Here is a 54,360-nt window from a genome sequence, read left to right on the forward strand (position 1 = left end):
AGGATCTTCTATATCGTGCAGTAAAAATTGTGGGAAGTTAAAAAGTACTTCCCTTGTCCCAAAAGTAGGAATGATCTGTGCATTTGTAAGTGTGAGACCGAAACGCTTTTTGTTATATGTCAACATCCCTTCTCTAAGCTCTGCTTCACCAGCAGTTTTCGGATACTTGTTGAGTAGTGAAGATGCATCATTGAGTGCATCCAGTATAAATGCAGGTGTTTCAAACTGAGGCTCACCGATCGTCAGGCTCAGTGCACTGTAATCACTGTTGGGTGTCACATTTTCAAGTAGTTGATTGAGTTTCTCAAAAGGGTAAGTTTCGAAGTTCATTGTTGCCCTAAATTTTTAAAAGATTATACCGTATTTGGAGTAAACTACAACTTTACGATAAACGCACCCGCATTGATATGTTCACGTACTTTTCCCAACGCTTCTCTTGCCTCTTTTTCATTATTATACGCACCGATAAGTACCTTGTAGTTATCTGCATGACGTACACTGTATTGTAATCCTAAGGCTTCTATTTTTACCAAATACTCGCCATTAGGCATCTTGGAAAATGAACCTGCCTGTACATAATACTTTTGAGTAGGGGTTTTTGTTACCTCTTTTGCTTTTAAAGGTACTCTTGTCTCTACTTTGGAAAATATATTTTGGGATGCAGGCTTTTTCTTTTGTACTATTTTGGAAGGTGACTTAAGCGTGGGTTTGGCCTTACTTTTTACCAGCCATTGCATGATCTTATCTTGAAGTTTTGCTCCACGGTATTTTGCCTTTGTACTGTTAATGAGAATCACAACCGTATAGAATTTCCCTGCTCTGTTCTTAACATAGCCTCCTATGTTTTTCACTCGTCTAAGTGTACCCGTCTTCATCCATGCACGTTTCTTTACCACCGTATTTCTAAAACGGCGTTTTATGGTGCCATCTACACCGGCTATCGAAAGTGTTTCCATCCACCTGGATCCATAACGATCATATGCATCGTCATACATATGACCCAATAGTTTTGCATTCATTTTGGATGTACGGGAAAGCCCGCTTCCATTGTCTATCCTTAATTTGCCCTCACCTAGTGCACCTTTTGACTTCAAGATCTGAACAATGGCATCTCTTCCCTTTTGAATCGTGGCAGGTGAACCATACACTTTTGCTCCCAAAAGCAGTAAAAGATGTCTTGCATAAAGGTTGTTACTCTCTTTGGATGTTTCAGAGATGATCTCTTCCAATGTCTCCGAATAATGGGTGAAAAGCATTGTTGCATTCTGAGGTATCTTCTCCAACTTTAACGATCCTCTTATCTTTATACCCTCTTTTTCAAGCTGGTCTTTGAGTGCATAATAAAATGATTTATAGGGTTTTGTCACTACTTTACAGATATTTCGATTACCACATCGTTTGGAGATCTTACCTTTGAGTAGTACTATCGGAACCACTTCACTCTTGTCGATCGCTACACCAGGCCAGGAGTATTTTCCTTTACAGGGTTTATTGACATGTTCTAATTGATTGACAACTTTATAACTTTCATCTACATTTTTTTTATGTACTTTGTTTTCTTTGGGGTTTACACATACTGTCACCACACGTTCATTGAACATCATCGCATCAGGCATGGCATTGTACGCACTGTAGGGATGTTCATCAAAACCTGAACTGTCTTTGTTTCCCACTTTAAAATAGCTTCTGTCTATGATAATATCACCTTTGATCTCATCGATGCCTTTTGCACGGATATTGTTAACGATCGTTTCAAGGTCCTTGTCACTTAAAGTCGGATCACCAAATCCTTTAATGACCAGATCCCCTTGAAGTACACCATTTTTCACTGTCCCATCTTTATAGAACTGCGTAGGCCAACGGTAGTCAAAACCCAATTTTAGTACAGCTGCATATGTCGTTAAGACCTTGATCACAGACGCAGGTGTACGTGTTTTATATTCATTCAGTGAAGCAACAACTTTGCCGTTTTTACCCGCTTCTTTGATATAGATACTGATATCTTTTTTGGCGATACCTGACTTTCGTATCTCTTCATTGATGGCTTGCGGTAAGGCATAAAGGTAGACAGACAGGAACAAAGAAACGATTATACTTCTCAACATACTTCCTTATAGGCATTTAGCAGTCGCTCCATCGCTTCTTTCAATACTTCTTTGGATGTCCCCACATTCAGACGCATAAAGCCTTCTCCCGCATCTCCAAAGCTCATTCCGTCATTGAGTCCGAGTTTTGCTTTGTACACAAAGAAATCCACCAATGTATCATGAGACATTCCCATCTCTTTACAATCAAGCCACATTAAAAAAGTAGCTTCCGTAGGCACTACAGATATAGGTATATTATGTTCTTGTAAAAATGCTTTGACATAGGTAATATTTGACAGTAAATGTTCTTTTAAACGCTCTAACCACGGTGCACCTTCCGTATAGGCACTTATCAATGCATCTATTCCAAACGGATTCCCGTTAGTAATGCCTGATCTGTTCTGTTCCAGTATATACGCTTGGCGTAAACTTTTATCAGGGATGATTGCATAAGAAGTATTTAAACCGGCGATATTAAACGTTTTGGAAGGGGCATTTAATATAACACAATGATCCATGATCTTATCAAAACTGCCAATGATGTGATGGACTTTCTCGTAGACAACATCCGCATGAATTTCATCCGAGATGATCAGCACATCGTTCTCTATACAGATCTCAATGATCTTCTCCAACTCTTCTCTATTCCATACGCGTCCAGTAGGATTATGAGGGGAACAAAGTAAAAAAAGTTTTGCTTCTTTGGCCTTGTATGCAAAATCTTCAAAGTCTATATGGTAACTGCCATTTTCATACACCAGTGTATTGTCGAGTACTCTTCTGTTTTTATGTTTGACCGAACTTACAAAAGGTGGATAAATAGGAGTTTGAACAATAATGCCATCACCCTCTTGACTGAAGGCAGAGATAATAAAATTCAATGAAGGCACCACACCATAACAAGGTACGATCCACTCTTTTTCTATCTTCCAGGAAAAACGGTTTTGCATCCAGTTTTGAATCGATTCATAATAGCCTTCTGGGTAAACAGTATAACCGTACAAAGGATGAAAAGCCCTTTTTTTTATCGCTTCTTGTACACACTCAGGAGAAGCCAGATCCATATCTGCAACCCACAAAGGAAGCAGGTCATCTGTGCCAAACTTCTTTCTGCTTTCATCCCACTTTACAGTATGTGTACCTTGACGGTTTACAGCTTCAAACATTTTTACTTCTTTTGCCAGATCGTCATATGTGCTATGGTATACTGATGTTTACGTGCCGTCTCCTGTATAACAAACGGAACATCTTTCGTATCGATGAATTCAAAGTCATTTCCAAGTATCTCTTTAAGTCCGTCAAGTGTTGTCACATTTTCACCGTCTCTTTTGTACCCGCCTACCCACTTCTCTTTGGGTGTAGACTCTTCCTGCCAAGTGTATGGAGAAGTGAGGATGAGCATACCTCCATCATTTATACGTAAAGCCAGTGAATCTAAAAACTTTTTAGGATCATAAAGTCTGTCTATGAGATTACCGCCAAAGACAAGGTCAAAGTCTTTGTAAATTGGTTTTAAATTACAGGCATCTGCTTGCCAAAACGAGACTTTTTTTCGTTCTTCTTCCAAATCAAAATCTGCAAGATTGACTTCATAGAAGTTTTCCAATTCCCCCTCAGTTGGCATGGTATAACGTAATACGCCATTTTCTTTAAGACTTTCAGCTTCCTGTATGAAACGTGCAGAAAAATCCACACCTATCACTTCATCAAACCCCCGTGCCAGTTCAAATGAGCTTCGCCCTATGGCACAGCCAATGTCAAAGGCTTTTCTCTTAGGTTTGTCTTTCATATATTCTAAAGCTATACGCGCACAATGTGCCGGGTAATTTTCTACACCTAACGCATTTTCACCCCAACCAAAATGACAATACTGGGAGATGACAGTATCTGTATTATAAATGTTGGTTGTCACATTCTCTTCATAGTCACTCTGAATATACCTAAAGCCTGCATGCTGGTAAAAATGTCGTCTAAATCCATATCGGCTCTTTTGTGTAGCAAGGTTCCCACAACTTATCCATGATCCCCCGTTAATAAGATTGTGTTTACCATCATATGTCGGTACTGTAAAGTCATCATAGATAGGGTGTACTTTAAAACCATCAAAAGGATAGATAGGTGTACGTGACCATTGCCATACATTTCCTATCACATCGTAAAACTTGCCATGTTCATACATATCAACAGGGACACAAGAGGCAAAAACTTCAAGATTGATATTTGCTATCGTTTCACCTTTTTCGTTCCATTCCAGGTAGGAAAGTACTTTACTTTCATCACGCAATCGTATGTATTCATCTTCTGTGGGTAATGTGATAGTATTACCCTCTTTTTCGCTTTTCCACTTACAAAATGCAGCTGCTTCCAAGTGATTCACTTCTACTGGCCAGTTCAGTGGAAGGTCTATTTTTCTGCTCAAAGTACGAAGTTTGTAGCCTGATTCTGCTTTATCCCAGAACATAGGATACTCTGCATGAGTATAGGCTTTCCATGCCTTTCCTTCTTCACACCAAAACATATCATTGCTGTACCCATCATCATTTACAAAATCTAAGAATTCAGCATTGGAAGTAAGGTATTTGGCAGCCTTAAATCCTGGTATATGTGCCTGATGGTCTCCATATTCATTGTCCCATCCAAAAAGTTTTGCATCTTTATTTTTCCCCAGGACTACTGTACCCGCACTTACATCAAGCAGTCTGTTTTTAGGTGCATCTGCATAACTTTCACACTCTTTCCATTCTTTGTTTTCCTGTACAGATTCAAATGGAAGTTGACGTATAAGTACCGAAGAAGTTTCAAGATGAATGTTCTCATGTTCAATGCCCATCAAAACAACCCACCAAGGTGAGTCATCTGTAATGGGGAGTTCTAAAGGAAGGGTATCTATAAGTGTAGAGACTGTTTCATATACCTTGTCCCGATAGGTTTGGGTTTCAGCCAAAGTCGGCCAGTTATAATGCGCTTCATTCAGGTCATCCCAACTCATCTCATCCACACCCACAGCGAAAATAGACTCTAGTCTGGGATCTATACGTTCATTGATGATCTTGGCAAGTTTGAATTTGTTAATAAAAAATGTAGCGGTATGTCCATAGTAAAAGATGATAGGATGACGAAGAGGATCTGCCTTTTGAAAATAAGCACTTTCATCTACAACAATATTAAAGAGGGATTCATAACGTTTATAACAATGTTGAAAATAGGCTTTGATCTCTTCTCTTTTGAGACTGGAGTCTGTCCCATGAAGTGTAGGTATACTTAGCACGTGTCATTCCTTAAAAGTAATATACATGTAAGATACCTGACTAGTCTTAAAAATCTGCCTTTTCCTTCGCACTCTCTATCATAGAGATAAAAATAGTATAAAGGTTCGCAATCACGGCACCAATGACCAAGCCTGTTGCTAAAGGATCATTCCCGTAAAACTGTAAAGCAAAAAATGCCGGTAGAAGGTGTAAGTCTGCAACTAATGAACCTGCTAAGAGTTCAGCTGAAAGCAGATTTCTTACTCCTATCTTTAAAAGTGTAGAGATCACATTTACAGAACCTGCTACAAACAGTGCTACCGCAGAATGCTCATACAAAAATGCTGCTGATGTCGTAAGTGACATCAACGTAAAAAACATATAAAAGACTTTACCCCAATTCATTCAAACTCCTTAAAATTTAACTATAGTGTACCATTTCCACACAAAGAAAAAATACTTTATTCTTTAGATCGTCCCGTTTTCATACATGGCACGCATTTTTTCTTTCTCTTTTGTTCTTTTGAGTTTTTCTGCTTCCTTTTCTCTGAAGCCACCTACTGAGAAACCAAGCCACATCAAGATAGGTGATGCCACAAAGATAGAAGAGTATGTACCGACTATAATACCTACAAGCAGTGTGAAACTAAACCCGTTAATGATCTCTCCACCAAATAGATAAAGTGTAAGTACAACAAAGAATGTCGTAAGTGATGTCAATGTAGTCCGTGAAAGTGTACGCGTCACCGACTCATCGATAATAGCTCCAAGGTCTGGGTTCTTGATCGTTCTTACACCTTCACGAATACGGTCAAATACAATGATCGTATCGTTCAGTGAATATCCGAGAATGGTCAATAGTGCTGCCAGAATGTCGAGGTTGACCTCAACATTAAACAAGACGATCATCCCCATAGCGATGGTCACATCGTGCATGAGCGCCATCACAGAAGCAACAGCAAAACGCCATTCAAATCTAAAAGAAACATAGATCAGGATACCGATGATAGCCAGGACCATCGCCATAAGTCCTTTTTCACGTAATTCAGACCCTACTTTGGCACCAACCATATCGACACGTCTTACTTCAAAGTTACCAGTATCTTGAAGCAGTGTTCTCATTTTGTCACCGACATCTTCACCCAGTGCTTTTGAACTCGTTTTGGTACGGATAACCACTTCATCCTCACCACCAAAGAAAGTTACTGTTGCACCTTCATAAGATTTATCTAGATCTATTGCTTCTCTGACCTTTTCTATAGGTGCTTTACCTTCGTATTGTACCTGTATCAGTGTACCACCGGCGAAGTCAATACCATAGTTAAATCCTTTACCAATGATCAAGCCTAATGCGATGATCAGCACTGTTACAGAGAGGAGTCCGAAACGTTTACTCTTACTCATCAATGAGAGAGGTTTTTTATATTTGAAAATTTCCATTATTTCGCTCCCTCTGTCTTGATACCAAACCAGAAGTTTAGTTTTTTCTTATCGATCTTAGGTAATATCCATTGGTAGATACCATGTGTTCCTACAATAGCCGTAAGCATAGATGCCATAATACCGATACTCATCGTAAGAGCAAAGCCTTTGATCGCACCTGTACCATATGCATAAAGTACTGTTGCTGCGATCAATGTTGTGACGTTGGCATCCCAAATGGCAGTAAAGGCATTACTATACCCATCTTCTATCGATTTACCAACCGATTTTCCTGCATAGAGTAACTCCCTTATACGTTCAGAGATAATAACGTTCGCATCAACTGCCATACCGACAGTCAGGACGATACCTGCCATACCAGGCAGTGTAAGTGTTGCACCAAAGAGTGACATGATCGCAAGTATCAAAAAGAGGTTTCCTATCAATGCCACATTCGCAACGACACCTGCCATACCATAGTAAAGAACCATAAAAATGACAACCAGGATAAACCCTAATCCCAAAGCCATAGAACTGGCCTTAATACTGTCTGCACCCAAACTTGGTCCGACAGAACGTTTTTCCATCACATAGACAGGTGCAAGCAATGCTCCTGAACGAAGAGCAATGGCAAGGTCATGTGCTTCTGAAAGTTCAAATCTTCCAGAGATCTGTACACGTCCACCACCGATACGTTCATTGATATTCGGTGCCGAATAGACTTTGTTATCCAAAACAACTGCCATGCGTTTACCTACACTTACACCTGTAAAGTCGCCAAATATTTTGGCACCTTGACCATTGAGTGTAAAGTTGATCACAGGCTGATTGCTTTCATCAAATCCGACTTTTGCATCTGTGAGCATAGAACCATCAAGGACAGGAATAGCACGAAGCAGATATTTTTCATCTGTATTTACATCTGGAAGTATTACATCACCATAACTTCTTGCTTCATCCGCACTCATAGTATGTACTCTTGTATTTCTGTCTTCATCCACTGCCATAAGTTGTAAATGTGCTGCACGAGCAATGAGTTCACGTATACGTTGTTCATCTTCTTGCGTTTTGATACCTGGTACTTCTACAAGGATCTTATCTTCACCCTGTTTTGCAACCGTTGGTTCTGCAAGTCCGAATTCATTAAGTCTGTTTCTAATAGTATCCACTGCTTGTTGAATGGCATTTTGCTCCGTACGTACCACTTCAGCTTCCGTCATAGCCACTGAAAATTTCAATCCATTGTCAATAACGACTGTACCTTCAAGCTCTTTTTTGAGAAGAGCTTTGGCTTTAGTTACATCATCTGTATCAAGAAGTTCAAAAGTGATCTTTTCGCCATCCACCATACGAAGTTCATCAAAGATGATCTCTTCATCATCAAAGATATACTTTACCGATGCTGCCATAGACTTAATGCGTGACTCAATAGCAATTTCACTTTTGATACCAAGAAGCATATGCAAACCACCTTGAAGGTCAAGCCCTAAGGTGATCTTCTTTCCACTTTCACTTTGCGTCAAAGAGGGAATAGAAAAAACTAGACCAAAAATAAGTGCAAACGCAAAAAGGATTACTCTGAAATTAAGCGTTTTCACCCAACTCAACCTTTTTTGCAACATATGCTCTATCAAGTTTAACAACAGTGTCATCATTTAGTTTGATTTTGATAAAATCTTCTTCAGCTTTAACAATTACAGCCATAAGACCACCTGTTGTGATGATATTATCACCTTTAGTCAGGCTATCAAGCATTGCTTTATGTGCTTTTTGATGTTTTTGTTGTGGTCTGATAATTAAAAAATAAAAAATCGCGAATAAAATGATGAGGGGTAAAAATGAGCCGAGTTGTTCCATGGAAAGCCTTTTTGAATAAATTTAGCCATTATTTTAGCACCTTTGAACTAACAAGAGGCTTTGTCATAGCACTTTTAAGTTCAGGCTTTATATACCTAAACTATTGGGGATTCTCTTATCCTCTGGTCAATACTATTTTAGGTATGCTAACACTTTACCTGTTACTCCAAGAAGAAGAAAAGATCTGGTTCATCTCAGGTGCTTTCATAGGTCTGTTCTGGTTTTGGTGGATCGCTTTAAGCCTCAATCATTATGGCATGCTTTGGGCTATTCCCATAGAGATAATCATCATCATGTTGAGCTACGGAATACTCTTTTGGATCATTGCAAGGATCAGCCGGAAAGCAACTTCAGTCTTTCCCGTTTCATACACACTACTTCCCCTTATTTTCAAGGCTCTCGGACTGCTGATCTTAAGCTATATCCATCCATTTTCTTTTGACTGGCTCAAACCAGAACTGATGTTTGTCGAGAGTTATATTGGTATAGAAAAATGGCAGTTTGGTATTATCTTGACCGCTATTGTTTTGAGTATCTGGAAAAAACAATTTTTATACCTTTTGCTCATTCTGTTGGCCTATCAGCCGTACCTTCCAACATCTGCTAAATTGACAGATGACATCACGCTGATCACCACCCATACATCCGTCCAGGATAAATGGAACGAGACACTCCATCCCGAACAGTTTGAAAATATTTTTAAGCATATAGACGAAGCCATCAAAGATAAAAAAACACTTATAATACTTCCTGAATCTGTCTTTCCTGTTTTCGTCAACCGGTCACAAAAACTCATAGACAGATTACAAGAAAAAGCCAAAGATATCTCTATTGTCACAGGTGGACTCTATTGGGATGGCAAAACACCACGAAACTCAACCTATATTTTTACCGATAATAAAATTTCTGTAGCCAATAAAGTAGTCCTTGTCCCTTTTGGAGAAAGTAACCCCCTGCCCGACTTTTTAAGCGACTGGGTTAATAATGTCTTTTATGACGGTGCAGTAGATTATGTAGCAAGCCCAAATGTCATAGACTACAAAATAGACGGAAAAACCTATAGAAATGCCATCTGTTTTGAAGCGACAAGTGAAAAACTCTACGAGGGTGAACCAAAGAACATGATCGTTTTAAGCAACAATGGGTGGTTCATTCCTTCCATAGAACCTACTTTACAGAAACTATTACTGCAGTACTACAGTAAAAAATACGGAACAATTATTTATCACTCGGTGAATATGTCTGACTCTTATGTGATAAAAAATGGGAAAGTTAATTTATAATATATTTTATAAGGTTTTCTCTTCACACTACTTTCATACTTCTAGTTTATACTTCAACCTGTCATTCGAAAACACGGTTCTGATCTTAAAGTATCAGATGGATATTTAAATAAAAAGGATTTTATATGAAAAAATTAACAACAATTTTACTATTGGCAATCGGTTTAGCATCAAGTGCATCAGCACATCACATGGCAGAGTATGACGATGCAGGTACGAATATTCCTGAGTCTTCACCACATCTCTTAATGACATTTTAATTATAAATAAAATATTTACTTCCCTGAGGCATATCCTGGATATAGGATATGCCTTTTATATATCAGTCTTTAAACCACCCAAGCACTCCAATTTTTTATAAAGTTTGCCAATATCTCATAACCTTTATCTCTTGGGTGAGCACCATCATTTAATGCAACTTCATCTTTCCATATTTTATCATGAACCAGTCTATTAAATATAGATAGATATGGAATATTTAATTCATTGCATATCTCATGATATTTACGATCTAACTCCTTAATACTTTCATTTTGTCCGGCATCAGCAATTGGAGGCATACCGACCATTATGACATCATATTTTTTTGAAGCATTCAATAACATCGTTTTAGCATTTTCAATACTATTTTCCAAGGATACTCTTCTTTGTCCATTTTCAATCACTGTATCATTGACGCCAAATGAAAAAACAACTTTGTTTTCTGATGCCTTAGGCAACCTTGATTGACATTCTACTTCCCATCTTTTTAATATATCTTCTGATGTTTCTCTTCTAATACCAAGATTATAATGTGTAATATCTAAATTGTTGTTTTGAGAACTTGCACTTAATCTTCCTACCCAACCAAGCTTAGTTGGATCGCCTGTACCATTAACAAAAGAATCTCCAACATAGCATATACGAATATCTCTCATTTTTAACCTTCAATATCTGTTTTTAATTTTCTTTACACCTGATATTTTATCATGAAGAGTATATCAAAAATACTTGATTAAAATTTGCGATAGAAACCTTATAAAGTTATATATTTTATAAGGTTTCTTGTCTTGTATCTTACCTCTTGGATTTGTAGCGGATTTTATCGGATTTCAGAGTTTCTTGTTGGAACGGGGACATCAAGCTATTGATCAATGAAGTTTATATTCCAGTGATAGTTATTACTATCTTTCTAGAACTGCCATTATCCCTGTGCTCTCCAAGATATATACCTTGCCATGTACCAATATTCATCCTACCATTGGTAATAGGAATGGTCAGTGAATTTCCAAGCATGGAAGCTTTGATGTGTGCGGGCATATCATCTGTGCCTTTATTACACATAATTTTTTAGTAAATACTAGATAAGATTACCACAGCACACAGAGATAAAACCTTAGATTTTAATTCTTCTAGATAAAAGAGACAAACAAACGAATACTCATCTTTACACTTCAAGAGCAAAATAAATGATAACATTTTTATCACTCCATTAAAGATAATTGATATATTTTTAAGTTTTAAAGGAGTAACATAAAAAAATATCGATTAAAAAAAAGGAGATAGGAAGATGAAAGGACAATTTTTAAACACAGTTATTATTTTAACTGGTTTGCTTGGGATTGGTGCAGGCAGCGCAAATGCGCATGAAAGTATCAATGCAAAACCATATACACATACTCATATAGGCATACAAGGCCCGTTTGGTTCTGGTGTTAAACATGAACATGTAGTTATCCGTGGGGCGCAGATCTTTGAGGGCTGCTCGGAAAAACTGGTCAATGCCGATGTACTTATTTCTGGGAACATGATCTCGCGCATCTCACCCAATGTGAAAGCACCAGAGGGCGCAGTGGAAATCAATGCAAAGGGCCTTACCCTGATTCCTGGTCTGATAGACGCACACTGGCACGGCATGTACGCAACGGCCACTATTACCGAAATGATGACCACCAACGAGGGTTACTGGAACTTGAAAACTTCAGTAGCACAGCGCGACACGCTGTTTCGTGGATTCACTACCGTCCGTGATGCCGCGGGCCCCATGTTTGATATTGCAAAAGCAACGAACAGTGGACTTATTGTAGGTCCGAGAATTTACCCGTCTGGTCCTGCCATTTCTCAGACAGCCGGCCACATGGATTTTCGTATGACGCGGGATGTGCCAGCTACTCCAGATAAGCTTCACTCTCTCGAGACCAGTGACCAGTTTTATATTGCTGATGGTGTACCTGAGGTTCTCAAGCGTGTGCGTGAGGTGTTAATGCAGGGAGCCACTCAAGTTAAGTTGATGGCAGGAGGTGGTGTCACATCATCCTATGATCCAATTCACACCAAGCAGTTTACTCAAGAAGAGCTCAAAGCTGCAGTTGCTGCGGCTGATAACTGGGGAACTTATGTGTTGACTCATGCCATCAACAATGAGGCAGTAGGACACTCCATTGATGCCGGGGTAAAAAGTATTGAGCATGGTCACATGGCTTCGGTGAAAAACCTGAAGCGTATGAAGGAAAAAGATGTCTGGCTAAGTATGCAGCCTTTTATGGATGATGAAGATGCACCTACGCTGAATGAGTTTCAAAAGAAAAAATACCTGTCTGTTGTTCACGGTACAGAGAGCGTGTATACCAATGCGAAGAAATTAGGTGTGAAGATCGCCTTCGGTACCGACACCCTATTCAGTGCCGATCTGGCTAAACGACAGGGTGCACAGTTGGCGAAACTGAAAAAATGGTTTACTCCCTTTGAAGCACTGAAAATGGCGACCTGTGACAATGCTGATCTACTGGCACTTTCAGGAAAACTCAACCCATATCCTAACGGTCCTCTGGGCGTGATCAAAGAAGGTGCGTATGCCGACTTGATCCTTGTAGATGGAAACCCTTTGGAAAATCTTGACCTTGTGGGCGATCCGGTGAATAATTTTAAACTGATCATGAAGGATGGAACGATCTATAAGAACACGATCAAATAGTCGACCTATGGACGAAATTGAGCTGTCTCTGCTGACAGTTCATAAAGTGCGTACCCCAAAATATTGGGCGGATGGGAAAGAGTGTATTGGTCACCTCTTCTATACAGAGCAGATCAATACTATTAAACTTTCCATTTAAAAATAAAGGACAAACTATGAAATATAAATTGATAGCTATCTCTACACTCTTTTTAACCCTTGCATTAACAGTTACTGCCGTAGCTGAGACGGCTGAAATGAAACAACCCACGCCAACGAAAACACTTACCCTTGCAGAGTATAAGACAATGTTGGAAAAAGGGGTGCCCATCGAGTTTGTTAGACGGGCAAAAAAACTCTTTTCCATGCGTCACTTCACTGCTGATGCACTAGACCATAAAGAGAGTGCTGAAGATGATGCCCTCTACTACTCGACTTTCATGTGGGAATTTCTGCCTAGTGCTGTCGTACCTGCATCGAAGACCAAATTTGACTTGCCCAGAGCACTTAATCCCGCATTAGGAGATGTGACGTTTTCGGATCTCAAAGGCAAGATACACCCGACCTTGAAGACTTTCTTGGATTCGCCCGAATCAAAGATACAAGGGCTTATGATGATTCATAAGGGCAAGGTTGTTTATGAGACCTATCCAGGGATGCGTCCTACTGACAAGCATATATGGATGTCGGTGACTAAACCGCTTACAGGTACGCTAGTGCTCGATCTGATTATGCAAGGGAAGATGGACCCTAATGCCTCGATTACCAAATATGTACCGGAGTTAAAAGGGAGTGCATGGGACGGCGTAACGCTTCAGTCAGTGCTCAACATGACTACAGGTCTTAATGCCGACGACATCAGTGGAAACATGTACAAGGCCGATACAATGGAACAGCGTTATTATCAGGCGTCGTTTGGAGATCTTTATAAGGGGAAAAAGGAGAATTGGCTGGACGTCATTCGAGAAAGCAAGAAGATTGCAGAACCTTATACGTTATATCAATATGCCAGCTTGAATACTCAGGTTCTGAGCATCGCAGTAGAAAATGTAACACAGAAGAAGTTCGTCGACTATCTGTACGAGCGACTTTTACAGTACGCGGGGACTTCGGAGATGGTGGTAAACCTCTTCCCTGATGGAAGCATTCAAGCCGCTACAGCGATGAACTCAACATTGGAAGACCTGGGCAGATATGGACTACTTTACACACCGACCTTTAAAAAGCTGACTGGCAAAGAAGTCATCTCTCAGAAACTCATCGATCAAATGTTTGCTACTAAAGTGCCTATAGAAATTTTTGCTCCGAGTGCTGTGGGTCAGGCGGCAAATGAACTGCTTGGTAATCAGACAGTTTCTGGTAGTGGATCTCAATTTGATTTTCTATGGAAAGACGGCGCTTTTGCTAAGACGGGTCATAACAGTCAAGGATTATACATCGATCCGGCACGTGAGTTTGTGGGAGTCTATTTCGGGGTATCTCTAGTACCCAACTATCCAATTGGTTATATGAGGGCAGTGGCTTTGTCTTTAGATAAAAAGGATGTCGAGTAGATACACAGATAAAACGGCCAGGAAAGAGTGTAAAGTATGAAATGCTATAGAAGATCAATAGTATTCCAAACTTGACATTAGTGTAGGTAGCTGAACGTCTTCAATTTATGTCAAAACTGGGGGTACAATCGAACTAGTCTCACACAGACATACAGTAATCTTAATGATCCAGCAAAGGCGTTTTTTCTTACATATGGTCTGGATGATATTTCAATGGGTGCTTTAGGTATCGACTTTACTTATGATACGCGTGGTATAAGAGAAAAATACTATCCCAAAGATGCAACATTGATTGGACTCAGTTTAAATTCTAATCCTTCAGGATGGGGCAATGGAGTGACATACTATTCTGCATCACTTAATTTTCGCCATTATACACCTGGTTTGAAGGAAGATGACGTGTGGGCGAACCAGTTTTACGGAAAATATGTTACAGCGAGCACACCTGATAATGGTTTACCTACAATTGGTAAAAATATGATTATCAGAGGTTTTCCCATTGGAAAATATAAGGCAAGATATTTGAGTGCTTTTCAATCAGAATATCGTTACCAGTTTACTGGTAGCAAATATAAATCTGTAGCTTTTGCAGGTGTTGCTAACCTCTCAGGAGGCTCAAAAGGAACATTATTCGGTAGTCGGGATAATAATGGGAACTATTATAGTGGGGGGATAGAATTGCGTTATGCTATACAACCCCAAGCAGGTATCGACCTTCGTGTAGATATTGTGACCAATAGCGATCATGAACAATCGGTTTATGTTGGGGTTAATCAGTCATTTTAAAATTGATAGCAAAAAAAGCCTAGTTTCCTTTATTGGGTTGAATTGGTATCATAGTTTTTAGATATGCTTTTACATGAGCTGGTGTCTGATCATGCTCTTTGTATCCACTTTTTTTGAGATCATAATATACAAATGGCAGATAATGTTCTCTGGTTACTACAACTTTCGTTTTATCTTTTGTTGCCCAACTAAACATCGTTTTGGCACCTTTTTCCCCTACATGGATACATCCATGAGACATTTTGTCATCCCTTCCCATATGTATGGCATGACCTCTATGAGTAAACCATAAAGAAAAATCCATATTATTCACACCAGAAGGATCTGGATGAGCTTTTGACATATAAAAGCGTTCTTTTCTAAAAATGGTAAAAATGCCAGAAGGAGTTTCATGTCCTTTTGCGCCTGATGATATAACTGCCGCCCACCATACAACACCATCTCTATCTACAGCATAAGCAAGACCATCTGCACCTTTTTCTCGCAGCGAAGTTACTATAAAATCCTGGCCAGAAAGGTCAACAATATTTTCTTTACCATTATCATCCAGGACAGCAAATTTTGTTTTACTTAAAGGGAAAACCTTACTTTTTACATCTGCTGCATATAAAAGGTTTATATACAGTACTATAACAATTCCCATAGACAATATTTTTCTCATATCTCTCTCCTTTTTCACCTAAATCTATCAACAGATTTTTTTAATTATATTCGTTTAAGCCAAATTTATCATTAGTAAACCTATCCTCTGATATAATTTTTTTACTATTTAATGAGGATATATTATGAAAAAGATAATCAAAATAATACTTTTTACCATTGTGTCAATAGCATTTACAGCATGTACAAACTCCGCTCCTGCAGCTCCAGTTTTACCAGATACACCGAGTTTTGCAGAAGGTAAAAAAGACGGATGCGTAACTGCTACAGGGAATTATACAAAAAACTCTGATGCTTTCAATACGGATACAGACTACAAAAATGGATGGTTCTACGGACGTAAAAACTGTAATCCTGTCCAGTCACGAAGCTAAATTTACAATATTACAACCTATCCTTCAAAACCTTGTAAAATATATAATTCTATAAGGTTTCAAACAAGAGAAGTCTGCTTTTTGAATGCAAACTATCTAGGAAGTTCTTAGTCAATAAGATATATCCATCGAAATTGTACAATATTCATATTACTTTCCATTGCTATAGTTTGTCTTATAAGGTCATTGCTTTTTAAATAGGCATGACTCCACTGTAAAGATACAACATTTCTTAATACTGACTGTTAAAAGAGTACTAAAATTGTTTTTCTGTGTTCGCTTCTTCCATCAAGATATTTGGTTGGTAAAAGATATTTTTCTCATCCACTTTGAGGCGACATACTCTCAGTAGTGATTTTTTATTTAGCATATCCTATACTATTCTGATACAATAATTAACCGATAAGTTTTTCGTTGGAGATGAAGTGGATCAAAACAGGCATTTTACAACTTTATTAAAATCTATCTTTGGCTTGAGTCTTGCTTTACTACTTTCTGCCTGTAGCCAAAAAATACTTTCCTCACCTGTATCGAAACAGGTGAGTGTAACACAAATCCCCAAAGGTGAAGTACCTCTTCTCCGACGTCTAAAGAAAACGGATAAAAAAGTTACCGGAAAATCTGCATTTTATCCTTTATCACAACCCACTGATGCCTTTGCTGCAAGACTCTTTTTGGTTGATCATGCAACAACAAGTTTAAATGTTCAGTATTATATTTATGAAGATGACACAATAGGGAAAGTGTTTGCTGCACATCTTTTGATGGCTGCACAAAGAGGTGTAAAAGTACGTATATTAATAGATGATATGATCACCTCAGACAAAGATACAAAGTGGGAAAAATTTGCGCAGCACCCCAACATAGAATTACGTTTATTTAATCCCAACAAACTTAGAACATTCTTCCGTAATATGGCTCTTCTTATGAATGTCAACCGTTTAGGAAGACGTATGCACAATAAAGCACTCATTGCTGATGGTTCAGCAGCCATCATAGGCGGTAGAAATATCGGTAATGTCTATTTTGCTTCCGATAAAGAGACATTTTTTATAGACTACGATATACTCGCCGTAGGAAGCGTTATGCCAGAGATCAATGAAGAGTTTGATATCTATTGGAACAGCCATGAAGCTATACCTTCTAAAGAAGTATTTGCTTACGATGACCTAAAATCACCTGATTCTGTCAAGAAAGATATTGAAGAAGAACTGAAAAAATTTAGAAACAGTCCTATAGGAAAAGCCATAAATGATTCTGAGTTTAATCAAAAGATAAACCAAAACAACCTTCAACTTACCGTAGCGAAACGAACAGATTTTTACTATGATCATCCAACAAAAGTAAAAACAGATGAAAATGACAACACTACACATATCTCCTCACAGATTAATGAAGATCTTAAACACATAAAAGATGACCTCCTTGTTATTTCTCCTTATTTTATTCCTAGTGATAAAATGATGGCTAACTTCAAATCTTTGCGAGAAAAAGGTGTAAAAATTACTGTAATCACAAATTCTTTAGCTTCTACGGATGTATTTCTTGTCTATGGCGGGTATAAAGGTTCCATCAAGGCATTAGTTGAGATGGGGGTTGATCTCTATGAGGTCAAGCCGCACAGTTTTAAAAAATTTCTACGGACAAAAGAATGGATAAATGAACAGTCACTCTCCTTGCATACCAAAATGATGATACTTGATAAAGACAGACTTGGTATAGGATCTGCCAATATTGACCCACGTTCTGATAAACTTAATACGGAGATATTTATGGTCATCAGCTCTAAAAAACTTGCCCAGGAGCAAAGAGCCAGAGTAGCCAAAATAGAGAATATAGAGAATCTTTATAAATTATCCTGGGGTAGATATCCTCATCATTTTAAAGAAGATGAAATGAAATATGGTCCTATATGGCACACAATAGAAGAGGGTAAAGCAAAAACATATTATGCTCCGCCTTATACAGGATTTTGGAAAAAACTTGGAGCAGATCTCTCCACACTGTTACCTATTAAAGGGTATCTCTAGTCATTGGTGATTTATGTAAACCTTATAATTCAACATAGATCATAAGGGGAAAAGGATACCTCATAAAGTTATATATTTTATATGATTTTGGAAAAAAGATCAAATACCTTTAATATATTATTTACTTCAGACAATTAAAACCCATGTGTATCGTATATATCTTATCACTTTGACTGGCTATCCAAATATCAAAAAAAAGAAACATAGTTGTTATCATTTATTTTTAATATTTATAGATAGTGCTATTTTATTTAAGATTTGTTGATGTAATATATGGACGTAACTGATTTATCGAAGAAATTTCGATATTGTTTCAAGGTGTGTGTATCAACCACTTCTCTTGATTTTAGTAGGTTGATATACATTAATGATATTAAACTTAATCTACAGAACAGGAGCTAATAATGTCTAAAATTCTAGATGGAATTAAAGTGGTTGAAGTCGCCTCCATGGCTGCCGCTCCCTCTGCTACCGTCATCCTTGCGGATCTTGGTGCAGAAGTTATTAAAATCGAACCATTAACAGGCGATGCATGGAGATACGGAAATATGATCGCAGGAATGCCCCCAAGCAAAATTCCCTACACAACATATATCCAAAACCGCACCAAGAAGTCAGTGGCGCTGGACCTTAAGAAACCAGAAGCGCAGAAAGCACTGCACAAGCTTGTGGAGACAGCCGATGTTTTCCTGACAAACTCACCTCGCAAGGTGCAAGAAGAGCTCAAACACACTTATGAAGATATCAAAGCGATCAATCCCAATGTCGTCTACGCCTGGATCAATGGTTTCGGACTGAACGGGCCGGACAAGGATGCACCGGGCTTTGACATGACCGCATGGTATGCACGTAGCGGATTGATGGAAGAACTGCGTCCAAAAGATGGAGACCCGGTTCCCTTACCGGTAGGTGGAGGTGACTTGAACACAGCGACCGCATTGTTTTCTGCCGTCATGACAGGCCTTTTTCACAGGGAGAGAACCGGTGAAGGCATCAAAGTCAGCACATCACTCATGAACAACGGGATCTGGGCAAACTCAAGTATGATGCAGGCTGCACTCGTCGGTGCACCTCCGATGCAAAAGTATAAGAGAACAGAGTGGCCAAACCCTATTAGTGGCGGTGTCTTCAAAACGAAGGACGATCGTTACATCATCATCGTCGAGATCAACCCTAACAATATCAGTAATCTATGGGATGCTTTTGGATCTGATCAACTCAAAGGGGATGAACGTTTTGCGACACCTAAATCAATAGGTATCAACCATCAGGCACTGTTTGACGAAATGCAGAACATCGTTGGTATGCATGACCTGTCTGTAGTATCGGATCGCCTTAGAGAGTTCGGTGTGAATTTCAGTGTGGTGCAGACTACTGAAGAGTGTACCCGCGATGAGCACATGATCGCCAACGGCTGTTTCCCGGAAGTGGAAGGTACAGATGGTATCCGTACCATAGACAGCCCGATCCAGGTACATGGCGTTGAAAAGGTCAAACCGCAAAATCCTCCGGCAATAGGTGCCAATACGATGTCTGAACTGATGTCGGTGGGATACAGTGAAGATGAGATCAAAGAGATGGCGGCATCAGGTGCAGTAGGACTGCCTCGGTAGTTTCGTCTGCGGCATTGCTTTTGAAACATTCCAAATGCAAAGTTCAAAAATGAACGATGGTGCATTTGGAAGTGTGGAACATATAAAAAAACATAAAAAAGGAAAATAAAATGCAAGAAGTTAATAAATATTTTGAAGATTATAATGTTGGAGATTCGTTCACTACAGCGGGTCGGACTATTACTGAAACAGATATCGTGATGCATGCAATGCACTCAGGAGACTTCATGCCACACCATACGGATGCGCAGTGGTGTGCAACACAACCCTTTAAAAAGCCGTTTGCACATGGAAATATGACCTTCTCTATCAGCACAGGTCTATGTATCCAGGCTGAGGGGATCAACCCTCATGGAATGTCATACGGATATAACAAAATTCGCTACCCGAACCTAGTATTCCCTGGAGATACGATCAGAGTTAAGGTAACTGTGAAATCAAAAGAGGACCACCCGAAGCATGCTGACCATGGACTGATCACTGAAGCGAAAGAAACGCTCAACCAAAAAGATGAAGTGGTCTGTTACGCTGAACACGTAGTTTACATTGAGAAAAAAAATCCGTAGTGCAGAGTCACTACAGTATCATAACTGAGGAAAATTTCGTTGATGGAAACAAACAATAACCGATATTCAAAGCTTGACCTGTTTCGCGGTATGGATGTGACCTGGCTTGTAGATCAGTGGGTCGAACGCCAGCCTGACAAGACATTCTTGATATGGGAACCTTTTGAAGGGGATGAACGACGTTGGAGCTATGCGGAGCTATCGCGTGATGCGAAACGTTTTGCTGCCGGATTATACGTCCGGGGTGTTGGCTGCGGTGATTACGTTCTCATTTATCTTGAGAATTCACCGGAGTTTCTTGTTGCCTGGTTTGCCTGTGCCTATCTTGGCGCGGTACCTGTGACGATCAACACCCGTTCGGTACCTGAGAATGTTCAGTACTTCGCCGATGTGATGAAACCGGTGTGTGCCATCACTCAGTCCTCTTTTGCCCAGATGGTCAACGCCGCTTGCAGTGATCTCAAGTGCATGGCGGTAGCGAAGAGCCCATCTGGTGAAAGGAGTGTGACAGAGGCAGTGGAAAGTTTTGGTGCCGAGCCCTTTGAATCATTTTTCGATGACTCCTCTCTGCCTAAACTGCCACGTGATCCTGAGCGGGATTTTGCGATCCAGTTTACATCCGGAACCACCTCTCGTCCCAAAGCTACGGTTTGGACAAATGCCAACGGCCTTTGGGCCGGAAAATCGATGGCGATGAATCTGCATCTTCAGCGTGACAATGTAACATTAATCGATATGCCACTCTTTCACGCCAATGCACAGATCACCTTGTTGACTGCTTTATGGTCGGGGGGCACCGCTGTCGTGCGTCCAAAGTTCTCTGCTTCTCGGTTCTGGGATGCCTGTACGAAACATGGCGTGACCTGGGTTTCAACGATTCCATTTATGTTCAAAGCATTAAAGGGGCGTCCCGTACCTGAACATAAAGTCCGCATCATGATGGGCTTGGCCCGTTTACCGGAGGCAGAAGAGGAATTTGGCGTTCAAACCCTTGCGCTCTGGGGGATGACGGAAACCTTGTCTTCATGCATCGTGACGGATGCAGATCACCCCGGACCTGCAGGTACGATGGGACGACCATCGCCATTTTATGACATCGAAGTCAGGAAAGAGGATGGTTCCCTTGCAGGACCCGGTGAGGAAGGGCTGTTGTTCATCCGTGGAGAGAGAGGCGTCTCACTCTTTAAAGAGTACTATAAGAATCCCGAGAAGACCGAAGAGGCATTTGATGCAAGCGGTGCACTTGATAGTGGAGATGTAGTGCGCATTGATGAGGAGGGCTGGATGTACTTCGTTGCCCGTGACAAAGACATGCTAAGAGTCGGAGGCGAGAACGTGGCAGCGCTCGAGATAGAAACGGCGATCATGGAAACCGGGCTCATAAATGAATGTGCGGTCGTCGCACAGAAACATTATATGTATGGCGATGTGCCTACTGCTTTTGTGACACTTAGTGAGACAGGTAAAAATCTCACTGAAGAGGAGTTGAGCAAACAGGTTATCGCATATTGCCGGGAACGGCTGGCAGATTTCAAAGTACCCAGATCGCTCCATATCATCGATGATTTTCCGCGATCGACTCTGGACCGGATCGCAAAGAAAAAACTGCGTGACCGATTGCCACCGATAGAATCTGACTGAGTGCGTCACAGAGACGCTCATATAAAGAGTGATTATGATCACTAATATTACCAAGGAGGTATATCAATGGGTTGGGTAGAAAGTTTTGTTCTTCTGTTCGCGACCACCAATGCAATGAAGGCTGCGATTGTCAGTCTGGCTATGACCAAGGGTGCTGATGCTGCCTTGAAGCGTGCTATCGCTTTCCGTGCAGTACTGATCACAACTGTGGTTTGTATCTTATTTGCACTGGCCGGGGCCGCTATTCTCTCCGGTTTGAAGATTACTGTTGAAGCCTTTTTGATCGCCGGTGGTGCCATCCTGTTCGTGTTTGCACTCAATATGGTCATCTCGGAAGAGAAAGAGACGTCCGCAGACGCGCCGCTGCCTACGCCATCAATGGATATAGCCGCTTTCCCGATGGCGGTGCCGCTGATGGCCTCGCCACAAGGCCTTGTGGCCATTGTGGCCATTGAGGCAACGCTTCATCAGGGTATGACGATAGAAGCGATCACCGAGGTCGGGATTCTCGTCGGGCTCATACTGATAATCATGGCCATTAACCTCGGGATTCTGTTGGGCGCAGAGCGCATCTTTGCAAAGATTTCGCCGGCGTTTCTCAAGGTTGTAATGCGCATTGTCGGCTTGCTGCTCTGTGCACTGGCAGTACAGTTAATGATTTCTGGCTTTGACGGATTGGGTCTTATACCAAATCCATAAACGGGCATAGGTGATAAGCAGGCACTTGGATCTGATCTTCACCATTTAATAAAGGAAAAGAATGAATCAATATAAATATATGAAAACGGAACGCAGAGGAAACATCGGGATCGTAACCTTTAATCGCCCCGAGGCGTTGAATGCCCTGAACGAGCAGGTCGAAACCGAAGTCGCAGATGCCTTGATGGAATTTGACGCCGATGACAGTATCGGCTGCATGATCCTTGCAGGCGGTGACAAAGCCTTTTGTGCCGGTGCCGACCTGAAGTGGATAGCTTCGCAGGATTTTGAGAGTGCTTACCGTACGGATCTGGCAGCCTACATGGACAAGGTTGCTGAATTACGCAAGCCGGTCATCGCAGCAGTGAGAGGGTTTGCATTTGGAGGCGGTACGGAAATATCGCTGATGTGTGATATCATCATTGCCGATTCGACTGCACAGTTTGGACTCACCGAGGTGACTTTGGGGGTTATCCCCGGCGGCGGCGGGCCTGCACGATTAGCATCTGCCGTGGGAAAGGCCAAAGCGATGTATTACGTGCTGACCGGAAAACCGATCAGTGCCGAAGAAGCTGAGCGCATAGGTATGATCACTAAGGTCGTAGAAGATGGCAAGCACTTGGATAAAGCGATCGAGATTGCTACGGTCATTGCAAATAATCCGAGACTGGCCGTCCTTGCAGGTAAAGAATCTGTCAATCAGCAAGCAGAAGCACCACTGATTCCTGCACTGAAAGTCGCACGTCGTTTATTCCACGGGCTCTTCAGTACACCAGATCAGAAAGAAGGCATGGCCGCCTTTGCCGAAAAACGCAAACCAAAGTACACCAAATATTAAGATGTTCAAAGGCGATTCGCCAGGAACCTGAATACACCACTTACAAAAAAGGAGATGAACATGAAAATGAATACCCACCAAGTTAAGAGGTCCTGCCAGTATCTTCTGGCTGCTGTGATGCTTTCTGCGACGCCGATTACTGCCGCAGAACCGACGCCTCTGATAGAGTTCAAAGACGGATTCCCGATGGAGCTTGAAAAAGAGACGCGCGCTGCCAATTACAATGAGCTGTTCAGAGGTGGCGATCCTTCTGCATATTTCAACATGCGCGTATCTGAATTCTTTCCGACGGCTATCCTCCCGTCACGACAGGGTGTTATGCCGCTTGGAAGCAAGCCGATGCCGGAAGTCGGAAAAGTAAAAGTTGAAATGACGTCCGAAAGCAAGCTTAAAGGACCAATTTCCCTGGATGACTTCATGGAGAAGTCTCCCACTGCCCAAGGATTTCTTGTCGTACATAAAGGTAACATTGTTTATGAGAAGTATCCGCGTATGAGAGCCGAAGACCACCATGTCTGGATGTCCTGTGCCAAACCGATAGCCAGCCTTGTGATCGATCAACTGATCAGTGAAGGAAAGATCGATCAGAATGCGCCGATCACCAAGTATCTGCCTGACTTCAAGGGAACTCCATGGGATGGAGTCACCACGCGTGATGTCATGGATATGGCCACCGGCATGGACCTTGAGGACACATCCGAATCCCGCCTTGACCCCAACAATGTTGCGCGTCGGGTGTATGAATCTGAGTTTGGTTTTCCGAATGAAACCCGTGGCGTTGAAAAACTGCGAGATGTACTAAGGAGCACACCTAAGAGAGAAGAGCCAGGTAAGGCTTTTCATTATGCCTCAGGACTTACGCAAATGCTGGTGATTCTGGCAGAAGAGGTGGAAGGTGAGCGCTGGCATCAGATCTTTGATCGCCGTGTCTGGTCCAAAGTTGGTGCCGAAGGGGCACTGCAACTGCACATGACGCCGGACGGGATTGTAGCAGCACACGGACTGGTATCGAGTAATCTAAGGGACTTCGCCCGATTTGGTATGCTCTACACGCCGAGTTGGAACAAGATCGCTGTTGAACAGGTTGTCTCGGACGAGATCATGGATCGCATTCATAATGAAGTACGCTCCCATGAGTTTATGATGGCCGGGTTCGACGGTCCGGTATTTGCCGACTATCTCGGTTCGAACGATTTTATTGCTAACAGCCGTCAGTGGGACATTGTCTGGCCCGATGGAGATATTTGGAAAGGGGGCTTGATGACACAAGGCCTTTATGTATCGCCATCACGGGATCTTGTGATTGTTTACTTTAATGTGAGCCAGTTTGACCACTCAGGTCACCGTTTCGCACGTGCGATTGCGACTTCCGGTCTCTTTGATGATAAAAAAGCAACACCAAAAGCTAAATAAATTAAAAAAGGAAAAATCATGGAAAAAGTTATCGTAGAAAAATCAGGGGGCATTGTCCACGTTAGGATCAACCGTCCCGAAGTTTTGAATGCTTGTGATGGTGACACATACAATGCTATCGCCGATGCTTGGGATGATCTGGAAAATGACCCTACTTTAAGGGTAGGGATCATCAGTGGCGAGGGGTCTTCATTTTGTGTGGGTACCGATGTCAAATGGGTAAAATCTCCAGATGCAGAAGGCTTTGTGGATCGCCTATATCCACGTTTGCTGACCTTGACAAAGCCGGTGATCGCAGCCATCCATGGTCACTGTAATGGCGGCGGTCTGGAGCAGGCATTGGGTGCTGATATCCGTGTGTCTGCTGAAGATGCCCATTATGGTTTTGGAGAGATCCGTCTGGGTTGGATTCCCGGTGGTCATGGAACGCAGCGTCTTCCACGCGTGATCCCGTTAGGTAACGCGCTTGAGTTGCTCTACACGGGTAACCGTATCGATGCACAGGAAGCTTATCGTTTAGGCCTGGTCAATCATGTCGTCCCAGGGGATCAGTTGATCGAAAAGTGTGAACAGATCGCTTCTGAGATCATCAAGAGTGCTCCGCTTGCGGTACAGAAGATGAAAAGTGTTGTCATGAAGGGTCTTGATATGCCGCTGCCTAAAGCAGTTGAACTCGAAAACGAGTATTTCCAATGGCTCATGCAGACTGAAGATTCGAAAGAAGGTGCCCTCGCTTTTGCAGAAAAGCGTGCTCCAAACTGGAAGGCTAAATAGTCATTGCTTCTCAAGGCTTTATCACACTATAAGGGCTTGAGCCTTGGAGGAGACTTGACCAGCGATCTGAAATGAGAAGAGATGATCATTTCAATTATATTTAATAGAGGTAAATTTTATCATGACAAAGAACCGACTTATGGTCCCGGCCGCGGTATTAACACTGATGCCATTCCTTCTTTCTCCGCAAACCGTATATGCCGCGGATGAAAATGAGGGCATGACAACGGCATCTGCTAAAGATTCATCATGGAGCGAACTCGATGTGGACCCTATGCATGGTCCAGATTCAGTTACTGGAATCTTGCAGAGAGATCAACAAGAAAAACAGGATGTTTTTGATAAGAACTTTCTGGAAGAATGGACGGCTTGGAAGACAGGTATAAAAGAGGAAACAGGCTTTAACTTTGGTGCGGATTATACTGCTATCGGATTTGCGGCGAGCAGCAGTCCTGGAGATGACACAGCGGCATCAGGGATCGCACGGTTCTTCGGTAACTGGGATTTGTATAACCGAGGTGAACTAAATACCGGGAGTCTTGTATTCAAGTTCGAGGATCGACATTCCTACACAGATGTTGCACCTGTGGCATTTGGTTTTGAGGTCGGTTATGCCGGAACCCCTGCACCGGTTTTCAGCGATCAGGGATTCCGCTGGACCACACTCTACTGGAAACAGAATTTTGCCGATAACAAAGTTGTTGCCCGCGCAGGTTTCCTGGATGTAAAAGAGTATTTTAACCTATATGGATTGGCGAGTCCATGGACGCACTTTGACAATCTTGCGTTCTCAGTCGGATCCAATACGATGGCCGTGTTGCCTGACGCAGCGTTTGGTGCTATGGCCGGCGGTTATTTGACAGATAATGTCTATGCGGTTGCAGGGATCCTAGACCGCAGCGCCGATCCAACATCGATGTTTGACAGTTTTGACAACTTTTTCAGTGATTTTGACACCCTCAAGACACTTGAGATCGGTATCACCAAGGGAGGTAAGTATCTGTTCCTTGACAATGCACACATCTCCTTCTGGCACCTTGATGAGAGTAAAGAAACTGGCGCACCGAGTGGACGGGGTGTAAACGTGTCTTTTTCTTCTACCATCGACGGGAAATGGCTTCCGTTCCTGCGTGCTGCCTGGGCCGATGAAGGCGGGGGAGTATATGAATCCTCAGTCAGTACGGGGTTCGGTTACAAGGACAAGCCAGGGGGTAACCTTCTTGGCGTGGGTCTTAACTGGGGTAGGCCAAATTCTGATACCTTCCCTATAGAGCTTGATGACCAATGGACAGGTGAAGTCTTTTACAGGGCGCAGCTTACAGAGAACCTCCAAGTAACACCAAGTGTACAATTGCTCGTTGACCCGGCCCTTAATCCTGACAAAGACTTCATTGCATTGTTTGGACTGCGTGTTCGTGCGTCATTCTAGGATTACAATAGTGATCGAAGAGTCAGATTATTTGTATACAACGTGGCATGAGGGTAATCTATCTATGCGAGATAAAACAGGTATAGTATTTTTCTCTCGCGATTCGTACAGCTGTATTGAAATACTATGAAATAAGAAATGAAATAGGGAGAGAAAAATATGTTTAAACATAAAAAAAGTATTCGTTTAGGACTGATAGCGATCGCCATTCAATTATGCACGGCTCAGATAGCAGCAGAAGAAACTAAAAGATCTGCATCTGAAATTGCAGCAGAACTGGCCAACCCAAATACTGTTCTAGGAACAATGAACTTCAATTTTGACTATATCAGCTATGGAGGAGACCTTCCGGGTGCCGGTGACCAGAGTGCATTTAGGATGACCTTCCAGCCCAGCTTGCCTTATCCGCTTGAGAACGGTTTGAACTTTTTCCTCCGCCCGGCAATTCCATTGATCTTCACCCAGGATGTTCCTACGCTGAACGGATATGAAAATCACGGTGTTGATCTCGGTGATATCAGTTTTGATTCCGGTGTGGGTAAAACCTTTTCAAACGGATTCGTACTCGTCGGAGGAATTGTAGGGACACTGCCTACTGCTTCCAATGATGCGCTCGGATTAGACCAGTGGTTACTTGGGCCTGAAGCCCTCGTCGCTGTTGTGAAAGAGTGGGGTGCTATTGGTCTGCTCTTGACACATCAATGGGATGTTGCCGGAGAGGATGACTACAGCACCAATATCACCGGAGGGCAATACTTCTATGTTTTCAATTTTGATGACGGTTGGCAGTTCAGAGCATCACCAACGTTCTCATATAACCATGAGGCCGTAAGCGGTCAACGATGGACATTCCCGGTTGGTGCCGGTGTGTCTAAAACGACTATTATCGGGAAGACACCTTGGAAGTTTGGGATAGAATACTGGAACTATGTAGAGAGACCTGATGCTTTTGGACAGGATTGGCAGATAAGATTCACTATAGCACCGGTTGTACCGTTGCCATGGGGTAATTAGTAGCCAAATTATATTCGGGAACTGCACTTTACAGATTCTCATCGTCTCATGAAGTTGGCTTGGATTGAGTGTTTAGTGTAGAGGTTGGGTTTTTCACTTCTACATTTTTAAGATAATTAGTTGCACTCGGTGCATCAAATAAAAGGAGTTCAAATCATGAATATTTTATTATTCTCTGGAAAACTAAAAGAAAAGTGTCTATCAGGCTTTATGGTGGTCGGGATACTCGTAAGCCTTGGAGGAAGTGCAGTTGCTGCAGAGTATGATCTTGTCATCAACAATGGTCAGGTCATGGATCCTGAAACCATGCTTAACGAAGTATTGAATGTCGGGATCAAGGACGGGATCATTGCAAAGATCACTCCGGATGAGATACACGGAGCCAAGACCATTGATGCAAAAGGTCATGTTGTCACGGCAGGTTTTATAGATGCTCATTTTCATGCACTTGATGGACTCTCTTTGAAACTTGCCGCACTCGATGGTGTGACCACAGGAATGGATCTTGAAATTGGTGCGATCAATGTCAATGCGTGGTATGATGCAAAAAAAGGAGCATGGCCCCTTAACTATGGTACCGCTGTAAGTCAGGAGGGTGTAAGACTACGTATCCACGACCCGGAGGTGAAACTCAAGGGTTGGTATGATGCACCAACCATTCTGGGTGGACTCAGAGCTAAGGCCTGTGAAGATGGTGTCTGTGGCTGGCAGGATGCACGCAGCGATATTGAGCACCTGAATAAAATTCTTAAAATTTTTGATGAAGAGCTGCAGGATGGAGCGCTTGGAATGTCATCAACCATTGGTTATATGCCTGGGATAACGACCTATGAAATGTATAAATCGCAGGAGATAGTTGCGAAATACGGACGGTTAACTTCAGCACACGTTCGCTTTCATGGTAATCCGTCTCTTCCTGAAGGACCCTATGGTACAGACGAGATCCTGGTAAATGCAATGGCCCTGAATGCGCCACTGATCTTGTGTCACAATAATGAATACGGATGGTGGGAGAATGAAGAGAAACTTCAAAAAGCACGTGCTCAAGGATATAATGTGTGGAGTGAGTACTACCCTTATACCGCAGCCTCTACATCCATTTCATCATCTTTCTTCGACCCTGAAGGTTTTGCTAAGTTCGGACTCAAGTATAAAGATGTGATGTATGACCCGATTGCAGATAAATATCTGGATAAGGATGAGTTTTTAGCCACACGAAAAAAAGACCCTAGTCGATTGGTTGTCGTGTTCAATCCCGCTCGAAAGATCTGGCTGCCTTATTGGCTGCGCATGCCACATATGGTAGTCGCCTCTGATGCGATCTATTCAGGTCTTGGGGTGGACTCTTGGGACCTTGACCCTTCTAAATATCAAGGTCACCCACGTACTGCAGGTACACGCGGAAAAGTGCTGAAATTAAGTCGTGAACAGGGTGTGCCACTCATGTTCTCTCTGGCACAAATGAGTTACTGGCCTGCCAAGCATCTTGGAGATGCAGGTATTGAAGCCATGAAAGTCCGTGGGCGTATGCAAGAAGGCATGGTTGCGGACATTACGATCTTTGACCCCAAAACGGTCACTGATAACTCAACGTATAAACTGGGAGAGAATGGAACACCGACTACAGGCATACCTTATGTGATCGTGAATGGTAAACTGGTTGTCAATGAAAGCAAGTTTCAAAAAGTGTGGGCCGGACAGCCTATACGTTACCCGATCGAAGAGAAAAGTCACTTCAAACCACTGAGTGTAGAAGCTTGGGGTCGTCAATACGCTATTCGGCCATTCAGTGTGTCACAACATGGTGCAGAAGACAAAGGAGAGTAGAGATGTTTTCACGACTTATATTGGCTATCGCATTTTCAGCAGGTGTACTCTTTGCTGCACCGCTGGAAACCGATAGGTCCATTGATAAAGAGGTCAAGAGCAAATCAGGTATTTCAAATACTGAAACGTTTGAACAGTTTGCCACACGCGTTGGTATTGATGCATCCGAGCTTACCTTGATGCAACAAAATACGAAAAAAACCTCATTTATACCGGGAAAAGTGTTTTGTAGTTGCAGTAGTGGCAACAAGTACATCGGTACAGATCATGCTCAGCATACTCATGAATAACGGCTAAGGTATAGAATATGCAGATGTATTACAGTGTGTTATGCTCCTCAAAATAACTTTGTTTTGAGTAATATATAGTAATGCAGTACTTAAAAATAAATCAGGTTTACAGGGGAGATAAAATGAAAGTTTCATTATGGTTCAAAGGGTGTTTACTTGCATATTTACTTGTTGCTATGCCACTCTTTGCCGATTCATTGGAAGGTCCAAGAAGTGTAGCCGAGGAGCTGGAACCAAAAAATGGATTGACAAACCCTGATATCCGATCTACTTATTTCAAAGATACTTTTTCCTCTTGGTTTGAATTCAAAGATAAACTAAAAAAAGAGAATCATTTAGATCTTGGTTTTGACTACTCAATTGTAGGCTCATTATCAGATGCCGATATTGGAGAAGACAATGCACTGGGTCATGACATACGCTTTTATGGAACATGGACGCCTCTTAATCCCGATGGTACAAACTCCGGTATGCTTACTTTTAAATTTGAAAATCGTCATGCATTTACAAATTTAGCACCACAAAGTTATGGGTTTAATGTCGGTGCATTGGCAATCAATGCAGCACAGTTCAGTGATGCTGGTTGGATCGTAACGAACCTTTTTTGGAAACAGCGCTTTATGAATGACCGATTGACTTTAGGATTTGGGATCGTTGATATAACCGATTTTATTGATGTTTTTCCTTTAGCAAACCCGTTAACAGGATTTATGAACCTGGCATTTTCAATCAGCCCCGCTATAGCTGTCCCCAATCAAGGTTTAGGTGCAGCAGGAGGATTTTGGTTTTCTGATAATATCTATAGCATAGCAAGTATCGCCGACGCTAACGCAGACCCAGGTTCACCGGAGTTTGATGTATTTGAAACCGGTGAGACATTTAAACATATCGAATTTGGTTATACTCCAAATAAAGAGCTTCAATTTCTAAAGAACTTCCATATAACTCTTTGGCAGCAGGATGAGAGAAAAGACCAAGGTATTCCTGAGGACTGGGGAGTGACTGCATCCTGGTCATGGCTATATAATAACCGTTGGTCAACTTTCGTTCGCGGGGGATGGAATGATAAAGGCACGGCACTTTATCAAAAGTCTTTCAGCGCCGGTATGGGCTATTTGACGAATGAGCAGGATTTAATCGCTATGGGGTTCAATTGGGGAGAATCAGCAAACCGGGACACACAAAAAACAATTGAAGCATTTTATAATTATAAAGTCACTGAGCTATTGGCTGTCACCTTGGATATCCAGCAAATTTTTGATCCGGTATTTAATCCGGATGATAACGTTGTAGGTATCTATCAGCTTCGGCTTCGCATGTCATTCTAATCTTTTAGTTACTTACAAATTTCTTATTTACTTCATTGTCTGTAAATTACGTAATGATTTGCCTGTCCCCAATACAGAGCTGACGTATTGAAAAAAAGTGGCTATCAAGAATACGATCAGACATCTTCTCATAGAGAAGCATATCTTAAAACGATGGTACCTATTTAACTAAATATTGAACACCAGTAGTGTTTAGAGAATTGAATTAAAAATGAAAAATCTTATAAATTTATATATTTTATAACGTTTATCGCTGTAGCGACGTTTGAAGCCAATAAATATGTACCCTTCCATAGAAAACGTTATAAAATGTTCTATATAGGATGTTTTATAATGAAAACTATATTTTGAGATTCAATATAATATCTCGTCGTTACACATAAAACTTAGAACTTCTCAATAACTTCAAAGCAAATTCTATTTTATCTTTTAAAACCTCTTCATGCTCGCATAAAAGAGGATATATATCTAATGTTCTTGTTTCAGACTGCGCTTTAATATTGTCAAGTATAACTTCACGCTCTTTACAATTTCTGTACTCACGTAGAGGCTTCAATAGAATGTTAAGTTCCTCGACGAGAATTCGTGACTCTTTTTCCCCAATAATATGGAAAAAATCTTCTATTAAAGTTTGAAGGGTATCCATAGAGATATAAATCTCTTCAAGCACTTTATCATCATACCCCTTCTTGGTATTACCTAAAAGCACTTCAAATCTTTTTAAACTCTCGCTAACTATATTTTTCACCTCTTTTTTTAAAGAGATATATTTATGGTTTTCCTGTATTTCTATCTCTCTAGTAAGTAGATCTGTCATCTGTGTAAAAGGTTGAGACTGAAGCATATGTATCACTGCTTTCTCTTCTTCTGTTATCAGACTTTTTAACTCACTGTAGAGTGTTAACTTGGCATCTTCACGTGTGGCACATAGTTCATTTAAAAAGTAAAGATAGCGTAATACCTTTGTCTCTTCATAATAACGTTGTAGCAACTTGGTACAAAAATGCTGTACCTTTGGATCAAACAGGTCTGAAAAAGTCTCCAGTAAAGTTGCTGTACGTCGTAAAAGAATACGTAAACGATGCAGTGTTGCACTAAAATGTTTCTTCTGAAAATTCACCTTATAGTAGTTTAACAGACGAATGTTTCGGTACAGTACCAAAGAAACACCATCACGTATATAAACACGTTGTGGTACTTGCCAGAAAAAAAGATTGGGTGATTCAAAAGCATCTATTTTTCGGAAAAATGTTTGTAGATTGTACTCCATAGGTTTTACATACAATGCAAGGGAGTGATCGCTGTATTTGTTATCTTGATCGATCTCTTTAAGAACAAAAGGTTGCAGTTCCTGGATGATTTTTGAGTTTCTCAGTGCTTTTTCATCTTGGAAATATCCGATCAGTATGTAGATCCCTTCAAGCTTCTTTAAGTACTTATCAACAACAAATGTACTTTCATCTATCATGACCAAATATGCGTTTTTAACGATGATCCTTCCCAAATGCTCTTTACGATGAAAAACATACATCTCTTCACTGACAGATGTGATCTTTTCATTACCATGTTTATCGACTGTGACTTTTGTATAGGTATCTGGGTAAAGTTTATGGTAGTAACTCGCCTCATCCGCATATGAAACAGTGTAGAACTGTTCTGTTTTCTTAACGTTTGACCGTTGTTGTCTAAGCCAACGCTGGATGTCTGCGGATACTAAAAACTTGCGTTTTATATTATTCATAGCAGGGATTATATCACAAAATAAAAAATTGACTCTATGGTCCTTTTTAACTATAATACGCTATGAAAAACTTCTTTTTAGCCCCTATCAAAGGCTACCAATATATCTCTAAAATGTTACCTGCTTCCTGCCGTTACTACCCTACCTGTTCAGAATATGCCAAATGGCAGTTTGAATTTAATGCACCACATAAAGCTTTTACAGCAAGTTCATTGCGTATTTTACGCTGTAATCAGTTTTTTAAAGGGGGTATTGACTATCCACTGGTTCACTTCAAACCACCAAAACCTACAGCTTTACTCAAACTTAATGCATATTGTGGCAAAATTAATGTAATCTATTGGTTAGTACCTCAAAGTACGAACCCGGACAATACAAACTATTATGTTTTAAAGGACTTTGATGCAACTAAACGCACCACTTGACATGCACTTACACCTCAGAGATGGAGAGATGTTAGAAAATATCGCTAAAAGTTCAGCAAGTACTTTTTCAGGCGCTATCGTTATGCCTAACCTTGTACCTCCAGTGAGCAGTAAAGAAGAAGTTGTTGCCTATAAACAACGTATCATGGATGCCATAGGTGATGAAAAATTTACACCTTACATGACACTCTTTTTCAAGCCCTCTTATACCAAAGAATTTTTAGAGTCTATAAAAGATGAGATCACAGCAATCAAACTCTATCCTGCTGGTATCACCACGAATTCTGAAGGTGGAGTAAGCGGTTTTGATGTAGAAGAGTTGCGTCCTGCACTTGAAGCGATGAGTGAATTGAACATTCCTCTATGTGTGCATGGAGAAACAAACGGTTTTGTCATGGACAGAGAAGCGGAGTTTGTCAGTATTTATGAAAGATTGGCTACAGCATTTCCTAACCTCAAGATCATTATGGAACATATCACAACCAAAGAGAGTGTCGAAGCATTAGATAGATTTGAAAATCTTTATGCGACCATTACCCTGCATCACCTTATCATCACCCTCGATGACGTGGCGGGTGGTATGCTTAAGCCGCATCTTTTCTGTAAACCTATAGCCAAACGTCCCGAAGACAGAAGTGCCCTACTCAAAGTAGCCCTGGAAGCACATCCTAAAGTCATGTTCGGGTCAGACTCTGCGCCACATCCAAAACATGCCAAAGAGGCTTGTGGCTGTGCTGCGGGTGTCTTTACTGCGCCCATAGCATTACAGGTCTTGGCTGAATTTTTTGAAAATGAAAATGCCTCACTTGAAAATCTTCAAGCCTTTATATCAGGAAATGCGCAAAAGATCTACGGTGTTTCACCTTTGATCAAAACCGTTACCCTTGAGAAAAGAGAGTTTACCGTACCTTCAGATTACAATGGTGTGGTTCCTATGTATGCTGATGAAACATTAGCCTACAGTATAAGAGACGTTAGAAATGGATAAACGACTAAAAAAATTTGAAATATGCTGATGAAATCATAAGTTTAAAGCACTTACTCAAACATAACTAGATAACATAAGACAAATTAATAAGGATAGTAAATGATTGCAAATAGTATTGAAGAACTTATAGGAAATACGCCTTTAGTCAAGATCAACACACTTTCACAAGAGACAGGTACCACTATATTAGGTAAATGTGAATTTATGAATCCTACTTCATCTGTGAAAGACAGAATTGCTTTTAACATGATAAATGAAGCATTAAAGTCAGGAGATATTGATCAAAATACAACGATCATTGAACCTACAAGCGGAAATACTGGTATAGGCCTTGCTGCTATCTGTGCAGCAAAAGGTCTCAAACTCATTTTGACGATGCCTGAGTCTATGAGTATAGAACGTCGTAAAATTCTTATACATTTAGGTGCAGAGCTCGTACTCACACCTGCTTCAGAAGGTATGGGCGGGGCTATCTCCAAAGCATCCGCATTGGAAAAAGAACTGGACAATGCAAAAGTACTTCAGCAATTTAACAATCTAAATAACCCAGACATCCACCGTAAAACAACAGCCCCTGAGATACTTAAAGACACCCATGGTGATCTAGACATCTTTGTAGCTGCAGTAGGAACAGGTGGAACCCTGACAGGTACGGGAGAGATCCTCAAAGCTAAGATACCTTCACTTCAGATCATTGCAGTTGAACCTTCTGATTCTCCTGTCCTTGAAGGCGGAAAAGCAGGACCCCATAAGATTCAGGGGATCGGTGCAGGGTTTGTCCCTGAAATACTCAACACAGAAATTTATGGTGAAGTGATTGCAGTAAGCAATGAAGCTTCTTTTGCAATGGCTCAAAAAATTGCCAGAGAAGAGGGTTTACTTATTGGTATTTCAGCAGGTGCAAACCTGCATGCAGCCTATACTATAGCAAGCAGGCCGGAAAATAAAGGTAAAACCATCGTAACCATACTCTGTGATACTGCTGAACGTTATCTTTCTACGGAACTCTTTGACAGTTAATGTCACAGGAAAATACCTCCACACCTCTTCTACTTGAAACTATCAAGATAGAGGATGGAGAAGTACACAACCTCAGCTATCATCAAGATCGATGCACTAAAAGCCGTCAAAAACTCTTTCAGAGTAAAGATGTACTGGATTTATCTTCCATTATTGTTGCGCCCAAGGTTGGTTTATATCGTTGCCGTATCCTCTATGGCAAGAAAGTACACTCTATTGAATATATACCCTACACTCCAAAAGAGATACAGACATTAAAAATAGTCTCCTCCGACATTGAATACAATTTAAAATATGCCAACAGGGATGCCCTAAATACCCTGCTTGAATCTAACAAGGATGTAGATGAAGTGATCATAGAAAAAGATGGGTATCTCACCGATACAACTATCTCAAACATTGCTTTTTTTGATGGGAAACAGTGGCTCACACCTGAAAAGCCGCTACTTCAAGGTACGATGAGAGCCAAATTGATCGATGAAGGATTTCTGCAACCAAAAGAGATAAAACAAGCAGATCTCCAAAACTACTCACAAGTAGCTTTAATGAATGCTATGATAGGATTTAAAATTCTAAAGATTGATACCATACAAAATATCAAAAGGGCAAATAATGACCATTAACCTTTTTCAAACACCTGAGTATCGAACACTCATCCAGACACATATCTTTGAAACCATTAAATATTTATTTGACAGGAATCAGGAATTTGCACTTGCATGTGAGGTGAAACACATCACATTTACCCCGGAATTACCTAGTGGGATCAAAGAATCATTTGATGATACAGTTCTCTTTATATTGAGTGGTTTTACCTTCGAAAGTGCTCAGTTAAATGAAGAACATTTTTCTTTTGAGGCGGGTTTTGGAAGTGAGAATTTTGGTTCAGTGGTATCGGTACCATTACTCGCTATAAAACAGATCTTTGTAGGAGACACTCCCATAGTCATCAATCTTGCAGAGCCGGTAATAGTGGGAGGAGAGAAAAAAGTAGGCAGTGCATCCACAAAATCTTCAATGGAAGCACTTTTGAATAATCCTGAGAATAAAAAACTCCTCAAGAATAAAAAATAACGCGTAAATTCTTAGCAGTGACCCGCTAAGATGAAATTTACTACGTTATCTACATATGCATTATGTTTATTCTCTTTAGAATATACAATAAAGAATTTACGTGACATCGTATAACCTCTAAGTCTTGCTTCAAAAAGTTCACCGTTAGCCACTTCATCCATGATAGCATATTTTGACAAGATAGATACTACAGGTCTATCCGGATTTCTATCACTCTTCTTAAGTGTTTGGAGTACAGTAGTGGTGTTACTTACTTCTGAAAGGACATTAAAGTTTTTACAAGAAACACCCAGTTCGTCAAATACTTCTTGAACAACTTTTCTCGTATGTGACCCTTCATCTCTACATATCCAATCAAAATCATATAACTCTTCTGTTTTCAATATTTTGGCTATAGGTACATTACTTACAACTACAAGTTCATCTTCCAGCCACTCTCTATAAATAAGATCATGATCTATTACAGGTGATTCAATAAGCGCAACATCTAACTTTCTGTCTTTCAGTTTTTCTATAATGTTGTCACTTAGATCGATATCTAAATTAACACTGTTGTTGATCGCTTCACCAATTGTATTAAGACATTGTCCAGGGATGATATATGTACCTATGGTAAATGAAGCACCTAATCTAAATGTGATCTCTTTATTGATGATCTTGAGTATATCTTGTTCTGAAGAGTGTATCTCTTTTTCAAGTCTCGCTGCTATCTTATAAAGCTCTTCACCCTCATTGGTAAGTTTAATACCATTCTTTTTACGCTCGATTACTTTACACGCAAGATATTTTTCAATAAATTTGATCTGCTGTGTTACTGCTGGCTGAGAAATTCCTAACTTCGCAGATGCTTTTGAAAAACTTCTTTCACGAGATACAGTTAAAAATGTTTCTAATTTTACAAAATCTTTTAACATTAATTATTTCCTTAATTCTAAACTATTTCTTAAATATATAAATATATAAGTTAATTAAGTCATTATATCTAATTATACTTAATCAAACATAAGTTGTTCTTATTAGAATAATTTTATTTTGTATTAAACTTCCATTTTTTTTCTTTATGGCACTTCTAATCAATTAAAAGGTATAATTAATACTATATAGGAGCAGAATCATTTTCATGGAAACAATTTTAAATGCATTAAACCCATCACAACGTGAGGCGGTTGAACATATTGACGGACCGATGCTTATCCTTGCTGGTGCAGGTAGCGGGAAGACAAAAACACTTACGACTAGACTCGCTTATCTTGTAGGTGAAGTGGGTATAGACCCGGCAAACACTTTAACACTTACTTTTACCAATAAAGCTGCTGCGGAAATGCGAGAGCGTGCCCTTAAACTGATGCCTGCAAAAGTCTCTTATCCTCCACTTTTATGTACCTTTCATAAGTTTGGCTTACTCTTTTTAAAGTTTCATATCGAAAAACTCGGTAGAAGTAATGCCTTTGTGATCATAGACAGTGATGATAAAAAACGACTTTTACGTTCTATAGCCAAAGAGTTAAAGATAGACCTAAACATCTCTTTTATCGCTTCTGAGATCTCAAAATACAAAAATTCACTCCTCTCACCTGAGCTGGTTTTAGAAAAAGCGGAACTTCCTGACTACAAACAAATAGCCAATATCTATGTAAAGTACCAGGCGAACATTGAAGAGAACAATCTCGTAGATTTTGATGACCTCCTCATGCTTACCCACAAAATACTCAGTGAAAATGATGCGCTGAGAAAAGAAACAAGTCAACGCTACCAATACATCATGGTAGACGAGTACCAAGACACCAATGAACTACAGTTCCAGCTTCTTGAACTTCTTTCCTCTGAACATAATAATCTCTGTGTTGTAGGTGATGATGATCAGAGTATTTATGGGTGGAGAGGTGCAAACATTCGTAATATTTTAGAATTTGCCAACAATTTTGAGACATGTAAAACTGTGAAACTTGAAACAAATTACCGTTCTACTGAACCTATACTCAAGGCAGCAAATACACTCATAGAACACAATTCCACACGTCTGGGTAAAAAACTTACTTCACAAAAAGGTGCAGGTCAAGAGGTCAAACTTCTTCACTCACTTGATGAATCTATGGAAGCCAAAGCTATCGCTCATGATGTACTGAAACTGCTGGATGAAGGTGCTGATCCTGATGAAATAGCTGTACTTTACCGCATCAATGCACTTTCACGCTCACTCGAAGAGGGCTTTACGAAGGCAGGTGTAGGATTCAAACTCATCGGGGGTATGCGCTTTTATGAACGTGCAGAGATCAAAGACCTCATCTCTTACTTAAGGGTTCTCTCAAATCCACATGATGACTTTTCTCTCATACGTATCATCAACAAACCCAAAAGAGGTATAGGAAAAGCATCCATAGAAAAGCTGCAAAAGGCTGCTTTTGATGCGCATATGTCACTCTATCAGTATATAGAAAAATCAGGACAAGGTGAACTTCCTTCTGTCATTAGTAAAAAAGTAGCCACTGCTTTAGAAAAACTTGTCGAAGATATCACACTGCTACAGGATGCTTTGGAAAATGAACTTGGTAACTTTATCACTCTCTTTGAAGAACGCATCAAACTTAAAGACCATTATGCCGGTATGGTAGACGGCTTTGACCGTATCTTGAATATCGATGAATTTTATGGGTATTTTAGAGATGCTGTGGTAAAAAACCCTGACCTTACACTTGATGAGTTCCTGAATGACATCTCACTGCAAAGTGACCAGGATCAGGTTGAAGAAGATACTATCACTATCATGAGTATACATGCGGCTAAAGGACTGGAATTTGAACACCTTTTTGTCATAGGTCTTGAAGAAGAGTTTTTTCCTCTGTTGGGTGAAGGTTCAAATATGGAAGAGGAGCGTCGTCTGGGTTATGTAGCGATCACCAGAGCAAAATCAGATCTTACACTTTGTTATGTCGACAGTCGTTTTTACAAAGGCCGGCGTAAGATGATAGACAAGAGCCGTTTCCTAGGAGAAGCAGGACTTATACAAGATACAAGTCTCAAGATCACTAAAAGTTCTGCTTTCAAAAAAGGAGACCTGGTTAAACACAAGATCTTTGGGATAGGACGTGTTCAGGCCGCCAATAAATCCGGTAAAGAGTACAAGCTTCTTATTAACTTTGGTGGGAATAAGAAAGAAATACTTAGTTCATTTGTACAAAGTATTTAATCTTATATATTTGTAATTTTTTTCAATTACCCTAAATCTAAACTGTGGTGGGATTTCTCCCTTCATTTTTTAGAAAAACGAAGCAAAAATCGTCGTATCTCTCGAATCGCTAGATTTTCTGGCACTAAATGCCGATACCTCCCGTCGCTAAAGCGTAAGTGGGGTGCATGGGCGTTCGAAGCGACAAGGGCACATTACGTGTGATTAAAAGTGAATGCTAAAGGAAATAAACTGTGAATCGACTTTTTGTAGTCAATAAGCCTATCTTCCGTTCTTCTAACGGATATATGGGATATGTGAAACGTAAATACGGGACGAAAAAAGTAGGGTTTTCAGGTACGCTTGACCCTTTTGCCACTGGATGTCTCATTGTTGCGACAGGACAATATACAAAACTATTCCAATACCTCAATAAAACGCCTAAAAGCTACAAAGCTACACTATGGCTAGGGGCAAACTCTCCAAGCCTTGATATAGAGAAGATAGACAGCATTAAAGAGGTATCTGCCTTTACAGAACAACAGATAGAAGAAGTGTTAAGATCCTTACAGGGTGAACTCACCTACTATCCTCCAAAATTTTGTGCCAAGAAGATAAACGGTAAACGTGCCTATGAACTCGCACGTGAAGGGTTGGAAGTGGACCTCAAGACCATCACCTCTACTATTTATGATATCAAACTGCTGAACTATAACCATCCTTTTGTACACTTTGAAGCTACAGTCAGTGAAGGTACATATATACGCAGTCTCGGTGCGCTTGTTGCAGACAAACTGGGTGTAGATGGTACACTCTCCAGCTTACATCGTATCCATGAAGGACAGTTCTATTTTGATGATGAAAAAGCACTCGATCCATTCACCCATTTAGCGCTTCCTACCAATATCTATACAGGCGATGAAGAGTATGTGGAACTGGGTAAAAAGCTCTCAGTAGAATATTTTGAAACAAAAGAGGATGGTGTCTATCTTATAGAGACTTCAAACTTTTTCTCTATTATCGAAATAGTAGAGGAAACGGTCAAATATCGATTTAACCGTATCCCAAAATTTGAGGAAAATTAATGCACAGTATCAAAGCCCATGCCAAAGTAAACATCTTTTTAAAGATCACCGGCCATAAAGACGGCTATCATACCCTGCTCTCAAGATTTATGAGAGTAGAAGACCTCTATGACACTATCACCTTTGAGCCATGTGAATGTGACACGTTTACCATAGAAGGCTGTGATGATATAACGCTTGAATCAAACACTATTTACAAAGCCTACAAAGCACTGAACGACTATACTGGTGACCTAGACATACTCAACTTCTTTTACAAACATAAAGTCGTCGTTACAAAGCGTATACCAAGTCAAGCAGGTTTGGGTGGTGGAAGTTCAGATGCTGCTGCTTTTATGCGTTTGGTCAAAGAGGTATGTAACCTTATGATAAGCACCGAAGAACTGGCAAAGCTTGGAAGTACGATCGGTGCAGACCTTCCTTTTTTCATCTACAACTACCAGTCAGCCAATGTCAGTGGCTTTGGAGAGATAGTTGAGCCCTTTGAAGAAAAACTACTCTCATTAGAACTCTACACCCCAGACATAGGGTGTGACACTGCTGTCGTTTATAAAACATTCAAAGAACACCTGTTGAATGACATCAGCTTATGCTCCTTCATAGGATGGGAAAAACTGGATTCAAGAACCTTATTGGAACGCATTGCAGATCCTATAGTACTCAATGATCTCTACGGTGCTGCTCTTATCGTCTATCCGGAGTTAAAAGAAGTTAGTAAAGCAGGATGGTTCTTTTCTGGAAGCGGAAGTACATTTTTCCGCTTAAATTAAAGTGCTCCCTATTGACCGATTTATTTAATTTAATAGGTATCTATTCGTTCAAAAAATAATCTATTAATCAATTCTAGTTATAATAAAAAAATTTAATGTAAAGAAATAACGATGTCCAAACTCACCCAATATCCTGATATTTTCAATGAACTCAAAGAACAAGTACGTAAAGCCGGACTACTTGAACGTGTACCTGTACGAGGAAGTTTGGAGATGATCGCTATACTTGTATGTATGGTAGCTACACTTGGTACTGCAGCACTTTGGAACCCTATACTTTTAGGGCTCTTTTTAACATTGCTTTTTACACGCTCAGTATTTGTTTCCCATGATATCTTGCACACACAATATTTTAAAAACAAATCTCTTTCAAAGAAGCTTAGCTATCCTTTTTCAGCACTCATCCTAAGTAACTCCTCATCATGGTGGGACTATAAGCATAATGTCAACCACCACACCTACTGTAATATCGTAGAAAAAGATGCAGATATTCGTGCTCTCGATGGTGCTTTTACACCAAACAAAGGGAACAAACCTTTTATCAAAAAATACAAACACATCATCTTTTGGGGCGCAATGTTTTTTATGTTCCCCGCATTTATAGCACAGTCATACAAATTTGTGATCACTCGTAAACTCTGGGGCGAGTTTGCACTGATGCTACTCCACTGGCCACTCATCTGGGGAACACTGCTTTATCAGATAGGAGCACTTGATACTCTTATCGTAGCACTGACACTTAACTTTGTACTCTCTCCTTGGCTTGCTTTTGGTTTCATTACCAATCACTTAGGCTGTGAAACATTTCATGAAGAGGAAGCCAAAAATTTTTCTTGGATGGAACTACAGATGAGAGGAAGCCGTTCTTTAAAAGGCGGTTTTTTAGTACACTGGTTCTACGGTGGACTCAATACACAGATAGAGCATCATCTCTTCCCGAAAGCACCTCGTTTTAATCTTCTGAAAGTACAAAAGATGACAAAAGCGTTTGCAAAAAAGTACAACATACCCTATTTTGAAACCACACCTTTGATCGCATATATACAGATAAATGAGGCGTTAAAGGAGTATTGAATCTTACGCAACTTCTATCTTGGAAGCATAGGGGGAATGTCTCTATCTATCCCTTATAAGTAATGTTTGATGTATTATTTTTTCATTAAACGAAGATAGAGATTTTCAACTTTGGTTCTTGCCCAAGGTGTTTTTCTTAAAAATTTCAAACATGAATTGATACTGGGATCATAATTGAAACACCGTATCTCTACCATTTGTCCCAAAAGTTCCCAACCATACTCTTCCTGTAACTCTTCAAGTATCTGTTTTAGTTTAATGCCGTGTAAAGGGTTGTTTTTATGTTCATCATTTGTCATATAACATCATACCATCAATATCCCAATGAAACGTTTTAAAGAGCCCTTTAAACATATCATCCATCGGTGCTTTTATCACTACTTCTTTATGGCTTAAAGGATGTACAAACTTTAGTTTATCAGAATGTAACAATAACCTGTGACACGCAAACTTCTCACGAAACAAATTATTATGTTCACCCCTTCCATGCTTGGTATCTCCTACTATAGGGTGAAAGATATGTTTCATATGACGTCTCAGTTGATGTTTTCTCCCTGTCTTTGGAAAAAGTTTTACCAATGAATAACGTGCCACAGGATAACGGCTTACAGGAAAGGGTAACTCCACTGTAGCCAAACGTTTATACGAGGTTTGTGCCTCCTGTACTTCTTTGGTAATCCCTTGTTGCTTCTGCTCTTTGGTATCCAACATCTGTTTAAGCGGATAGTCTATCAGTGATGCATCTTCAGTAAACCCACGTACAATTGCTATGTACTCTTTATGTACCTGTGATGAGCGAAAAAGAAGAGACATCATCTGAGCCATTTCAGCATTAAGTGCAAAAAGTAATACCCCTGAAGTAGGTTTGTCCAAGCGATGGATAGGATAGACATATTGCCCTATCTGATCACGCACCAACTGCAAGGCAAACTGCGTCTCATGTTTGTCTATAGGGGACTTATGCACAAGCAAACCTGATGGTTTATTGATAGCCACCAAATATTCATCTTGATAGAGTATTTCCAAAGGGTTTGTTTCTGCATTATCCATGGTGAATTATATGATATAATTCTACAAAATAAAGACAAAAGGACCGATTTGGCGATCAATATCGTAGCGCAGAACAAAAAAGCCAGACATGATTATGAGATACTTGAAAAGTTTGAAGCGGGTATCGTACTGGCTGGTGCTGAAGTCAAAGCACTACGTGCCAAACGTGCCAATCTTGCTGATGCTTTTTGTCGATTTATCCAGGGGGAACTGTACATAATGAATGCACATATCGCGCATCTTGAGACAGCAAACAAACACTTTACCCCTGATACGCGTACACCAAGAAAACTTCTGTTACATAAAAAACAGTTGGAGAAACTCTATGTCAAAGTACACAAAGATGGTCTGACCATCGTACCTCTTATGATCTACTTTAATGAACGCAACATTGCCAAAGTGAGCATCGCCATAGCCAAAGGTAAGAAATTGCATGATAAACGTGCTGACCTGAAAGCAAAAACACTCAACCGTGAAGCCCAACAAGCTATGAAAAATCGAGAGTAAACGAATGAAAACAATTACAGAATTTTTGGATGGGTATCAGAGTGTAGTACTGGGAACAGAGGGAAGCAATGGATATCCTTTTTCCTCTTACGCACCTTTTTACTACGATGGTGAACAAGTGTATATTTTCATTTCAAACATTGCAACACATGCCAAGAACATACAAGCCACTCCTCAGGCTTCCGCATTTTTTATAGAAGATGAAAATACGAGTAAAAATATCTTTGCAAGAAAACGTATCACATTACAATGTGATGTAAGCTCTATCTCTAGAGATGAGAACACCTTTGCAAACATCATGTCACACTTTCAAGATAAATTCGATGCAGATATGGTCAACATGCTTATGGGGATGAAAGACTTTAATCTCTATGCCCTTAAACCTATTTACGGTGAAGCAACTTTTGGATTTGGTGAAGCCTATAACATAGGTGGAGAGAAGATGAATGAGCTGGTGGCAAGAACCGGTGGTACTGGCCACAAATAGTGCTTACCTTTTAGGCTTTCTCTTTTCTATCAACACTTCTCGAGGAGAAAGAGTAGTACGCTCTTTTTTTTCTTGCATTCTTTTTTTACGTTTTTCAATGAGCTTGGCATAACTGTTTGGCTTGAGCATTCTACTTTGTTTCAATCTTTTCCATGTTGATACCTGTTCATATCCTATAAAATGATAAATACTCTTTTGTATCTTTTTAACCAGCCACTTTAAAAAGCCTTTGACAGGAATATGAAATACCTTTTCCAAATAGTACTCCAGCCAACCAAACCAAAATATAAAAAAATCATATACCTTTCGTAATCCTTTGGCCAGGAACGGTACCTTCTCCATCCATGACAAAAGCCATGTAAAGATCACCACTTCAACAATGGGAGCGAGCCAACTTCCCCATAAATAATCTGTAAAGAAATAAGCAATCCCTGCACCTACTTTCAAAAATAGCGCCAGTAAAAAACTCCATACCTTTGCCAAAAATACTTTTACAGCGATCATCCCACCCATAAACTTGCCTATGAAGCCCAATGAGCCAAGAAAAGCAAAAACAGTAATGATTTTTTTGCTTAAAGGAAAGTTCTTAAAATTCTTTTTTGCATGTTGCACTACTCTTCTAATATCAGCTGAAAGGTGATCTAAAAAATGTGTTTTCATATTTCCCATCACCACTTTTTCCACGACATAACGTTTCCCCAATCCTGTAGCAGAGAGAAGTGCAAGTTTTTTAAGGAAAAGTGTCAAGATAAATTTTCCTTTTACAAGAAAAAAAGCAGCAAACAATGTAAAAAGATTTTTCTTTACAAAAAACACTATCCTGAAGAATAATGCTACAATGAAAGCACGACTCTCCTCAATGCTGAATAGAACAATAATACTGATAAGAAGCAGAGGTAGCACCCATAAAAGAATCCATTTTTTCATCACTTCGTCTATTTTCTAAGTGCGTCTTTTACGGTTTTATAGAGCCGTTTCATTTTCTCTATAAAAGGACTTTTACCAGAAAAGTATTTTTCTTTAAATGCCTTTAAACTCATTTTTACCTGCACTAAACGTTCCATCGTCTTCATATACATTTCACAAGACTTTAACCAGTCAATGGCCTTCATGATCCAATCATATATCCATTTGAACCATCCAAACTGCATAAGCTTGTCTTCTGTGACCCTAAAGAGCCAAAAGGTAAATGCTGCTACAGGTATTTTAGCGATATACAGCGTAAGTCCTAAAAGAACCTGTCCACTGACAAATAATATCCCCGCATAAATACCAAATGCTTCCACTATAGCAAGTAAGACCACAAAAATGACAAGAACTATAGAAGGGGTCACAGACTGTAACTTTAATTCAAGCTTCTGCAGAATTTTAAGCGCATGAATCGTCTCATAAATAGGCTTGGCGATCCCCTCCCAGATCAACTCTTCGAAAATAATATAGATCATAACAAGGAAGAGTTGTAAAAGTAAAATAAATTTGTTTTTTATGGCTGAGAGCATGATGGGGTATCCCTAAATAATTTTTAAAAAATATTATAGCGAATTTGATAGTTTAATAGCGTGAGAAAGATTACTTTCTTTTTGATTTACTGTAGTTTTGATTAAATGGATTTTGTGTAGAGCGGGAGCTTACATATAGTAAGTGACCAAACGGAACAAAGTCCATTCAGCCGAAAATGCTGTGAAGCAAAGAGAAAGAGATTACTTTCTTCTGAGTTCTTTGATTCTTGCTGCTTTACCTTTAAGCTCTCTAAGATAGAACAATTTAGCTCTTCTGATTCTACCTCTTCTAAGTACTTCAATACTTTCGATTGAGTCTGAGTAAAGTGGGAAGATTCTTTCAACACCAACAGAGTTAGCGCCCATTTTTCTTACCATGAATGTTCTACCAGTTCCTTGACCTCTAATTGCGATACAAAGTCCCTCATAATTCTGAACTCTTGTTTTTTCACCCTCTTTAATGTTAACGGCTACTCTAAGTGTATCACCAGCTCTGAATACTGGAATGTTTTTGTTTTCAACTTGTGCTTGTTCAAAGCTTTCAATGTATTTATTTCTCATGTGTTATACCTTTTTTGTATAAGTCTGGCCGAAAATACTTTGTTTTACACAAAGCCAGCCCTCTTTTTAAGTCCGTGATTTTACTATGATTACCCTTTAGAAATTCTGAAACTACTTCACTGTTTTCATAATTTTTAGGTTTTGTAAAAGATGGGGCTTCTAAAAGTGATTCTTCAAAACTCTCTATACTTAAAGAATCACTGTTGCCCAATACCTCTTCAACATTACGGCTAATAGCATCACAAACCACCATACTTGCCAGTTCTCCACCTGTTAAAATGAAATCTCCTATGGAAAAAAGTTCATCTGCCTGAGCTTCTATGACCCGCTCATCTATTCCTTCATAACGTCCGCTTACAAAGACAACATGCTCTTTTTTCGCTAAACGTCTTGCATCGTTTTGCGTAAACGGTTTAGCCACAGGAGAAAGAAACACTATATGTGCCTTTTCAGAAGTTTCTCTTACCTTACGAAGCGTATCCATCAAAGGTTGTGGAGTCATAAGCATCCCAGCTCCTCCACCTACCATAGGTGCATCAACACGGTTATGTTTGTCTGTGGTGAAATCACGCGGATTGTAAAAGTCTATAGAGATCTTTTCATCTTCTATGGCACGTTTTAAGATACTCTCGGAAAAGTACCCTTTGATAAGATCGGGGAAAAGTGTGACAAATGAGAAACGCATAGTACTCATTAATACGCTTGTTTGGCAAAGCCAAATAAAGCTACGCTAACGCTATCTTCTCTTCGGCAGAGTGCCCATGCAACTAGTCGCATTAACTTGCTTCCAGTATGTCTTTGGCATCTTTAGTATAAACTATTTTTTCTTCTGTATCTACTTTTACAACATAACGTTCTATATAAGGGAGTAAGAAGTTCTTAGACAATCCTGCTTCAACCAGACTCTCCTCTGTTTTCACAGAAAGATAATCGGTATCTCCCATACGTTGTATATCTTCTACCAGCCCTAAAACTTCATCATCCTGTTGCACTACACATCCAATAACATCAAACCAAAAGTGTTGCCCCTCTTTCAAGTCACAATTTTCTTTTGTTTGTTCTTCATTGGCAAAAAGTTTCGTATTGGTCAGTTTTTTTGCAGAATCAATACTCTCGTATCCTCTAAATTTTACAATACCTCGCGTAAAATTAATATCTGCGATAGTAAGATCACCACGATTGCTTTTATACGTATTTCCTACTTTAAACTGTTCTGGAAAATCTGTATGAAGATGAAATTTGAGGTCACCCCAAAGTCCAATTGTTCGCCCTATTTGAGCGATAAGTGCATCATCATTGGACATAATATTGTTACTCTGAAGCTTTTACATTAACGCGGTAATTCTTACCGCCTTTTGCTTTACAGCCGGAGATGACTGTTTTGATAGAATTGATCATTCTTCCTTCTTTCCCGATAAGTTTACCTATATCTTCAGTGTTCGCAAAGATAGTGATCTCATCGAAACCCTCATCAACCTCTGCTATCTCTATAGAGATATCTTCAGGATTGTTTACCAAAAGCTTGGTATATGAGAGTAAGAAGTCTTTAACCATTAGAACTATTTTTTACCTGCTAGTCTTGTTACTGTTGGGCTCATTTGTGCACCAACACTTAACCAGTAGTTCAATCTTTCTGTATCAAGAGTAAGCTCTTTGTTTACGCTTACTGGGTTATAGTGACCAATTGCTTCGATCCAACCACCATCTCTTCTTTTTCTGCTGTCTGTTACTACTATTCTATAAAATGGTTTCTTTTTTCTACCCATTCTTGTCATTCTGATCATTGTCATATTATATCCTTTGTTTTTTCATTTGTTTGAATGCCTATCTTGAGGAAAGCTATGCATTATCGTAACAAGTACTGACAACTGTTTTTTAATGACTAAAACACTCATCAACACTTCATAAATTCTTTTGGAACGCGATTTTACCATAAATACTATAAAGATTTTATTAAAGCTATGGTTCTAGCAAGTATAAGGTAAGAGCTTGTATGCACCTTATACAGAAATAGGTCGTATCTTAACGTGGACCGCCAGGGAAACCACCGCCGCCGCCTTGCATCTGTGCCATCATGTCCTGCATCTGCTTCATGCCGCCTTTACCTGATAACTTTTTTGCCATCTTGGCTGCATTTTTAAACTGTTTAAGTACACGGTTTACCTGTACCTGGTCTAGTCCTGCACCTGCTGCCAAACGTCTTTTACGTGTGTTGTTAAGCAAATCGGGATCTTCTCTTTCTTTCTCTGTCATAGAAGAGACCATTGCCTTGATCATCTTAATTTCACCAGAGTTTTCCAGATCCATATCGCCTATCTGCTTTGCCATGTTACCCATACCCGGTATCATTCCCATAATAGACTTCATGCTTCCAAGCTTTTTCATCTGTTCCATTTGAGACAAGAAGTCATTGAAGTTAAACTGACCTTTTTTGATCTTCTGTGTAAATCTCTTTGCCTCTTTAGGGTCTATAGCCGCTGCTGCTTTTTCTGCCAGTGATTCAACATCCCCTGCACCCATCAAACGGCTTACGATCCTGTCTGAAATGAACTGTTCAAGGTCTTGCATCTTTTCACCAGCACCGATGAAACGAAGTGGTGTTCCTACCTGTTGTGTAAGTCCAAGAGCAACCCCACCTTTAGAGTCCCCGTCAAATTTCGAAAGTACCACACCGGTGATACCTATCTTCTCTTTAAACGTTTGTGCTGTTCTGACGGCATCTTGACCTGTCATCGCATCAGCCACATAGAAAAGTTCATCAGGGTTTGCTACACGCTTCACTTCTGCAAGTTCATCCATAAGTTCATCATCTATAGCCAAACGTCCCGCAGTATCTATAAGAACAACATCATAAAGCTCTTTTTCTGCCTTTGCAAGTCCCTGTTTAACTATCTCTACAGATGTTGCATTTTCATCTGCGACGAGCTCTACTTCGATCTGTGATGTGATCTGCTTAAGTTGTTCTACAGCTGCAAGTCTCTGTAGATCGGCTGCAATAACAAGTACTTTTTTCTTCTTCTGCTCTTTGAGAAAATAAGCTAATTTACCCGTAGTCGTCGTTTTACCTGACCCTTGTAAACCTATCATAAGTACAACAGTTGGCGGTTTAGAGGCAAAAGTAAAACCTTTAGGTGCACCCTCTATCGTTAAAATCTCTGTTAGTTTACTTTGAAGTGCTCGTAAAAAATTGTCTTTACCTACACCGTTTTGCTTTGTCTCAATTTCAACACTGGCAATGAGTTCTTTCACCACTTTATGGTGTACATCTGCCTTTAAAAGTGACTTTTTAAGTTCAGCAGTTGCTTTTTTAAGTGCTTTTTCATCATCATGAAAACGAATCTTGCCTATGGCATTTTTAAAACTGTCAGTTAAAGTATCAAACATTTATTACCCTATTTCTTCTCTATTTTTCTCAATATAATGATGCGATTTTATCTAAGATTTACTTATATCTCGCGATATCTTTCGGCTCTACTGCATTAAACTCATAATCAAGTATTTTCATTTTAGCAGAGTGCAGAAGTACACGTTTTGCCTGTGTACGGCTTCCATACTGTTCATCACCTAATATCGGATGTCCTATGTGTGCAAGGTGTACACGGATCTGGTGGGTTCTACCCGTAGTGATCTCTATATTGACCTTCGACTTTTTCCCCTGTACCTCTTCTGGTTTTACTATCGTATGTGCTTTTTTACCACGTACGGGGTCTATCATAGAAAATGCTTTCCCTTTTTTCACAGTAAATATAGGTTCATCTATCTCTATTTTTTCATATAGAACACCCTCAACCCATGCCACATAATGTTTTTCAACATTGCGGTTTTTAAACTCTTTGATCGCACGTTCTATAAACGCTCTGTTCTTCCCCAGTAGTAATACACCCGATGTATCTCTGTCAAGTCTGTGTAGAAGTTCTGCACCTTCTATGGAGTCTTGTATCTCATAGCTGTCAACTTGTGCAGGTTTATTGACTGCAATGATGTCTTCGTCTTCATAGAGTATCTCTATATCCTCTGGATACTCTATACGAAAGATAGTGTCAGTACTTATTTCAGCTCTTGCTATCTTTACTTTTTTATCTTCCACATAGACAAGTCCTCTGTCTATAAGTTCTTTCGCTTTATTATTTGAAATGTCCTGTGCCAATGCCAGAACTTTATATGCTTTATCTGTTGCCATTTATATTTCCTTGGTTTTTTCTATCCACTCTTTAAATGTATCATTCAGTGGGAATGCCACTATTTTGATCTTACTGCTTTGTCCTGTTTTAAAAAGTATATCACTTTTTGAAACTTTAAAACTTTTTGCAAGAAACTTTACTAACTCTTTATTTGCTGCACCTTCTACTGCAGGTGCTTTAATGCGTATCTTGATAGCATCCTCACCATACACTTCACAAAACTCACTTTTGCTGGCATTTGGTTGTGCTTTGATGCGTATACTCACTGTTTCATCTTCTATATTATAAAACACTTTTTAAACTCTCTACAATAGCTGTGATGTCACTCTTATTTTTTATCTCTGTAGGCTTAAGCAATCCATACTGCAGCAATCTTCTTGAAAGATTGGATGCTTCTACTACTGCTATACCTTCAATGGCATCAAAAATATCTTTTTGGTTGAAGTAGTGCTTTCCTGAGATGATCCTACATCCAAACTGTGCTGCTTCTGCCGCATTATGTCCACCTATAGGTTCAAATGCACCTCCAAGTATGACGATGTCACTGATGGCATATATATTGACCAATTCACCCAAAGTATCTACTAACACAATATCAGAATTCAACACATCATTTTGAGAATAACGCTGCATCGTACAGTGATGCGTTTCAGCAAAATTTTCCATCATTTTAGCTACTTTATCAAAACGTTCCGGATGACGAGGTACCAAAAGTAAAACTGCCTCTTCATGTTCCTTTTTAAATGCAACAAATGCTTTCAGGATAAGTGCTTCTTCTCCCTCATGTGTACTTGCGCCACACACAACCAGACCAGAAGGTTTTTTAACTTCTTTAGTCACACCAGGTAAGTGGCCTAACTTGATATTACCCGTGACTAACACATTTTTAGCCCCTAGCAATTCTAAACGTTCTTTATCTAATTCTGTTTGTGCATATACTTCATCTATATGCTTAAAGATCTGTTTATAAAGCCATCCTATCTTTTCATACTTAGGAAAAGACCTGTCACTCATGCGTGCATTAATGAGTAAGGTTTTAGCCCCTCTGCTCTGTGCCAAAGCAAAAAGAAGATACCAAAACTCAGCCTCCATCACCACCAGTGCTTTTTGTGGTTTCAACCATCCTAAAAGCAAAGGTTCAAAAGGCAGATACCTGCTCTCTTCCGTATACTCTCCTATCACTTTAAAGCCCGTATGCGTTGTCGTACTCATACGTAAAGCTTCTTGTGGCAATGCATCCACTAAAGGTTTGATGGCTTTTGCTTCTCCAAAACTGCAAGAGTGAAACCAAATACCGTCAGACTTTAAAGGCTTGTTCTTCCATAGGAAAAATCTTGCAGGGAGTGAGTCTTTATATTTGGCTTTAAAGGAGAATAATGCTAAAAAAGGAAGGGCTGCAATATAGATTAGAAAAGAAAAAAGACTATAGAGAAAAAAGAAAAATTTCTCCATAGTGCATCACTTATGCTTCTGCTGTAACACTCTCTATATAGAGAATTCTACCACAGTGAGGACAATTACAGATCTCATCTGCTTTGATCACTTCTGAATACGTTTTGTCATTGAGCTTCATGTAACATCCGTAACATGCTTGTTTTTTAACAGGAACAACCGCTGTATTACCTGCCCAAATACGGATCTTTTCATAAAATGCAAGTACTTTTTGTTCAAGGTCTCTGCTCGATTTTTCTCTTTCAACAAAAAGTTCACCCTTGCTTTTCTCTATCTCTGCTCTTTCTACAGACACTATTTTATTCATCGCTGTATATTCGTCAGTGAGTGTTTTTACTTTTTCACTTGCTTCATCTAAAAGTAATGTTGTCGTTGCATTGATATTTTGAAGTCTATCTATCTCTTCATTTGCAAAAGTCATCTTTTCTTTAGCAATATCTTCTTCTAAAGAGAGTGCTTTCATCTCTTTTTCCGTTGTGATATCTTTAGATTTTTTTGCATTTAAAGTCAATTGCTCGTTCAACATTGTAAGTTGCTCTTCAAATGTCTTTACTCTTGCATCATTCTGAATGATACTTGCATTCAATGTATCAAGTTCAGCTTGTGCTGCATTGATCTTCTTTTCTATTTTTGCTACTTTTTTATTTGCCGCTTCCAGTTGTGGAGTGTAGCTGTCTATAGCTTTGTCAATTTTTGAAAGCTCTATGAGCTCATTTAGATGTTTGTTCAATCTCTGTCCTTTGGAGTTTACGGGTTCTCAATCATTATTTTGAGAGGTTTAACCCATACTTTATATTGTTTCAATATGAAATGGGTTTTTTGAATTCGAAATTATAGCTAAAAGAGGTAAAACTTTCAACTCATCCAAAATTATCTCTGCAAAAAACTTCTCACTTTCATAATGTCCTATGTCTACCATCATTAAATCTTCACTCATTGCCTTCATTGCATCATGATACTTAATATCCCCGGTCAAAAAACAGTCAGCCTCTACCTCATCCATGAGGGAAGCCCCTGCACCGGTGGTTAAGGCAATAGATCTGATCTTCTCTTTCTTACCTATGACTTTGAGTGTAGGCAAGTTCAATTTCTCTTTTAAAAGGGTCAAAAGCTCTTTATAATGCCACTCTCCTTTTGTTGTACATACAAAAGGGTTTTGTGACTCCAGTTTAAAGCCTAAAACCTTCTCAAAAACATATCTGTTCAAATGTGTCTGGTCAAAATTTGTATGCAAAGCGATAAGAGACTGCTTTTTTAGTATCATTTTTTCAAGTAGATTTGAAGGGTATTTTGAGAAGTCAAGCTGTGTCAAATTTCCAAATATAAGCGGATGATGCACCACAAAAAGTGTATTTTCATCTATACTTTCTATCATCTCATCATCTATATCCAATGCAACTACGACCTGGGATACTTCTCTAGACATATCTCCTACGATAAGTCCGGAGTTATCCCACTTTTCCTGGAGTTCAAAAGGACTTACTTTATCTAAATGGTTGTATATTTCTTGTAGCTTCATGCTAATCTTTCTGAGTTTTCACTCTTTTTGATTTTTCCATCACTTGCTCAGCAAGACTTTGTTTATATGCAATGATCTCTTCTCTTGTCTCTTCACA

General features: G+C 39.9%; 58 protein-coding genes. 30 read left to right on the top strand and 28 right to left on the bottom strand.

The features are described 5' to 3' along the window. The 8 genes from ABYK33_RS01025 to yajC all read right to left on the bottom strand — a co-directional run. The coding region (locus ABYK33_RS01025) for an aminotransferase class I/II-fold pyridoxal phosphate-dependent enzyme (protein ID WP_373031040.1) at nucleotides 1–330 on the bottom strand (330 nt) is incomplete at its 3' end. Between the two features lie 44 nt (nucleotides 331–374). Continuing rightward, entirely contained in the window at nucleotides 375–2,105 is a 1,731-nt protein-coding gene (gene dacB, locus ABYK33_RS01030) for a D-alanyl-D-alanine carboxypeptidase/D-alanyl-D-alanine-endopeptidase (RefSeq protein WP_373031041.1), read from the bottom strand. Beyond that, nucleotides 2,099–3,253: a MalY/PatB family protein gene (locus ABYK33_RS01035; protein WP_373031042.1), complete on the bottom strand. Its 1,155-nt coding sequence runs from the start codon at nucleotides 3,251–3,253 to the stop codon at nucleotides 2,099–2,101. Before ABYK33_RS01035 ends, dacB begins: the two co-directional genes overlap by 7 nt. Nucleotides 3,254–3,255: 2 nt before the next feature. After that, entirely contained in the window at nucleotides 3,256–5,355 is a 2,100-nt protein-coding gene (gene ovoA, locus ABYK33_RS01040; protein ID WP_373031043.1) for a 5-histidylcysteine sulfoxide synthase, read from the bottom strand. 46 nt (nucleotides 5,356–5,401) lie between these two features. Then, on the bottom strand, nucleotides 5,402–5,740 hold the full coding sequence (locus tag ABYK33_RS01045; protein ID WP_373031044.1) for a DUF6394 family protein: 339 nt from the start codon (nucleotides 5,738–5,740) through the stop codon (nucleotides 5,402–5,404). A 63-nt stretch (nucleotides 5,741–5,803) separates the two neighbouring features. Beyond that, nucleotides 5,804–6,775, bottom strand: a complete 972-nt coding sequence (gene secF, locus ABYK33_RS01050) for a protein translocase subunit SecF (protein WP_373031045.1) — start codon at nucleotides 6,773–6,775, stop codon at nucleotides 5,804–5,806. Next, nucleotides 6,775–8,355, bottom strand: coding sequence for a protein translocase subunit SecD (gene secD / locus ABYK33_RS01055; RefSeq protein WP_373031046.1), 1,581 nt, complete (start codon nucleotides 8,353–8,355; stop codon nucleotides 6,775–6,777). The genes secF and secD overlap by 1 nt, the downstream gene beginning before the upstream one ends. Beyond that, nucleotides 8,342–8,614, bottom strand: coding sequence for a preprotein translocase subunit YajC (yajC, locus tag ABYK33_RS01060; protein ID WP_373031047.1), 273 nt, complete (start codon nucleotides 8,612–8,614; stop codon nucleotides 8,342–8,344). The genes secD and yajC overlap by 14 nt, the downstream gene beginning before the upstream one ends. On the opposite strand from yajC, the gene ABYK33_RS01065 reads away from it, so the two are divergent. Together ABYK33_RS01065 and ABYK33_RS01070 are read left to right on the top strand one after the other, a co-directional pair. Next, nucleotides 8,596–9,897, top strand: coding sequence for an apolipoprotein N-acyltransferase (locus ABYK33_RS01065; RefSeq protein ID WP_373031048.1), 1,302 nt, complete (start codon nucleotides 8,596–8,598; stop codon nucleotides 9,895–9,897). The genes yajC and ABYK33_RS01065 overlap by 19 nt on opposite strands. A 125-nt stretch (nucleotides 9,898–10,022) precedes the next feature. Further along, on the top strand, nucleotides 10,023–10,157 hold the full coding sequence (locus tag ABYK33_RS01070) for a hypothetical protein (RefSeq protein ID WP_373031049.1): 135 nt from the start codon (nucleotides 10,023–10,025) through the stop codon (nucleotides 10,155–10,157). 69 nt (nucleotides 10,158–10,226) lie between these two features. Here ABYK33_RS01070 and ABYK33_RS01075 read toward each other — a convergent pair whose 3' ends face one another. Then, nucleotides 10,227–10,814 carry a GDSL-type esterase/lipase family protein gene (locus tag ABYK33_RS01075; protein ID WP_373031050.1) on the bottom strand — a complete coding sequence of 196 codons (588 nt, stop codon included), beginning with the start codon at nucleotides 10,812–10,814 and terminating at the stop codon, nucleotides 10,227–10,229. Between the two features lie 223 nt (nucleotides 10,815–11,037). Further along, nucleotides 11,038–11,220: a secondary thiamine-phosphate synthase enzyme YjbQ gene (locus ABYK33_RS01080; RefSeq protein WP_373031051.1), complete on the bottom strand. Its 183-nt coding sequence runs from the start codon at nucleotides 11,218–11,220 to the stop codon at nucleotides 11,038–11,040. A gap of 226 nt (nucleotides 11,221–11,446) precedes the next feature. Here ABYK33_RS01080 and ABYK33_RS01085 point away from each other — a divergent pair, with 226 nt between their 5' ends. The 3 genes from ABYK33_RS01085 (at nucleotide 11,447) to ABYK33_RS01095 (ending at nucleotide 15,168) form a co-directional block, all read left to right on the top strand. Further along, the gene (locus tag ABYK33_RS01085; protein WP_373031052.1) at nucleotides 11,447–12,850 is read left to right on the top strand and encodes an amidohydrolase family protein; all 1,404 of its coding nucleotides are present in this window, start codon (nucleotides 11,447–11,449) and stop codon (nucleotides 12,848–12,850) included. 71 nt (nucleotides 12,851–12,921) lie between these two features. Continuing rightward, nucleotides 12,922–14,382, top strand: coding sequence for a serine hydrolase domain-containing protein (locus ABYK33_RS01090; RefSeq protein ID WP_373031053.1), 1,461 nt, complete (start codon nucleotides 12,922–12,924; stop codon nucleotides 14,380–14,382). Between the two features lie 213 nt (nucleotides 14,383–14,595). Beyond that, nucleotides 14,596–15,168: a hypothetical protein gene (locus tag ABYK33_RS01095; protein ID WP_373031054.1), complete on the top strand. Its 573-nt coding sequence runs from the start codon at nucleotides 14,596–14,598 to the stop codon at nucleotides 15,166–15,168. 19 nt (nucleotides 15,169–15,187) lie between these two features. Here ABYK33_RS01095 and ABYK33_RS01100 read toward each other — a convergent pair whose 3' ends face one another. After that, entirely contained in the window at nucleotides 15,188–15,829 is a 642-nt protein-coding gene (locus ABYK33_RS01100; RefSeq protein WP_373031055.1) for a L,D-transpeptidase, read from the bottom strand. Between the two features lie 124 nt (nucleotides 15,830–15,953). Between ABYK33_RS01100 and ABYK33_RS01105 the strand changes: the two genes are divergently transcribed. The 14 genes from ABYK33_RS01105 (at nucleotide 15,954) to ABYK33_RS01170 (ending at nucleotide 31,664) form a co-directional block, all read left to right on the top strand. Beyond that, nucleotides 15,954–16,202 carry a hypothetical protein gene (locus tag ABYK33_RS01105; protein WP_373031056.1) on the top strand — a complete coding sequence of 83 codons (249 nt, stop codon included), beginning with the start codon at nucleotides 15,954–15,956 and terminating at the stop codon, nucleotides 16,200–16,202. 425 nt (nucleotides 16,203–16,627) lie between these two features. Continuing rightward, nucleotides 16,628–18,232, top strand: a complete 1,605-nt coding sequence (locus ABYK33_RS01110; protein WP_373031057.1) for a phospholipase D family protein — start codon at nucleotides 16,628–16,630, stop codon at nucleotides 18,230–18,232. 404 nt (nucleotides 18,233–18,636) lie between these two features. Next, nucleotides 18,637–19,845, top strand: a complete 1,209-nt coding sequence (locus ABYK33_RS01115; protein WP_373031058.1) for a CaiB/BaiF CoA transferase family protein — start codon at nucleotides 18,637–18,639, stop codon at nucleotides 19,843–19,845. Nucleotides 19,846–19,955: 110 nt separating this feature from the next. Continuing rightward, on the top strand, nucleotides 19,956–20,411 hold the full coding sequence (locus ABYK33_RS01120) for a MaoC family dehydratase (protein WP_373031059.1): 456 nt from the start codon (nucleotides 19,956–19,958) through the stop codon (nucleotides 20,409–20,411). 42 nt (nucleotides 20,412–20,453) lie between these two features. After that, the gene (locus ABYK33_RS01125) at nucleotides 20,454–22,052 is read left to right on the top strand and encodes an AMP-binding protein (protein ID WP_373031060.1); all 1,599 of its coding nucleotides are present in this window, start codon (nucleotides 20,454–20,456) and stop codon (nucleotides 22,050–22,052) included. Between the two features lie 66 nt (nucleotides 22,053–22,118). Then, nucleotides 22,119–22,751: a MarC family protein gene (locus ABYK33_RS01130; RefSeq protein WP_373031061.1), complete on the top strand. Its 633-nt coding sequence runs from the start codon at nucleotides 22,119–22,121 to the stop codon at nucleotides 22,749–22,751. A 61-nt stretch (nucleotides 22,752–22,812) separates the two neighbouring features. Further along, nucleotides 22,813–23,589, top strand: coding sequence for an enoyl-CoA hydratase-related protein (locus ABYK33_RS01135; RefSeq protein WP_373031062.1), 777 nt, complete (start codon nucleotides 22,813–22,815; stop codon nucleotides 23,587–23,589). Between the two features lie 60 nt (nucleotides 23,590–23,649). Beyond that, on the top strand, nucleotides 23,650–25,002 hold the full coding sequence (locus ABYK33_RS01140) for a serine hydrolase domain-containing protein (protein WP_373031063.1): 1,353 nt from the start codon (nucleotides 23,650–23,652) through the stop codon (nucleotides 25,000–25,002). Between the two features lie 18 nt (nucleotides 25,003–25,020). Beyond that, on the top strand, nucleotides 25,021–25,776 hold the full coding sequence (locus ABYK33_RS01145) for an enoyl-CoA hydratase/isomerase family protein (protein WP_373031064.1): 756 nt from the start codon (nucleotides 25,021–25,023) through the stop codon (nucleotides 25,774–25,776). Between the two features lie 121 nt (nucleotides 25,777–25,897). After that, a complete protein-coding gene (locus tag ABYK33_RS01150) occupies nucleotides 25,898–27,205 on the top strand; it encodes a carbohydrate porin (protein WP_373031065.1) in 1,308 nt (435 codons plus the stop codon). A gap of 159 nt (nucleotides 27,206–27,364) precedes the next feature. Continuing rightward, entirely contained in the window at nucleotides 27,365–28,219 is an 855-nt protein-coding gene (locus ABYK33_RS01155; protein WP_373031066.1) for a hypothetical protein, read from the top strand. 156 nt (nucleotides 28,220–28,375) lie between these two features. Further along, nucleotides 28,376–30,046 carry a hypothetical protein gene (locus ABYK33_RS01160; RefSeq protein ID WP_373031067.1) on the top strand — a complete coding sequence of 557 codons (1,671 nt, stop codon included), beginning with the start codon at nucleotides 28,376–28,378 and terminating at the stop codon, nucleotides 30,044–30,046. A gap of 2 nt (nucleotides 30,047–30,048) precedes the next feature. Next, nucleotides 30,049–30,336 carry a hypothetical protein gene (locus ABYK33_RS01165; protein WP_373031068.1) on the top strand — a complete coding sequence of 96 codons (288 nt, stop codon included), beginning with the start codon at nucleotides 30,049–30,051 and terminating at the stop codon, nucleotides 30,334–30,336. Nucleotides 30,337–30,458: 122 nt separating this feature from the next. After that, entirely contained in the window at nucleotides 30,459–31,664 is a 1,206-nt protein-coding gene (locus ABYK33_RS01170; RefSeq protein ID WP_373031069.1) for a carbohydrate porin, read from the top strand. Nucleotides 31,665–32,037: 373 nt separating this feature from the next. Here ABYK33_RS01170 and ABYK33_RS01175 read toward each other — a convergent pair whose 3' ends face one another. Beyond that, complete coding sequence (locus tag ABYK33_RS01175; RefSeq protein ID WP_373031070.1) at nucleotides 32,038–33,405, bottom strand: hypothetical protein; 1,368 nt, start codon at nucleotides 33,403–33,405, stop codon at nucleotides 32,038–32,040. A 62-nt stretch (nucleotides 33,406–33,467) separates the two neighbouring features. Here ABYK33_RS01175 and yidD point away from each other — a divergent pair, with 62 nt between their 5' ends. The 5 genes from yidD to ABYK33_RS01200 all read left to right on the top strand — a co-directional run bounded on the left by yidD (nucleotide 33,468) and on the right by ABYK33_RS01200 (nucleotide 36,912). After that, on the top strand, nucleotides 33,468–33,830 hold the full coding sequence (gene yidD, locus ABYK33_RS01180) for a membrane protein insertion efficiency factor YidD (RefSeq protein WP_373031071.1): 363 nt from the start codon (nucleotides 33,468–33,470) through the stop codon (nucleotides 33,828–33,830). Further along, nucleotides 33,808–34,818 carry a dihydroorotase gene (pyrC, locus tag ABYK33_RS01185; RefSeq protein WP_373031072.1) on the top strand — a complete coding sequence of 337 codons (1,011 nt, stop codon included), beginning with the start codon at nucleotides 33,808–33,810 and terminating at the stop codon, nucleotides 34,816–34,818. The genes yidD and pyrC overlap by 23 nt, the downstream gene beginning before the upstream one ends. Before the next feature lie 99 nt (nucleotides 34,819–34,917). After that, nucleotides 34,918–35,838, top strand: a complete 921-nt coding sequence (cysK, locus tag ABYK33_RS01190) for a cysteine synthase A (RefSeq protein ID WP_373031073.1) — start codon at nucleotides 34,918–34,920, stop codon at nucleotides 35,836–35,838. Next, complete coding sequence (locus ABYK33_RS01195) at nucleotides 35,838–36,461, top strand: aminotransferase class IV family protein (RefSeq protein WP_373031074.1); 624 nt, start codon at nucleotides 35,838–35,840, stop codon at nucleotides 36,459–36,461. The genes cysK and ABYK33_RS01195 overlap by 1 nt, the downstream gene beginning before the upstream one ends. Continuing rightward, nucleotides 36,451–36,912 (top strand): hypothetical protein, encoded by a 462-nt coding sequence (locus tag ABYK33_RS01200; protein WP_373031075.1) that lies wholly within the window; start codon nucleotides 36,451–36,453, stop codon nucleotides 36,910–36,912. Before ABYK33_RS01195 ends, ABYK33_RS01200 begins: the two co-directional genes overlap by 11 nt. An 11-nt stretch (nucleotides 36,913–36,923) precedes the next feature. On the opposite strand, the gene ABYK33_RS01205 is transcribed toward ABYK33_RS01200, so the two are convergent. Next, nucleotides 36,924–37,826 carry a LysR substrate-binding domain-containing protein gene (locus ABYK33_RS01205; protein WP_373031076.1) on the bottom strand — a complete coding sequence of 301 codons (903 nt, stop codon included), beginning with the start codon at nucleotides 37,824–37,826 and terminating at the stop codon, nucleotides 36,924–36,926. A 206-nt stretch (nucleotides 37,827–38,032) separates the two neighbouring features. Here ABYK33_RS01205 and ABYK33_RS01210 point away from each other — a divergent pair, with 206 nt between their 5' ends. The 4 genes from ABYK33_RS01210 to ABYK33_RS01225 all read left to right on the top strand — a co-directional run bounded on the left by ABYK33_RS01210 (nucleotide 38,033) and on the right by ABYK33_RS01225 (nucleotide 43,007). Further along, a complete protein-coding gene (locus ABYK33_RS01210; RefSeq protein WP_373031077.1) occupies nucleotides 38,033–40,099 on the top strand; it encodes an ATP-dependent helicase in 2,067 nt (688 codons plus the stop codon). A gap of 233 nt (nucleotides 40,100–40,332) precedes the next feature. Continuing rightward, entirely contained in the window at nucleotides 40,333–41,163 is an 831-nt protein-coding gene (gene truB / locus ABYK33_RS01215; protein WP_373031078.1) for a tRNA pseudouridine(55) synthase TruB, read from the top strand. Then, nucleotides 41,163–41,933 (top strand): 4-(cytidine 5'-diphospho)-2-C-methyl-D-erythritol kinase, encoded by a 771-nt coding sequence (locus ABYK33_RS01220; protein WP_373031079.1) that lies wholly within the window; start codon nucleotides 41,163–41,165, stop codon nucleotides 41,931–41,933. The genes truB and ABYK33_RS01220 overlap by 1 nt, the downstream gene beginning before the upstream one ends. A gap of 111 nt (nucleotides 41,934–42,044) precedes the next feature. After that, a complete protein-coding gene (locus ABYK33_RS01225; protein WP_373031080.1) occupies nucleotides 42,045–43,007 on the top strand; it encodes an acyl-CoA desaturase in 963 nt (320 codons plus the stop codon). Between the two features lie 74 nt (nucleotides 43,008–43,081). On the opposite strand, the gene ABYK33_RS01230 is transcribed toward ABYK33_RS01225, so the two are convergent. Together ABYK33_RS01230 and truC are read right to left on the bottom strand one after the other, a co-directional pair. Further along, complete coding sequence (locus ABYK33_RS01230) at nucleotides 43,082–43,306, bottom strand: VF530 family DNA-binding protein (protein ID WP_373031081.1); 225 nt, start codon at nucleotides 43,304–43,306, stop codon at nucleotides 43,082–43,084. Then, nucleotides 43,296–44,057, bottom strand: coding sequence for a tRNA pseudouridine(65) synthase TruC (gene truC, locus ABYK33_RS01235; RefSeq protein ID WP_373031082.1), 762 nt, complete (start codon nucleotides 44,055–44,057; stop codon nucleotides 43,296–43,298). The genes ABYK33_RS01230 and truC overlap by 11 nt, the downstream gene beginning before the upstream one ends. Nucleotides 44,058–44,105: 48 nt before the next feature. Here truC and smpB point away from each other — a divergent pair, with 48 nt between their 5' ends. After that, complete coding sequence (gene smpB, locus ABYK33_RS01240) at nucleotides 44,106–44,564, top strand: SsrA-binding protein SmpB (RefSeq protein ID WP_373031083.1); 459 nt, start codon at nucleotides 44,106–44,108, stop codon at nucleotides 44,562–44,564. A gap of 4 nt (nucleotides 44,565–44,568) precedes the next feature. Beyond that, nucleotides 44,569–45,051: a HugZ family protein gene (locus ABYK33_RS01245; protein WP_373031084.1), complete on the top strand. Its 483-nt coding sequence runs from the start codon at nucleotides 44,569–44,571 to the stop codon at nucleotides 45,049–45,051. Between the two features lie 3 nt (nucleotides 45,052–45,054). On the opposite strand, the gene ABYK33_RS01250 is transcribed toward ABYK33_RS01245, so the two are convergent. From ABYK33_RS01250 to ABYK33_RS01310, 13 genes are all read right to left on the bottom strand, one after another. After that, complete coding sequence (locus ABYK33_RS01250) at nucleotides 45,055–45,978, bottom strand: hypothetical protein (protein WP_373031085.1); 924 nt, start codon at nucleotides 45,976–45,978, stop codon at nucleotides 45,055–45,057. 8 nt (nucleotides 45,979–45,986) lie between these two features. Continuing rightward, nucleotides 45,987–46,550 (bottom strand): hypothetical protein, encoded by a 564-nt coding sequence (locus ABYK33_RS01255; RefSeq protein WP_373031086.1) that lies wholly within the window; start codon nucleotides 46,548–46,550, stop codon nucleotides 45,987–45,989. A 201-nt stretch (nucleotides 46,551–46,751) separates the two neighbouring features. Then, the gene (rplS, locus tag ABYK33_RS01260) at nucleotides 46,752–47,111 is read right to left on the bottom strand and encodes a 50S ribosomal protein L19 (RefSeq protein ID WP_373031087.1); all 360 of its coding nucleotides are present in this window, start codon (nucleotides 47,109–47,111) and stop codon (nucleotides 46,752–46,754) included. Next, on the bottom strand, nucleotides 47,101–47,796 hold the full coding sequence (gene trmD / locus ABYK33_RS01265) for a tRNA (guanosine(37)-N1)-methyltransferase TrmD (protein ID WP_373031097.1): 696 nt from the start codon (nucleotides 47,794–47,796) through the stop codon (nucleotides 47,101–47,103). The genes rplS and trmD overlap by 11 nt, the downstream gene beginning before the upstream one ends. A 91-nt stretch (nucleotides 47,797–47,887) precedes the next feature. Further along, on the bottom strand, nucleotides 47,888–48,415 hold the full coding sequence (gene rimM / locus ABYK33_RS01270; RefSeq protein ID WP_373031088.1) for a ribosome maturation factor RimM: 528 nt from the start codon (nucleotides 48,413–48,415) through the stop codon (nucleotides 47,888–47,890). Nucleotides 48,416–48,422: 7 nt separating this feature from the next. Beyond that, nucleotides 48,423–48,665: a KH domain-containing protein gene (locus ABYK33_RS01275; RefSeq protein ID WP_373031089.1), complete on the bottom strand. Its 243-nt coding sequence runs from the start codon at nucleotides 48,663–48,665 to the stop codon at nucleotides 48,423–48,425. 5 nt (nucleotides 48,666–48,670) lie between these two features. After that, nucleotides 48,671–48,901, bottom strand: a complete 231-nt coding sequence (gene rpsP / locus ABYK33_RS01280; RefSeq protein WP_373031090.1) for a 30S ribosomal protein S16 — start codon at nucleotides 48,899–48,901, stop codon at nucleotides 48,671–48,673. Between the two features lie 232 nt (nucleotides 48,902–49,133). Further along, complete coding sequence (gene ffh / locus ABYK33_RS01285; protein ID WP_373031091.1) at nucleotides 49,134–50,495, bottom strand: signal recognition particle protein; 1,362 nt, start codon at nucleotides 50,493–50,495, stop codon at nucleotides 49,134–49,136. Nucleotides 50,496–50,553: 58 nt separating this feature from the next. After that, nucleotides 50,554–51,291, bottom strand: coding sequence for a pseudouridine synthase (locus ABYK33_RS01290; RefSeq protein ID WP_373031092.1), 738 nt, complete (start codon nucleotides 51,289–51,291; stop codon nucleotides 50,554–50,556). Beyond that, entirely contained in the window at nucleotides 51,292–51,585 is a 294-nt protein-coding gene (locus ABYK33_RS01295; RefSeq protein WP_373031093.1) for a DUF167 domain-containing protein, read from the bottom strand. Continuing rightward, nucleotides 51,575–52,744, bottom strand: a complete 1,170-nt coding sequence (gene waaA / locus ABYK33_RS01300; RefSeq protein ID WP_373031094.1) for a lipid IV(A) 3-deoxy-D-manno-octulosonic acid transferase — start codon at nucleotides 52,742–52,744, stop codon at nucleotides 51,575–51,577. Before waaA ends, ABYK33_RS01295 begins: the two co-directional genes overlap by 11 nt. A gap of 10 nt (nucleotides 52,745–52,754) precedes the next feature. Further along, entirely contained in the window at nucleotides 52,755–53,474 is a 720-nt protein-coding gene (locus tag ABYK33_RS01305; protein ID WP_373031095.1) for a zinc ribbon domain-containing protein, read from the bottom strand. A 60-nt stretch (nucleotides 53,475–53,534) separates the two neighbouring features. Beyond that, nucleotides 53,535–54,263: a Nif3-like dinuclear metal center hexameric protein gene (locus tag ABYK33_RS01310; RefSeq protein ID WP_373031096.1), complete on the bottom strand. Its 729-nt coding sequence runs from the start codon at nucleotides 54,261–54,263 to the stop codon at nucleotides 53,535–53,537. Between the last annotated feature and the right edge of the window lie 97 nt (nucleotides 54,264–54,360).

The sequence above is a fragment of the Sulfurovum sp. genome (genome assembly GCF_041562805.1).
Classification (GTDB): domain Bacteria; phylum Campylobacterota; class Campylobacteria; order Campylobacterales; family Sulfurovaceae; genus Sulfurovum.

Bases quoted from the DNA above. Each gene is read 5' to 3' on its own strand.
- ffh (WP_373031091.1), bottom strand. From the start codon at position 50,495: ATGTTTGATACTTTAACTGACAGTTTTAAAAATGCCATAGGCAAGATT.
- ABYK33_RS01100 (WP_373031055.1), bottom strand. From the start codon at position 15,829: ATGAGAAAAATATTGTCTATGGGAATTGTTATAGTACTGTATATAAAC.
- ABYK33_RS01105 (WP_373031056.1), top strand. From the start codon at position 15,954: ATGAAAAAGATAATCAAAATAATACTTTTTACCATTGTGTCAATAGCA.
- ABYK33_RS01090 (WP_373031053.1), top strand. From the start codon at position 12,922: ATGGGAAAGAGTGTATTGGTCACCTCTTCTATACAGAGCAGATCAATA.
- ABYK33_RS01205 (WP_373031076.1), bottom strand. From the start codon at position 37,826: ATGTTAAAAGATTTTGTAAAATTAGAAACATTTTTAACTGTATCTCGT.
- ABYK33_RS01250 (WP_373031085.1), bottom strand. From the start codon at position 45,978: ATGAAAAAATGGATTCTTTTATGGGTGCTACCTCTGCTTCTTATCAGT.
- ABYK33_RS01070 (WP_373031049.1), top strand. From the start codon at position 10,023: ATGAAAAAATTAACAACAATTTTACTATTGGCAATCGGTTTAGCATCA.
- ABYK33_RS01035 (WP_373031042.1), bottom strand. From the start codon at position 3,253: ATGTTTGAAGCTGTAAACCGTCAAGGTACACATACTGTAAAGTGGGAT.
- pyrC (WP_373031072.1), top strand. From the start codon at position 33,808: ATGCAACTAAACGCACCACTTGACATGCACTTACACCTCAGAGATGGA.
- ABYK33_RS01200 (WP_373031075.1), top strand. From the start codon at position 36,451: ATGACCATTAACCTTTTTCAAACACCTGAGTATCGAACACTCATCCAG.
- ABYK33_RS01125 (WP_373031060.1), top strand. From the start codon at position 20,454: ATGGAAACAAACAATAACCGATATTCAAAGCTTGACCTGTTTCGCGGT.
- ABYK33_RS01245 (WP_373031084.1), top strand. From the start codon at position 44,569: ATGAAAACAATTACAGAATTTTTGGATGGGTATCAGAGTGTAGTACTG.
- cysK (WP_373031073.1), top strand. From the start codon at position 34,918: ATGATTGCAAATAGTATTGAAGAACTTATAGGAAATACGCCTTTAGTC.
- ABYK33_RS01065 (WP_373031048.1), top strand. From the start codon at position 8,596: ATGAGCCGAGTTGTTCCATGGAAAGCCTTTTTGAATAAATTTAGCCAT.
- ABYK33_RS01210 (WP_373031077.1), top strand. From the start codon at position 38,033: ATGGAAACAATTTTAAATGCATTAAACCCATCACAACGTGAGGCGGTT.
- ABYK33_RS01115 (WP_373031058.1), top strand. From the start codon at position 18,637: ATGTCTAAAATTCTAGATGGAATTAAAGTGGTTGAAGTCGCCTCCATG.
- ABYK33_RS01145 (WP_373031064.1), top strand. From the start codon at position 25,021: ATGGAAAAAGTTATCGTAGAAAAATCAGGGGGCATTGTCCACGTTAGG.
- ABYK33_RS01155 (WP_373031066.1), top strand. From the start codon at position 27,365: ATGTTTAAACATAAAAAAAGTATTCGTTTAGGACTGATAGCGATCGCC.
- ABYK33_RS01230 (WP_373031081.1), bottom strand. From the start codon at position 43,306: ATGACAAATGATGAACATAAAAACAACCCTTTACACGGCATTAAACTA.
- rimM (WP_373031088.1), bottom strand. From the start codon at position 48,415: ATGTCCAATGATGATGCACTTATCGCTCAAATAGGGCGAACAATTGGA.
- ABYK33_RS01045 (WP_373031044.1), bottom strand. From the start codon at position 5,740: ATGAATTGGGGTAAAGTCTTTTATATGTTTTTTACGTTGATGTCACTT.
- ABYK33_RS01195 (WP_373031074.1), top strand. From the start codon at position 35,838: ATGTCACAGGAAAATACCTCCACACCTCTTCTACTTGAAACTATCAAG.
- truC (WP_373031082.1), bottom strand. From the start codon at position 44,057: ATGGATAATGCAGAAACAAACCCTTTGGAAATACTCTATCAAGATGAA.
- ABYK33_RS01225 (WP_373031080.1), top strand. From the start codon at position 42,045: ATGTCCAAACTCACCCAATATCCTGATATTTTCAATGAACTCAAAGAA.
- ABYK33_RS01275 (WP_373031089.1), bottom strand. From the start codon at position 48,665: ATGGTTAAAGACTTCTTACTCTCATATACCAAGCTTTTGGTAAACAAT.
- ABYK33_RS01095 (WP_373031054.1), top strand. From the start codon at position 14,596: ATGGGTGCTTTAGGTATCGACTTTACTTATGATACGCGTGGTATAAGA.
- ABYK33_RS01160 (WP_373031067.1), top strand. From the start codon at position 28,376: ATGAATATTTTATTATTCTCTGGAAAACTAAAAGAAAAGTGTCTATCA.
- ABYK33_RS01080 (WP_373031051.1), bottom strand. From the start codon at position 11,220: ATGTGTAATAAAGGCACAGATGATATGCCCGCACACATCAAAGCTTCC.
- rpsP (WP_373031090.1), bottom strand. From the start codon at position 48,901: ATGACAATGATCAGAATGACAAGAATGGGTAGAAAAAAGAAACCATTT.
- trmD (WP_373031097.1), bottom strand. From the start codon at position 47,796: ATGCGTTTCTCATTTGTCACACTTTTCCCCGATCTTATCAAAGGGTAC.
- rplS (WP_373031087.1), bottom strand. From the start codon at position 47,111: ATGAGAAATAAATACATTGAAAGCTTTGAACAAGCACAAGTTGAAAAC.
- ABYK33_RS01135 (WP_373031062.1), top strand. From the start codon at position 22,813: ATGAATCAATATAAATATATGAAAACGGAACGCAGAGGAAACATCGGG.
- dacB (WP_373031041.1), bottom strand. From the start codon at position 2,105: ATGTTGAGAAGTATAATCGTTTCTTTGTTCCTGTCTGTCTACCTTTAT.
- ABYK33_RS01140 (WP_373031063.1), top strand. From the start codon at position 23,650: ATGAAAATGAATACCCACCAAGTTAAGAGGTCCTGCCAGTATCTTCTG.
- ABYK33_RS01075 (WP_373031050.1), bottom strand. From the start codon at position 10,814: ATGAGAGATATTCGTATATGCTATGTTGGAGATTCTTTTGTTAATGGT.
- yajC (WP_373031047.1), bottom strand. From the start codon at position 8,614: ATGGAACAACTCGGCTCATTTTTACCCCTCATCATTTTATTCGCGATT.
- secF (WP_373031045.1), bottom strand. From the start codon at position 6,775: ATGGAAATTTTCAAATATAAAAAACCTCTCTCATTGATGAGTAAGAGT.
- ABYK33_RS01220 (WP_373031079.1), top strand. From the start codon at position 41,163: ATGCACAGTATCAAAGCCCATGCCAAAGTAAACATCTTTTTAAAGATC.
- yidD (WP_373031071.1), top strand. From the start codon at position 33,468: ATGAAAAACTTCTTTTTAGCCCCTATCAAAGGCTACCAATATATCTCT.
- ABYK33_RS01310 (WP_373031096.1), bottom strand. From the start codon at position 54,263: ATGAAGCTACAAGAAATATACAACCATTTAGATAAAGTAAGTCCTTTT.
- ABYK33_RS01085 (WP_373031052.1), top strand. From the start codon at position 11,447: ATGAAAGGACAATTTTTAAACACAGTTATTATTTTAACTGGTTTGCTT.
- ABYK33_RS01130 (WP_373031061.1), top strand. From the start codon at position 22,119: ATGGGTTGGGTAGAAAGTTTTGTTCTTCTGTTCGCGACCACCAATGCA.
- ABYK33_RS01175 (WP_373031070.1), bottom strand. From the start codon at position 33,405: ATGAATAATATAAAACGCAAGTTTTTAGTATCCGCAGACATCCAGCGT.
- ABYK33_RS01255 (WP_373031086.1), bottom strand. From the start codon at position 46,550: ATGCTCTCAGCCATAAAAAACAAATTTATTTTACTTTTACAACTCTTC.
- ABYK33_RS01170 (WP_373031069.1), top strand. From the start codon at position 30,459: ATGAAAGTTTCATTATGGTTCAAAGGGTGTTTACTTGCATATTTACTT.
- ABYK33_RS01165 (WP_373031068.1), top strand. From the start codon at position 30,049: ATGTTTTCACGACTTATATTGGCTATCGCATTTTCAGCAGGTGTACTC.
- ABYK33_RS01150 (WP_373031065.1), top strand. From the start codon at position 25,898: ATGACAAAGAACCGACTTATGGTCCCGGCCGCGGTATTAACACTGATG.
- ABYK33_RS01290 (WP_373031092.1), bottom strand. From the start codon at position 51,291: ATGGCAACAGATAAAGCATATAAAGTTCTGGCATTGGCACAGGACATT.
- waaA (WP_373031094.1), bottom strand. From the start codon at position 52,744: ATGGAGAAATTTTTCTTTTTTCTCTATAGTCTTTTTTCTTTTCTAATC.
- ABYK33_RS01120 (WP_373031059.1), top strand. From the start codon at position 19,956: ATGCAAGAAGTTAATAAATATTTTGAAGATTATAATGTTGGAGATTCG.